The organism is Wenyingzhuangia gracilariae, from assembly GCF_056387575.1.
On record NZ_CM150748.1, the window covers coordinates 2,170,687 to 2,228,357 of the forward strand.

General features: G+C 31.9%; 49 protein-coding genes and 1 pseudogene (2 of these 50 only partly in view). 28 read left to right on the forward strand and 22 right to left on the reverse strand.

The genetic code is table 11. The features are described from left to right. Nucleotides 1–426 carry the 5' end (the start) of a Fe-S cluster assembly protein SufB gene (gene sufB, locus ACY2IJ_RS09490; protein ID WP_476724122.1) on the reverse strand. Its footprint begins 1,023 nt before the window's first position, so only the first 426 of its 1,449 coding nucleotides appear in the window; it begins with the start codon at nucleotides 424–426; its stop codon lies beyond the left edge, outside the window. 83 nt (nucleotides 427–509) lie between these two features. Then, entirely contained in the window at nucleotides 510–839 is a 330-nt protein-coding gene (locus ACY2IJ_RS09495; RefSeq protein WP_476724123.1) for a HesB/IscA family protein, read from the reverse strand. Between the two features lie 187 nt (nucleotides 840–1,026). Between ACY2IJ_RS09495 and thiL the strand changes: the two genes are divergently transcribed. Beyond that, nucleotides 1,027–2,088: a thiamine-phosphate kinase gene (thiL, locus tag ACY2IJ_RS09500; RefSeq protein ID WP_476724124.1), complete on the forward strand. Its 1,062-nt coding sequence runs from the start codon at nucleotides 1,027–1,029 to the stop codon at nucleotides 2,086–2,088. A 55-nt stretch (nucleotides 2,089–2,143) separates the two neighbouring features. Here thiL and ACY2IJ_RS09505 read toward each other — a convergent pair whose 3' ends face one another. The 9 genes and pseudogenes from ACY2IJ_RS09505 to ACY2IJ_RS09545 all read right to left on the reverse strand — a co-directional run bounded on the left by ACY2IJ_RS09505 (nucleotide 2,144) and on the right by ACY2IJ_RS09545 (nucleotide 10,601). Then, nucleotides 2,144–3,403, reverse strand: a complete 1,260-nt coding sequence (locus ACY2IJ_RS09505; protein WP_476724125.1) for an ATP-binding cassette domain-containing protein — start codon at nucleotides 3,401–3,403, stop codon at nucleotides 2,144–2,146. Between the two features lie 371 nt (nucleotides 3,404–3,774). Next, nucleotides 3,775–5,337, reverse strand: coding sequence for an alpha-L-fucosidase (locus tag ACY2IJ_RS09510; RefSeq protein ID WP_476724126.1), 1,563 nt, complete (start codon nucleotides 5,335–5,337; stop codon nucleotides 3,775–3,777). A 33-nt stretch (nucleotides 5,338–5,370) separates the two neighbouring features. Then, nucleotides 5,371–6,909 carry a sulfatase family protein gene (locus ACY2IJ_RS09515; RefSeq protein ID WP_476724127.1) on the reverse strand — a complete coding sequence of 513 codons (1,539 nt, stop codon included), beginning with the start codon at nucleotides 6,907–6,909 and terminating at the stop codon, nucleotides 5,371–5,373. A 296-nt stretch (nucleotides 6,910–7,205) separates the two neighbouring features. Continuing rightward, nucleotides 7,206–7,352 (reverse strand): annotated as a pseudogene (locus ACY2IJ_RS09520) (AraC family transcriptional regulator); the annotation flags it as partial. 228 nt (nucleotides 7,353–7,580) lie between these two features. After that, a complete protein-coding gene (locus ACY2IJ_RS09525; protein ID WP_476724128.1) occupies nucleotides 7,581–7,757 on the reverse strand; it encodes a two-component regulator propeller domain-containing protein in 177 nt (58 codons plus the stop codon). Between the two features lie 64 nt (nucleotides 7,758–7,821). Continuing rightward, nucleotides 7,822–8,604 (reverse strand): alpha/beta fold hydrolase, encoded by a 783-nt coding sequence (locus ACY2IJ_RS09530; RefSeq protein ID WP_476724129.1) that lies wholly within the window; start codon nucleotides 8,602–8,604, stop codon nucleotides 7,822–7,824. 63 nt (nucleotides 8,605–8,667) lie between these two features. Continuing rightward, nucleotides 8,668–9,042, reverse strand: a complete 375-nt coding sequence (locus tag ACY2IJ_RS09535) for a hypothetical protein (RefSeq protein WP_476724130.1) — start codon at nucleotides 9,040–9,042, stop codon at nucleotides 8,668–8,670. Nucleotides 9,043–9,270: 228 nt separating this feature from the next. Then, nucleotides 9,271–9,645, reverse strand: coding sequence for a hypothetical protein (locus ACY2IJ_RS09540; RefSeq protein ID WP_476724131.1), 375 nt, complete (start codon nucleotides 9,643–9,645; stop codon nucleotides 9,271–9,273). Nucleotides 9,646–9,770: 125 nt separating this feature from the next. After that, nucleotides 9,771–10,601: a helix-turn-helix transcriptional regulator gene (locus ACY2IJ_RS09545; RefSeq protein ID WP_476724132.1), complete on the reverse strand. Its 831-nt coding sequence runs from the start codon at nucleotides 10,599–10,601 to the stop codon at nucleotides 9,771–9,773. Between the two features lie 153 nt (nucleotides 10,602–10,754). Here ACY2IJ_RS09545 and mfd point away from each other — a divergent pair, with 153 nt between their 5' ends. From mfd to ACY2IJ_RS09570, 5 genes are all read left to right on the forward strand, one after another. After that, the gene (mfd, locus tag ACY2IJ_RS09550) at nucleotides 10,755–14,084 is read left to right on the forward strand and encodes a transcription-repair coupling factor (RefSeq protein ID WP_476724133.1); all 3,330 of its coding nucleotides are present in this window, start codon (nucleotides 10,755–10,757) and stop codon (nucleotides 14,082–14,084) included. Between the two features lie 256 nt (nucleotides 14,085–14,340). Continuing rightward, complete coding sequence (locus ACY2IJ_RS09555) at nucleotides 14,341–14,622, forward strand: Bor/Iss family lipoprotein (RefSeq protein WP_476724134.1); 282 nt, start codon at nucleotides 14,341–14,343, stop codon at nucleotides 14,620–14,622. Nucleotides 14,623–14,632: 10 nt separating this feature from the next. Further along, nucleotides 14,633–14,920 (forward strand): Bor/Iss family lipoprotein, encoded by a 288-nt coding sequence (locus tag ACY2IJ_RS09560; RefSeq protein WP_476724135.1) that lies wholly within the window; start codon nucleotides 14,633–14,635, stop codon nucleotides 14,918–14,920. 78 nt (nucleotides 14,921–14,998) lie between these two features. Beyond that, nucleotides 14,999–16,291 carry an aminopeptidase P family protein gene (locus ACY2IJ_RS09565; protein ID WP_476724136.1) on the forward strand — a complete coding sequence of 431 codons (1,293 nt, stop codon included), beginning with the start codon at nucleotides 14,999–15,001 and terminating at the stop codon, nucleotides 16,289–16,291. Nucleotides 16,292–16,410: 119 nt separating this feature from the next. Next, a complete protein-coding gene (locus ACY2IJ_RS09570) occupies nucleotides 16,411–17,535 on the forward strand; it encodes a glycosyltransferase (RefSeq protein ID WP_476724137.1) in 1,125 nt (374 codons plus the stop codon). Here the strand turns inward: ACY2IJ_RS09570 and ACY2IJ_RS09575 are convergent. Further along, the gene (locus ACY2IJ_RS09575; protein ID WP_476724138.1) at nucleotides 17,516–18,550 is read right to left on the reverse strand and encodes a sensor histidine kinase; all 1,035 of its coding nucleotides are present in this window, start codon (nucleotides 18,548–18,550) and stop codon (nucleotides 17,516–17,518) included. The genes ACY2IJ_RS09570 and ACY2IJ_RS09575 overlap by 20 nt on opposite strands. Continuing rightward, entirely contained in the window at nucleotides 18,540–19,232 is a 693-nt protein-coding gene (locus tag ACY2IJ_RS09580) for a response regulator transcription factor (protein ID WP_476724139.1), read from the reverse strand. The genes ACY2IJ_RS09575 and ACY2IJ_RS09580 overlap by 11 nt, the downstream gene beginning before the upstream one ends. Before the next feature lie 203 nt (nucleotides 19,233–19,435). On the opposite strand from ACY2IJ_RS09580, the gene ACY2IJ_RS09585 reads away from it, so the two are divergent. The 3 genes from ACY2IJ_RS09585 (at nucleotide 19,436) to ACY2IJ_RS09595 (ending at nucleotide 24,444) form a co-directional block, all read left to right on the forward strand. Next, nucleotides 19,436–22,165, forward strand: a complete 2,730-nt coding sequence (locus ACY2IJ_RS09585) for a TonB-dependent receptor (RefSeq protein WP_476724140.1) — start codon at nucleotides 19,436–19,438, stop codon at nucleotides 22,163–22,165. Nucleotides 22,166–22,398: 233 nt separating this feature from the next. Beyond that, the gene (locus ACY2IJ_RS09590; RefSeq protein WP_476724141.1) at nucleotides 22,399–23,622 is read left to right on the forward strand and encodes a hypothetical protein; all 1,224 of its coding nucleotides are present in this window, start codon (nucleotides 22,399–22,401) and stop codon (nucleotides 23,620–23,622) included. 117 nt (nucleotides 23,623–23,739) lie between these two features. Further along, nucleotides 23,740–24,444: a 3'-5' exonuclease gene (locus ACY2IJ_RS09595; RefSeq protein WP_476724142.1), complete on the forward strand. Its 705-nt coding sequence runs from the start codon at nucleotides 23,740–23,742 to the stop codon at nucleotides 24,442–24,444. 190 nt (nucleotides 24,445–24,634) lie between these two features. Here the strand turns inward: ACY2IJ_RS09595 and ACY2IJ_RS09600 are convergent, their stop codons facing one another. Next, on the reverse strand, nucleotides 24,635–25,138 hold the full coding sequence (locus ACY2IJ_RS09600) for a DUF456 domain-containing protein (protein WP_476724143.1): 504 nt from the start codon (nucleotides 25,136–25,138) through the stop codon (nucleotides 24,635–24,637). 78 nt (nucleotides 25,139–25,216) lie between these two features. Between ACY2IJ_RS09600 and ACY2IJ_RS09605 the strand changes: the two genes are divergently transcribed. The 4 genes from ACY2IJ_RS09605 to ACY2IJ_RS09620 all read left to right on the forward strand — a co-directional run bounded on the left by ACY2IJ_RS09605 (nucleotide 25,217) and on the right by ACY2IJ_RS09620 (nucleotide 28,219). Continuing rightward, a complete protein-coding gene (locus ACY2IJ_RS09605) occupies nucleotides 25,217–25,696 on the forward strand; it encodes a hypothetical protein (protein WP_476724144.1) in 480 nt (159 codons plus the stop codon). 233 nt (nucleotides 25,697–25,929) lie between these two features. Beyond that, nucleotides 25,930–26,364 (forward strand): hypothetical protein, encoded by a 435-nt coding sequence (locus ACY2IJ_RS09610; protein ID WP_476724145.1) that lies wholly within the window; start codon nucleotides 25,930–25,932, stop codon nucleotides 26,362–26,364. Between the two features lie 41 nt (nucleotides 26,365–26,405). After that, on the forward strand, nucleotides 26,406–26,945 hold the full coding sequence (locus tag ACY2IJ_RS09615; RefSeq protein WP_476724146.1) for an RNA polymerase sigma factor: 540 nt from the start codon (nucleotides 26,406–26,408) through the stop codon (nucleotides 26,943–26,945). Nucleotides 26,946–26,947: 2 nt separating this feature from the next. Next, on the forward strand, nucleotides 26,948–28,219 hold the full coding sequence (locus ACY2IJ_RS09620) for an outer membrane beta-barrel protein (protein WP_476724147.1): 1,272 nt from the start codon (nucleotides 26,948–26,950) through the stop codon (nucleotides 28,217–28,219). Here the strand turns inward: ACY2IJ_RS09620 and ACY2IJ_RS09625 are convergent. Both ACY2IJ_RS09625 and ACY2IJ_RS09630 read right to left on the reverse strand, forming a co-directional pair. Then, a complete protein-coding gene (locus tag ACY2IJ_RS09625; protein WP_476724148.1) occupies nucleotides 28,216–28,959 on the reverse strand; it encodes an SGNH/GDSL hydrolase family protein in 744 nt (247 codons plus the stop codon). The genes ACY2IJ_RS09620 and ACY2IJ_RS09625 overlap by 4 nt on opposite strands. A gap of 34 nt (nucleotides 28,960–28,993) precedes the next feature. Beyond that, on the reverse strand, nucleotides 28,994–29,524 hold the full coding sequence (locus ACY2IJ_RS09630) for an RNA methyltransferase (protein ID WP_476724149.1): 531 nt from the start codon (nucleotides 29,522–29,524) through the stop codon (nucleotides 28,994–28,996). A 186-nt stretch (nucleotides 29,525–29,710) separates the two neighbouring features. Here ACY2IJ_RS09630 and mutS point away from each other — a divergent pair, with 186 nt between their 5' ends. Genes mutS through ACY2IJ_RS09650 form a run of 4 tightly spaced genes read left to right on the forward strand, consistent with a single transcriptional unit; the run spans nucleotide 29,711 to nucleotide 34,523 of the window. Beyond that, entirely contained in the window at nucleotides 29,711–32,287 is a 2,577-nt protein-coding gene (gene mutS / locus ACY2IJ_RS09635; protein ID WP_476726552.1) for a DNA mismatch repair protein MutS, read from the forward strand. A gap of 9 nt (nucleotides 32,288–32,296) precedes the next feature. Continuing rightward, complete coding sequence (locus ACY2IJ_RS09640; protein ID WP_476724150.1) at nucleotides 32,297–32,917, forward strand: trimeric intracellular cation channel family protein; 621 nt, start codon at nucleotides 32,297–32,299, stop codon at nucleotides 32,915–32,917. Beyond that, nucleotides 32,914–33,378, forward strand: coding sequence for an RNA methyltransferase (locus ACY2IJ_RS09645; protein ID WP_476724151.1), 465 nt, complete (start codon nucleotides 32,914–32,916; stop codon nucleotides 33,376–33,378). Before ACY2IJ_RS09640 ends, ACY2IJ_RS09645 begins: the two co-directional genes overlap by 4 nt. Nucleotides 33,379–33,389: 11 nt before the next feature. Beyond that, nucleotides 33,390–34,523 (forward strand): sensor histidine kinase, encoded by a 1,134-nt coding sequence (locus ACY2IJ_RS09650; RefSeq protein WP_476724152.1) that lies wholly within the window; start codon nucleotides 33,390–33,392, stop codon nucleotides 34,521–34,523. A 48-nt stretch (nucleotides 34,524–34,571) separates the two neighbouring features. On the opposite strand, the gene ACY2IJ_RS09655 is transcribed toward ACY2IJ_RS09650, so the two are convergent. Both ACY2IJ_RS09655 and greA read right to left on the reverse strand, forming a co-directional pair. Continuing rightward, nucleotides 34,572–34,958, reverse strand: a complete 387-nt coding sequence (locus ACY2IJ_RS09655; protein ID WP_476724153.1) for an HIT family protein — start codon at nucleotides 34,956–34,958, stop codon at nucleotides 34,572–34,574. Nucleotides 34,959–35,080: 122 nt separating this feature from the next. Next, entirely contained in the window at nucleotides 35,081–35,554 is a 474-nt protein-coding gene (gene greA, locus ACY2IJ_RS09660; protein WP_476724154.1) for a transcription elongation factor GreA, read from the reverse strand. A 133-nt stretch (nucleotides 35,555–35,687) separates the two neighbouring features. On the opposite strand from greA, the gene ACY2IJ_RS09665 reads away from it, so the two are divergent. From ACY2IJ_RS09665 to ACY2IJ_RS09695, 7 genes are all read left to right on the forward strand, one after another. Beyond that, nucleotides 35,688–36,140 (forward strand): hypothetical protein, encoded by a 453-nt coding sequence (locus ACY2IJ_RS09665; protein WP_476724155.1) that lies wholly within the window; start codon nucleotides 35,688–35,690, stop codon nucleotides 36,138–36,140. A 49-nt stretch (nucleotides 36,141–36,189) separates the two neighbouring features. Continuing rightward, nucleotides 36,190–37,338 carry a 5-(carboxyamino)imidazole ribonucleotide synthase gene (locus tag ACY2IJ_RS09670; protein WP_476724156.1) on the forward strand — a complete coding sequence of 383 codons (1,149 nt, stop codon included), beginning with the start codon at nucleotides 36,190–36,192 and terminating at the stop codon, nucleotides 37,336–37,338. 179 nt (nucleotides 37,339–37,517) lie between these two features. Further along, nucleotides 37,518–38,009 carry a 5-(carboxyamino)imidazole ribonucleotide mutase gene (gene purE / locus ACY2IJ_RS09675; protein WP_476724157.1) on the forward strand — a complete coding sequence of 164 codons (492 nt, stop codon included), beginning with the start codon at nucleotides 37,518–37,520 and terminating at the stop codon, nucleotides 38,007–38,009. A 49-nt stretch (nucleotides 38,010–38,058) separates the two neighbouring features. Then, entirely contained in the window at nucleotides 38,059–39,036 is a 978-nt protein-coding gene (locus ACY2IJ_RS09680; RefSeq protein WP_476724158.1) for a polyprenyl synthetase family protein, read from the forward strand. A gap of 147 nt (nucleotides 39,037–39,183) precedes the next feature. Beyond that, a complete protein-coding gene (locus ACY2IJ_RS09685; protein ID WP_476724159.1) occupies nucleotides 39,184–42,498 on the forward strand; it encodes a hypothetical protein in 3,315 nt (1,104 codons plus the stop codon). 58 nt (nucleotides 42,499–42,556) lie between these two features. Further along, nucleotides 42,557–43,069 (forward strand): hypothetical protein, encoded by a 513-nt coding sequence (locus ACY2IJ_RS09690; RefSeq protein ID WP_476724160.1) that lies wholly within the window; start codon nucleotides 42,557–42,559, stop codon nucleotides 43,067–43,069. A 9-nt stretch (nucleotides 43,070–43,078) separates the two neighbouring features. Next, nucleotides 43,079–44,371, forward strand: a complete 1,293-nt coding sequence (locus ACY2IJ_RS09695) for a voltage-gated chloride channel family protein (protein ID WP_476724161.1) — start codon at nucleotides 43,079–43,081, stop codon at nucleotides 44,369–44,371. On the opposite strand, the gene ACY2IJ_RS09700 is transcribed toward ACY2IJ_RS09695, so the two are convergent. Next, complete coding sequence (locus ACY2IJ_RS09700) at nucleotides 44,368–45,360, reverse strand: glycoside hydrolase family 113 (RefSeq protein WP_476724162.1); 993 nt, start codon at nucleotides 45,358–45,360, stop codon at nucleotides 44,368–44,370. The genes ACY2IJ_RS09695 and ACY2IJ_RS09700 overlap by 4 nt on opposite strands. 75 nt (nucleotides 45,361–45,435) lie before the next feature. Here ACY2IJ_RS09700 and ACY2IJ_RS09705 point away from each other — a divergent pair, with 75 nt between their 5' ends. The 4 genes from ACY2IJ_RS09705 (at nucleotide 45,436) to ACY2IJ_RS09720 (ending at nucleotide 51,927) form a co-directional block, all read left to right on the forward strand. Beyond that, a complete protein-coding gene (locus ACY2IJ_RS09705; protein WP_476724163.1) occupies nucleotides 45,436–46,203 on the forward strand; it encodes a TatD family hydrolase in 768 nt (255 codons plus the stop codon). Between the two features lie 266 nt (nucleotides 46,204–46,469). Beyond that, nucleotides 46,470–47,891 carry a glycoside hydrolase family 28 protein gene (locus ACY2IJ_RS09710; RefSeq protein ID WP_476724164.1) on the forward strand — a complete coding sequence of 474 codons (1,422 nt, stop codon included), beginning with the start codon at nucleotides 46,470–46,472 and terminating at the stop codon, nucleotides 47,889–47,891. Nucleotides 47,892–47,899: 8 nt separating this feature from the next. Then, nucleotides 47,900–49,447, forward strand: a complete 1,548-nt coding sequence (locus ACY2IJ_RS09715) for a sulfatase family protein (protein ID WP_476724165.1) — start codon at nucleotides 47,900–47,902, stop codon at nucleotides 49,445–49,447. A 20-nt stretch (nucleotides 49,448–49,467) separates the two neighbouring features. Beyond that, complete coding sequence (locus ACY2IJ_RS09720; RefSeq protein WP_476724166.1) at nucleotides 49,468–51,927, forward strand: glycoside hydrolase family 2 TIM barrel-domain containing protein; 2,460 nt, start codon at nucleotides 49,468–49,470, stop codon at nucleotides 51,925–51,927. Between the two features lie 131 nt (nucleotides 51,928–52,058). Here the strand turns inward: ACY2IJ_RS09720 and ACY2IJ_RS09725 are convergent, their stop codons facing one another. From ACY2IJ_RS09725 to ACY2IJ_RS09735, 3 genes are all read right to left on the reverse strand, one after another. Beyond that, a complete protein-coding gene (locus tag ACY2IJ_RS09725) occupies nucleotides 52,059–53,534 on the reverse strand; it encodes a RagB/SusD family nutrient uptake outer membrane protein (protein ID WP_476724167.1) in 1,476 nt (491 codons plus the stop codon). Between the two features lie 12 nt (nucleotides 53,535–53,546). Further along, the gene (locus ACY2IJ_RS09730) at nucleotides 53,547–56,837 is read right to left on the reverse strand and encodes a SusC/RagA family TonB-linked outer membrane protein (protein ID WP_476724168.1); all 3,291 of its coding nucleotides are present in this window, start codon (nucleotides 56,835–56,837) and stop codon (nucleotides 53,547–53,549) included. Between the two features lie 193 nt (nucleotides 56,838–57,030). Then, nucleotides 57,031–57,671, reverse strand: the 3' portion of a protein-coding gene (locus ACY2IJ_RS09735; RefSeq protein WP_476724169.1) for a FecR family protein. The gene runs 541 nt beyond the window's last position; 641 of the gene's 1,182 nt are visible here — the last part of the coding sequence; its start codon lies off the right edge, out of view — the gene reads right to left on this strand; the stop codon is at nucleotides 57,031–57,033.

Consider the following 57,671-nt stretch of genomic DNA (forward strand, 5'->3'; position numbering starts at 1 on the left):
AAATGTAGTTGCTACAGAAACTGAATCTACAACAATATCAACTGCAATGTTTTGCAACTTTTTTTGTTCATCTACAGATATTCCTAGTTTTTTATACATTTCTAACAACTCAGGATCTACATCATCTAAGCTTTTGTTAGGATCTGCTTTTTTAGGTGCCGAATAGTAGCTAATGTCTTGAAAATTTGGTTTTTCATAACGTACATTTGCCCACTCTGGCTCTTCCATAGCTTCCCATTTACGAAAAGCATCTAGTCTCCACTCCGTCATCCATTCTGGCTCTTCCTTTTTTAAAGAAATTGCTCTAATTACATCTTCATTAATCCCTTTAGGAAACGTTTCTGCATCTAAATAGGTATAAAAACCATATTCATACTCTTTAGTTTTTAACTCTTCCCTTAAGTCGTCTTCTGTATATTTACTCATTACTTCGTAATTATAAATTTAAGCACTCCAGTTTATTTTATATAGACTGTATTACTTCTTCTTTACTTTTTTTCTTTCTGGTTTTACAAAGAAAAACTTTCTCCGCAACCACATGTTCTATTCGCATTTGGGTTGTTAAACACAAATCCAGTTCCATTTAGTCCACCAGAATACTCTAAGGTTGTACCCACCAAGTACAAGAAACTCTTTTTATCTACAATAATTTTTACACCATTGTCTTCAAAAACCTTGTCTCCTTCTTGTTCTACTTTATCAAATTTTAAATCGTACGATAACCCAGAACAACCACCACTTTTTACTCCTACTCTAACAAAGTCTGTAGTTGCATCATAACCATCATCGGTCATTAACTCTACTACTTTCTTTTTTGCTATGTCTGATACTTTTATCATAACTTTACTAGTTTAAATATAAACGTCCGCAAATTTACCAATTTTAAACTGATTTTTATCATATGACTAATGAATAATATTTATAACACCATAGACTACATCAATCTAAAATGTATCTTTGCAAAACCATTCCTAATTATTTCACTTAATTAGTAGTTTTAATATCAAAACCTTTCAAATAAACAATATGTTAGAAGACAAAACTCCTCAAAAAACAGACATTGCAAGTCTTGGTGAATTTGGACTAATTGAACACTTAACAGAACATTTTACAATAAACCATACTACAACTCTAAAAGGAGTGGGTGATGATTGTGCCGTTTTGGATGCAAAAGGCTTAAAAACCTTAGTAACTACAGATTTGTTAGTAGAAGGTGTACATTTTAATTTGTCTTACATGCCTTTAAAACATTTAGGATATAAGGCCGTAATGGTTAATTTATCGGATGTATATGCAATGAATGCCGATGCTTCTCAAATTACAGTATCTATTGCCTTGTCTAACAGGTTTCCTTTAGAGGCTGTAGAAGAATTGTACAGTGGAATATTACTAGCATGTGAAAAATACAATGTTGATTTAGTTGGAGGAGACACCACTTCATCTACCAAAGGTTTATTAATTAGTATAACTGCAATTGGTCATGCTGAGGAAGATAAAATTGTTTATAGAAATACAGCTAAAGAAAATGATTTGTTAGTGGTTACTGGAGACTTAGGAGCAGCTTATTTAGGTTTTCAGGTATTAGAACGTGAAAAACAAGTTTTTGAAGTAGATCCAAACAATCAGCCAGATTTAGATCAGTATACGTATTTAATAGAAAGACAGCTAAAACCAGAAGCTAGAAAAGATATTGTTAGAATTTTAAACGATTTAGATGTAGTTCCTACTTCTATGATTGATATTTCTGATGGTTTGTCTTCTGAAATTATACACATTTGTCAACAATCTAAAGTTGGTTGCAACTTGTACGAAGACAAAATTCCTTTAGACCCACAAGTAATTTCTGTGTGCGAAGAATTTGATTTAAACAGTACTACTGTTGCCTTAAGTGGAGGAGAAGATTATGAATTGTTATTTACCATTGCACAAAGTGATTTTGACAAAATTAAAGGAAACCCGCATTTAACTGTTATTGGTCACATGACAGATGCCAATAGTGGAATGAATTTGATTACACGTGGTTCTAACCAATCTGTGCCTTTAACTGCACAAGGATGGAATGCTTTATTAAATAAAGACCAAGAATAAAATTATTCTTTACAACTATAAAAAAACCGAATGCATTGCATTCGGTTTTTTAGTTTTATGATTGAACAACTCCAATAGAACCATGTTCGGTAGGAATTAATTCAAAAACTTTAGAGGGTTCTAGTCCTTTTAGCATTCTATGCGACACATAAATAATAGCTGTATTTGTTTCTTTATGAACTTTGTTAATAAAAGCTGTTAACATAGAGGTTGCATAATCATCTAACTCATTGGTGGGTTCATCTAAAATAAGCAAAGGAGGCTGCTTTACCAATGCGCGGATAATGAGTACAATTCTTTGTATTTCTGGAGACAAACGCACAAAATACATTTGTTTTTTATCTTTTAACCCTACCAAATCTAACCATTTATCGGCCTCTTTTATTTGTTGTCCTGTAGGTTTTTCGTACAAGCCAATAGAATCGTAAAAACCAGACAATACCATATGCTGAACCGTAAATAGTTTTCCAAAAAACTGAGTTAAGTTTGGAGAAAAGTACCCTATGTTTTTTTTGAGATCCCAAACCGTTTCTCCACTACCTTTTTTACGACCAAACAAAACAATATTTTCTCCAAAGGCTTTAGGATTGTCACCAGTAATCATGGTTAACAAACTTGTTTTTCCGGCTCCGTTAGGTCCTTTTAAATGCCAAAATTCTCCTTTTTTTATTTCCCAATTAATGTTATTTACTATTTGCCGAGTTTCTTCATAAAAAATATTTACATCCGTAAATTTCACCAATGGATTATCTACTTCTATTTTTCTTAAAGAAACAGGCAAACTACCCGTAAACTCATAAGGTTTTAGTTTTTGATAAAAAAAAGTATCATATTCTTCTGGGGTACCCAAAAACTGGACTTTGTTATTTTCTACAAAACAATATTGTTGAATAAAAGGCAACACCTCATCTCTAATTTTAAACAACTGAATTAAAACCACCTCATTTGAGAGCCTGGTTAAGTCTTCTGCTAAAGATTGTTGAGTTGCCAAATCTAAACAATCGTAAGGATTGTCTAAAATCAAAAAATCAAACTTTTGTTTTGCTAAGTATCTCAACAATAATTTTTTTTGCTGACCACTAGAATACGAACCCAAACTTCTTCTATTTCCATTACTATCTATACAATGTTCAGTCAGAGTAAAATCATCATGGTTTAACTCTTCTGACAAAAACTTCTGAAGAACAGCTGCGCTAAAAACGGCTCCTTTTTTACCTCTAAGATTTGGAAACAAACGTTGTTGATTATCTTTCAACAACTTATGTACAAAATCTGTTTGCACTGCAGTACTGTTAAAAATAGCAATATGATTCATGTAATAAAATCTCTAAATTATTTTTTAAAGATAAAAACTATCTACATTTTAGCCTTTAAAAAAATTTAGCTTTCCTTTTTGCTTTGATTTCGCATCTTATGAATAATATTTCCCTTCCAACTCTAAAATATCTGCTGTCGCTACAGAATACCAATCTGTACTTGGTTTTGGAGGTCTAGAAATAGCCATTCCTTGCCTTTCTCTGGTAAAGCAATCTTTAGAAGTTACATACCATATTTCTGATAAATTCCAATCTCCTACAGGAGTGGTATCATTGATATTTTGAAGTTTAACCTCTCTACATGAAAATATAATTACACTTAGTAACCCTCCTACTATTCTTTTTATTATTTCTTTTTTTTCATAATTTATTATCGCTTGCCCTGATATAATATACGTTGTAGTTTACCCTCTACAGTTAATTTATAAACTAATGCAACATTATTTGGTAATACTTTTGGTAATTTTATTTCTAAATATTCATTACTTCTTACAAAATCAACTTTGCCATAACCCAACAACTCAATTTTTATAATTTCATCTTCACTATCAACTTTGTTTTTGTTTGATAAAGATTTTATCAGTGCTTTACCGTTTTTAGGAATTCCTAGCTGAATAGCATACAACGTATTTCCATTGGTTGTAAATCTAAAATCAGAACTATTAAACTTCATAACATTAGGTGTAGCATAACGATTTTGCATTTGTTTACTCCATACATAGCGAAGCTCCAATTCATCCATATGACCTTCTCCTTGAATTATCCAAGGACGAGATCCGTAGATGGCTTCACCATTTTGTTTTAACCATTTTCCAATACCTTTTAGTTGTGCTACCATATTTGGATCAAAGGAACCATCAGGTCTTGGGTTTAGGGATAATAATAAGCCCCCATTATTAGCTACTAAATGGCACAATCGTAGAATTAAATCTTTAGCAGGTTTGTAATTGATACCATGCCACCATGCCCAACTACCACTAACAGAAGATGTTTCATCATCTTCCCAAGGGTGATATAAAAGAGAATGTGGACGTAGATAACCTCTTTCGTAAGAATACACACCAAAAGTATCACCAAATTGACGATCTTTATTATGTAGTGAAACCTCTTTATTTTCTCTTATCCCCATGTTTAAAAATGTAGAAACAATTTCTTCTGGAGAATCTGTAGCTCCTCCATCAAACCAAATTACATTAGGCTTGTATTTATTAATAAACTCTTTGGTTATTGCCAATCTTTTTTTTACAAAATCTTCTTTACTACCCATGAACCAGTACTTCTCTTTAGTTTTTTTTTGTAATAAATCTACACCAGCATAACTTGGATTTTTTGAAAAAGAGCTTGTATACTTATCGAAGAATCTTTTTGTTCTTGCATGATGAAAAGAGGCCATTGTTTTTATTCCTCGTTTTTCTAACTCCGAAAACAATTCTCCCATCAAATCTCTTTTGGAACCTGTTTTTCCAGCACAAAAATCAGTGATATCACTATCCCACATTAGATAGCCATCATGATGTACAGCACAAGTTCCTGCGTATTTTGCACCAGATTCTGCAACTAAATCTGCCCATAAAACGGGATCAAATTTTTTAGCTGTAAAATCTTTTGCAACTTTTATATAGCCATTTCCATCTTTAATTGATCCATATCTTTTTTCAAAAGCAATCCTACGTGGGTCGTTTTCATTTAATGAATATATTCCACTATAGCCAACTGTATAATAATTCCCATTTGTTGGATACGCTAAATTATCCTCCCAAGAGCCAATAATAGAATAGGGTCCCCAATGTGCATAAATTCCAAATTTTGCATCTAAAGCCCAATCAGGTACCTCATGTTTTTTAATTGATTTCCAAGTAGCTTCATATTGTTGAGAATATACTGTGCACATGGAAAAAAATATGATAATTAATGATAATATTTGTTTTTTCATAAGATTATTATTTTGTTTATGTTACCCTCTTTATTAATAATTAGTGATTGGTTGAATATGTTTCCATTCAAAATCGATAGTGTCATTCTGTTGTTTCTTACCAGGAGTACTTCTTCCTTTTTCTATATAATCTGCCAATAAATTGTGTAATTCCTTAACAATTTCTTTTTCTTTGTTTGCTACATTATTGGTTTCTCCAGGATCCGTTTTCAAATTGTACAACTCGTATTTTATAGGATCTATTACCTTTTGGTCTTTGACTTCCTTTGCAAAAACGACAGTATTTAACACTAATTTCCAATCTCCCTTTCTAATGGCAAAAGTTCCTTTAGATGAATGATGAACCGTAGCATTTCTTAAAAAATATTTTGATGTTTTTTGTTTCAAGATAGGTAAGATGCTAAAACTATCTTCCCCTTCGTTATCTTTTAATGTAGTCCCTACAATTTCAGCACAAGTTGCTAAAAAATCGGTAGTACAAATAGTTTCATTACTTACAGAACCTGCTTTTACAACTCCTGGCCATTTAACAATAAACGGAACTCTGTGTCCTCCTTCGTAAATAGTCGCTTTTTGACCTCTAAAAATATAACTAGGGTTGTGTCCTTTTGCTTTTAATACTTTAAAATTTGCTTTTACAGAACATCCATTATCCGAAACAAAAACAACTAACGTATTTTTTTCAAGACCTGTATCTTTTATTGCCTTCATTAATTTGCCTACATAGTCATCCACCATCATAACAAAGTCTCCGTAAGGATTCAATCCACTTTTATCTTGCCATTCTTTAGTGGGCAAAATAGGTGTGTGTGGTGATGGTAAAGGGAAATAAAGAAAGAAGGGATTTTCGTCATCTTTTCTATGTTTAATATAGTCTATAGCTTTTACAAAAAAACGAGGAGTTACTTCTTCCATTTTAAAATTGGGTGATTTAGGTCCACTTCGTTGAGTTTTATATCCTTTCTGAACTTTATTTTCTTGCGTAGGTAGTTCAACAACTTTTTTGTTTTCTACATATACATAAGGAGCCATATCTAAAGAGCCACTATGTCCATACGCATAATCAAAACCCAAATCATTTGGACCGTTTTTAATCGGCTTGGTAAAATCTATGTTATCAAAACCACCTCCCCAAGTATCAACCTCTTTTGTTTCATCTTTTAAAGCCCAGTCCCAACCTAAATGCCATTTACCAATATAGGCAGTTTCATATCCTTTCTTTTTTAATAAAGAAGCTACCGTAGTCCTAGTAGTTGGAATCAAAGCTTTGGATTTACCACTTAGCACTCCCCACTTTAATCTGGATCGCCAATTGTATCTACCTGTTAAAATTCCATATCTTGTAGGTGTACAAACAGAAGATGATGTATGTGCATCCGTAAATTTCATTCCCTCACTAGCCAACTTATCAATATTTGGGGTGTTTATTTTTCCGTTTTCATTAAAAGAAGAAACATCACCATAACCTAAATCATCTATTAGTATATAAATAATATTTGGATTTGATGATTTTTGCCCAAAGCAAGTAATAGAAAATAATACTATTATTAATTTAAAAAATGAATGTTTCATAAACTCTGGTTTCTATAGTTATACAAAGGTTGTTAGATTGTGTTTGTTCTTTTTTATGTTGAGAAAACCCCACAGAAGTTAACAATAGTAAAGTGGTATGCAATACTATTTTTAATGCTTTTATTATCATAAATTTTTTCTTAAAAAAAGTTAGATTACTTATTTACTACTTTTTGCATGTAATCATCAAATGCTTTTCCATAAAAAATAGATTATTATAGATAACCAAATTTACCAAACAAAGAATTTTGCAAGGGGGAAAATCCTATAAAAAAGGAGGGAGACGTGTTCACATCTTAAGAAGAAGCTTGTGTTTTACGGTACTCTAAAAGTGTCATTCCGTACTTTTTCTTAAATAGAGAACGGAAATGTTTTACATCATTATAACCTAACATAAAGGTAATTTTACCAAAAGAAAAATCGGCATTTACAATTAAATCTGTAACTTTTTTTAAGCTTACAACACCCTTGGGCTAATGTAATTAGGTATTTTTACACGAAAACGATATGTTCTTTTGGTGAAAACTTAAATCTTGTAAGTTTTTTATTTAAAAAATTGTAACAAAACAATGTGTTATTTTGACTAATCAACCATATTTTCTGATAATTGTCAATCTCATTTTTTTAATTCGCCTTAATGGAAATTTAAAATCTTTATCTAAAAAAGCATGTTATTGATAATAATAACCATCAAATCTAAAAAGTCCTTCTTCCGTAGCCAACCATATAAAACCTTGAGAGTCTTGTTTTATTTTATTGATTTCTGTTGTAGAAAGATTTGTAGAAGTAGAAACAAAGTTCCATTGTGCATAAATTTGTTGTGATGAGATCCCATAAATGAGTGTCACTATCCATAAAAAATTATTGAATGTTTTTTATACGCATCGATTAAAGTTAGTAATACTTTTAGGTCTATTTTTTAACAAATTCTAAAATAGCCTGTTCTGCTTGTTCTTTGTCCTCAATTAGACTCATATGACCATTTTCTAATGTGACTACCTCTGTTTTAGCTCCGGTGGTTTGTTCTATCAAATCATTATAATTCAACACTGGGTCTTTTTTTCCGATAATCATTAAAGAAGGATAAGGTCCAAAGTGTAACAATACTTCTCTATCTAAACGAATTTTCATCCCTTCTAATGCCGCTATAATTCCTTGTCTTGATGTTTTTAAAGCTTCTTTTTTAACTTGAGCTATTTGTTCAGAATAAATTTTTCTACACTTGGACCTAAACAACATAGGAATAGAGGTTCTTATAAAAGATTTGTGGTTTTCTTTAACCACTGTAATGGCTCTATCTCTACCTATTTTCTTTTCCTCTGTATCGGGTCTAGCGGTTGAGTTCAACAGCACCAAACCTTTTACATTGTCAGGATACAAATCTGCAAATGCTAAAGAAACATAGCCTCCCATAGAATGTCCTACAAAAAAAGATCTACGAATATTTAAATCATCTAACACTGCCTTTACAGCTTCTGCCATTTCTGTCATTGTATGCACATACCCCAAACTTTCTGTTTGTCCATGCCCTAACAAATCTACACAAACTACTCTAAATTTAGGACTTAATACTCTTTCTAAACTCTGCCACATTGTTGTATTTTCTAAAAAACCATGCAACAACACAATAGCAGTACCTTTGCCCGACTGTGTGTAATGAATTGGAGTATTTTTATAGGTAATAAATGTGCTCATGTGGCAAAAATATCAATAGTAAATGGATAAACAAAAATTACGAGACCTTAACATATTCTTGTTTTAATCCTCTAGCAACACATACTCCAAAGCTATTTGTTCATCTGTAAAAAAGCGTACTCTACTTTTTGTACGCGATATGTAAATACGAAACAACAAAGCCACGATACCCGTAACTCCTACAACTGCAGATTTTTTTATTTTAGGCTGTACAGCAACCCCAATTCTTATTAATTTTCTAAGTGCAGTAGGTGTTATTTTTGCTCCATTAACCAAGCCTAAAATAATAACACTATTATCTGGACAAAGCATGCATTTTTCATAAGCCTTATGTAATATTTGCACCCCCAAATCATCATTAGTAATGTTGGTAAAATCTATAACTAAATATTTTACCTTTTTATGCACAACCCAATAAGAATATTTCTTACAATCCATAACAATAACTCACAAAACCCTTTACAAAAGTTAGATTCCTTAACAGAAGTACATTTACCCTAATTTTTGGGGTATTTTTATAAGTTATAAATGTGCTTGTTCTACAAAAATATTGATAGTAAACGAATAAAAAAAGTCCAACCTATTTATATAGATTGGACTTACAATACCTGAATAAATAATAGGGGTAATTATTTTTTATTCTTTTTTTATATATGGTATCTGTAATTAATTATCTGATAAAATGTATTGTTTTGCTGGTTCTTCATCCGTAAAAAATCTTATTCTACTACCTGTAGCAGCAATATACAGTCGAAACAAAAGAGACAACATACCCACAGCTCCCACTACTGCCGATTTTTTTATTTTAGGCTGAATTTCTTTTCCCATTTTTAACATAAATCTCATTGTGCTAGGAGTAATTTTTCCTCCATTTACAACCAGTAAAACTCTTAACGTTTTATCTGGGCGAACAATACTCATATCATAAGCTTGTTTTGTAACATTTACAGCTACACCATCATCTACCACATTGCTATAATCAATCCTTAAAATTTCTTTATCACCCACAAACGACCAGTTAATATCTTTTTGTAATGACATTTTAATTCCTATTATACTATGTTAAATTTCCTGATGCTAAATTAAACAGTTTCCTAACAAAATAGAAAGTTTACAGAGGCTGTTTTACTAAATGTCTCCCAAATGTCTCCCTATGCTTAAAACAACTACAAACCAAAGACAAACTCTCGAATAGAATCTTTAGCAGACAAGTTTAATTTTGGCTTTAATCTTTGAATTGATTTTTTAACGGATGAGATTGAGATGTTCAATAAAAAAGAAATTTCTGTGTTATTAAAACCCATTTTTAAAAAAGCCAATAGCTTTAAATTATGATCGGTAAGTTTGTTGTTAACTTTGTGTAGTTTTTTATAAAAAAGAGGATGTACCTCTTCAAAATGAACTTTAAAAAGTTGGTAATGATATTCTGATTTTATTTTTAAATCTATTTTTTTAGAAAGATCTTTAACATCTTGAACCAACATATTCTGTTTGGCATTAGCAAAACCATCTAAAGTTCTTTTAACATCTTCTAACAGCGTGTTTTTTGCATCAATAACCAAATAACTTGTACTTAAAACCCTATTTAGTTCGTTTACTTTTAGCTGCTCCTCTTTTATTTTTTTTCCGTGTATTATTGCAGAAATACACAAAGGAACTAACAAAGAAAGTTGTTCATAAAACACATAACCACAAAGTCCTTTTTTTAACAAGTCTAACAATTCTTCTTCTTGTTTTTTTTGTACAGCAATTAACAAACAAGGAATATTTTTTAACAACTCTATTTCTTGCACCCTATTCCATTCTTTTTCCCAGTTTTCTATATAAGGTTCATCAAAAACAATAGCATCGGGAATCACTGTCCAATCGTCTAAATTATTTGATATGCTTGAAGTTCTTAAAATGGTAGCGTTGCAACGCTCCAAATGTTGTTCTACTATTATGTTTTTAGTAGTACCTACATAGGCAATTGTATTCTTTAATTCTAAACTTAACATAAAGTCAAGTTAAAATTCCTGACGGTTAAACACAAAAAATAAACACTATTTATATTTAGAAAAACAAGATACAACTCTCACCATACTAGAAACTCCTATTCTATTTTTATTAAATCATTCATAACCCTACATTTGTAACAAAATATTTTGGCCTTGAAAATTCAATCGCTTTTAGAAAAGTATCAAAACGCAAATGCTACTCAACAACTAGTAGCCCACGTTTCTCAAGAAAAGACACACACTGTTTTAAGTAAATTTAACGGATCTGCCCTTTCTATTATTATTGCAGAAACTTTTAAACAAACAGACAAAACTTTTTTACTTGTTTTTGATGATAAGGAACAAGCAGCCTATCATTTAAACGATTTAGAAAGAATTTTAAATGACAAAGATGTTTTGTTTTATCCGGGTTCTTACCGTAGACCTTACGAAATTGAAGATGTAGACAATGCCAATGTATTAATGCGTGCCGAGGTTTTAAACCGATTGAATTCCAGAAAAAAACCGTCTATTATTGTTACCTATCCAAACGCATTGTTTGAAAAAGTTGTTACCAAAAAAGACTTAAATAGCAATACGTTAAAAATTACTACAGGCGATGAATTTAGCATTGATTTTATAAACGAAGTGTTGTTTGAATACAAATTTAACAGAGTAGATTTTGTGACCGAACCTGGGGAATTTGCTGTACGTGGTGGAATTGTAGATGTTTTTTCTTTTGCCAATGACGAGCCTTACCGTTTAGAATTTTTTGGAGATGAAGTAGATAGCATCCGTACTTTTGATGTGGAAACACAACTATCTACAGGAAAGCCTAATAAAATTCAGGTAATGCCCAATGTGGAAAACAAACAGTTTTCCGAAAAAAGAGAATCTTTCTTAAAATTTATTCCCAACAATAGCGTAATTTTTACGCATAGCATAGACATTTTACAAAACGATTTAAACACCTTATTTGAAAAAGCAACAAATCGTTTTCAAAACTTATCAGAAACACTAAACCATACCCTGCCAAGTGAATTGTTTTTAGACGGAATTCAAATTAAAGAACAATTAAAAGGCTATCACCGAGTTTCTATTCAAAATAGCAGCAACACAACTTCTATTGAAGGACATACAGAACCACAACCCTCTTTTAACAAACATTTTGATTTGTTAATAGAAAACCTACAGCAAAACACCAAAAAAGGATACACCAACTACTTGTTTTGTACCAACGAAAAACAAGCCCAACGTTTTCACGATATTTTTGATGATGCAGAAGAAGAAATAGAATACGAAACCGTAGTTTTCCAAATTCATCAAGGATTTATAGACCATCATCATAAAATTGCCTGCTACACAGACCATCAAATATTTGAACGTTACAACAAATTTCAACTTAAAAACGGATTTGCTAAAAAACAGGCTGTTACCTTAAAAGAAATCAACAATCTTGAAATTGGCGATTATGTAACCCACATAGATCATGGAATAGGAAAATTTGGTGGACTGCAAAAAATTGATGTCAATGGCAAAAAACAAGAAGCCATTAAATTAATATATGGAGATGCCGATGTACTATATATAAGCATACACTCTTTACACAAAATTTCTAAATTCAACGGAAAAGACGGGAAAGCTCCTAAAGTACACAAACTAGGTTCTCCAGCATGGAAAAAAGCCAAACAAACTGCCAAAGCAAAAGTTAAAAAAATTGCTTTTGATTTAATTCAATTGTACGCAAAACGCAAAAATCAAAAAGGATTTAGGTACGACCCAGACAGTTATTTGCAACACGAACTAGAAGCTAGCTTTATGTACGAAGACACTCCAGACCAATACAAAGCTACGCAAGATGTAAAAAATGATATGGAAAGTGACAAACCTATGGACCGTTTGGTTTGTGGTGATGTTGGTTTTGGTAAAACAGAAGTAGCTATTCGTGCTGCCTTTAAAGCTGTAGACAACGGAAAACAAGTAGCCGTATTGGTTCCTACAACTATTTTGGCTTTTCAGCATTTTAAATCTTTTAAAAAAAGATTAGAAGATTTTCCTGTAAACATTAACTACTTAAACCGTTTTAAAACAGCAAAACAAAAACGCATTATAACAGAAGAATTAGCCGAAGGAAAAGTTGATATTATTATTGGTACACATCAATTAATTTCAGACAAAATAAAATACAAAGACCTTGGTTTACTAATTATTGATGAAGAACAAAAATTTGGAGTCGCAGCCAAAGACAAACTAAAAACCATTAAAGAAAATGTAGATACGTTAACATTAACAGCCACACCAATTCCACGTACCTTACAATTTAGTTTAATGGCCGCAAGAGACTTATCGGTAATTGCCACACCTCCCCCAAACCGTCATCCTATAGAAAGTAACGTAATTGGTTTTAGTGAAGAAACCATTAGAGATGCTGTGATGTATGAAATTTCTAGAGGAGGTCAAATCTTTTTTATACACAACCGTGTTGACAATATTAAAGAAGTAGCAGGTATGCTACAACGTTTGGTTCCCGATGCTAAAATTGGTATAGGACACGGCCAATTAGAAGGCAGAAAACTAGAAGAAATAATGGTGAATTTTATGGAAGGTGCTTTTGATATTTTAGTAGCCACTACCATTATAGAATCTGGATTAGATGTACCTAATGCCAATACTATTTTTATCAACCATGCCAACAATTTTGGATTGTCTGACTTGCACCAAATGCGTGGTCGTGTAGGTCGTTCTAACAAAAAAGCATTTTGTTACTTTATTTGCCCGCCTTACCATATGATGACAGAAGATGCACGCAAACGTATTCAAGCCTTAGAAATGTATAATGAATTGGGTAGCGGAATTAACATTGCCATGAAAGATTTAGAAATTCGTGGTGCTGGAGATTTATTAGGAGGTGAACAAAGTGGGTTTATTACCGATATTGGATTTGATACCTATCAGAAAATATTAGAAGAAGCTGTAAAAGAGCTAAAAGAAAAAGAGTTTAAAGATTTATATCAAGAAGAAGAGGAAAACCCAAACAAAGAATATGTATCCGACATACAAATAGATACCGACTTTGAAATTTTATTCCCTGATGATTATGTAAATTCTATTGCAGAACGATTAAATCTTTACAAACAATTAGGAGAACTTACAGAAGAAATTCAACTGCAAGAATTTGAAAAACACTTAACCGATCGTTTTGGAGAATTGCCAACACAGGTAGTAGATTTATTAGATTCGGTACGAATAAAATGGCTTGCCAAAAAACTAGGAATAGAAAAATTAATTCTAAAACAAAAACGCATGATTGGGTATTTTGTTTCTGACCAACAAAGTAATTTTTACCAAACTCAAGCGTTTACCAACATTTTAAAATTTGTACAAAACAACTCTAAAATGTGTGTAATGAAAGAAAAACAAACCAAAGCAGGTTTGCGTTTATTAATTACATTTATTAAAATAGACAGTATTAAAAAAGCCTTGGAAATATTAAGGAATATTTAATTCAAAAACAGTTCTCAACTCCGCTCGAACACCACACTGTTCATCGAGCGGAGTCGAGATGTCTAATTCATATAAAGCATAAAATGACTTTCCATTTATTCTTAACCATGATTAGAATGAATAATGTAAAGCGTTGGAAGTATTAAGGAAAATTTATTTTTTTTACTTAACATTATAATAACCTACGTGAATACGCAGGTAAACAGTTTTCTACAAAGTATTTTTCTATTTTTGCAAAAATCTTAAAACTAATTTTATGAAAAAAATTATAATGGCAGCTGTTCTTTGCCTTTCTTTAACGTCATGTTATGTACATGAGTACACAATTGGTAAGGGAGCTCAAAAAGGAATCAACAAAACTTCTTGGAACCATTTTGCAATTAGAGGACTAGCTCCTATTAAAACAGCTCAACCAGAAGAAATGGCTGGTGGAGCAAAAGACTATACAGTTAAAACAAGATTTAGATTTGTTGACTACATAATATCAAGTTTAACTTACGGAATTTATACACCAACTGCTACAACTGTAACAAAATAATCTAAAAGAAATGAAAAAAGCATTATACACAATATTATTAGGAAGTTCATTACTATTAACATCTTGTTACTCTACAATTCACACTTTTGGTGAAGGGCCTCAAACAGGAAAAACAATAAAAGGAAAAAACCAATACTTATTCTGGGGACTATCTCCTATAAAAACTACTGAGCCACAAAAAATGGCTGGAGGGGTAGATGACTTTGAAGCAACAACAAAATTTACTGTAGTTGACCAAATTTTATCAATAATAACTTTGGGTATTTACGGTCAAAGTACAACAACTGTTCAAAAATAGTTTATTTCTATAATACAAAACCAAAACCTCTTCCTTACCGAAGAGGTTTTTTTGTGCTTTTATTTTACCTTTACCTTTATGAAATACAACACAATCAACCCTCTTCTTTTTATAGAAAACAGAAAACGTTTTACAGAGAAAATGGAAGCCAATTCCATTGCTTTTTTTAATGCGAACGATATTTTTATAACAGGTGCCGATAGTGCCTTGCCTTTTGAACAACACCGTGACTTGTTTTATTTAAGTGGTGTAGATCAAGAAGAAAGTGTATTGATTTTATTTCCAGATGCCACAAACCCAAACCACAAAGAAATTTTATTTGTAACAGAAACCAATGAGCATATTGCCATTTGGGAAGGAGAAAAACTAAGCAAACAACAAGCTACACAAGTATCAGGAATTGCTACTGTATTTTGGTTATCAGAATTAGAAAGTGTAATTGCTTCTATTACAAAAGAAGCTACAAATATTTACATTAATGAAAACAATCATAAACGTGCTCCAAGATATATGGAAACACGTGAAGATCGATTTATTAAAAAATTAAAACAAGAATATCCAAAGCATACTTACAAATCTTCTTTTGACATTTTATTTCAGTTAAGAGGAATTAAATCTGCTATAGAAATAGATCTTATTCAACAAGCTTGTAACATTACTAAAAAAGGATTTGAGCGTGTTTTAAACTTTACCAAACCTAATGTATGGGAATATGAAATTGAAGCAGAATTGATTCACGAATTCATCAGAAACCGATCTAAAGGCTTTGCTTATACACCTATTGTAGCATCGGGTTACAGTGCCTGTGTATTGCATTATATAGAAAACAACAAACCTTGTAAAAATGGGGATTTAATCTTAATGGATGTAGCTGCAGAATATGCTAATTATTCTAGTGATTTAACAAGAACTATTCCTGCAAATGGTCGTTTTACCGATAGACAAAAAGCCGTTTATCAATCGGTATTAAATGTTAAAAACCAAGCTACAAAAATGATTCGTGAAGGTTTACAATGGAAAGAATACAACCTAGCGGTTGGCGAATTGATGACTGCCGAATTGTTATCCTTAAAATTATTAGACAAAGCAGACATCCAGAATCAGACCAAAGAAAAACCTGCGTATAAAAAATACTTTATGCACGGAACCTCACATCATTTAGGTTTAGACACTCATGATTATGGTGATTTTGAAAATGACATGAAAACCAATATGGTACTAACTGTAGAACCAGGAATTTACATTCCTAAAGAAAAGTTAGGAATCCGTTTAGAAGATGATATTGTAGTACAAAAAAACGCAGAACCTATCAATTTAATGGCTAACATTCCTATTGAAATAGAAGAGATAGAAAACTTGATGAATGTATAATTCTAAATGCATTTGTTACACTGTACAAAACACTTATGCTAACGGATATTGTTTAAAAAAAGAAGCCATAAAGATTTTCTTAAACAATGTTACTTCTACTGAATTTAGAAAATAAATGATTGAAGTTTGTATTGAGAGGTATTTTATACCAATTCCTAATCATTTTAGTACTTTTAAGCATGCCAAGTAGCCAAACTTCCAAAAGAATTATTATAGCTCCATTAAACTGGGGATGGGGTCATGCTACTCGCTGTATCCCTATTATCAAAGAAATTATTCAACTGGGCATAACTCCTGTTATAGCATCAGATGGAGAGGCCTTGGAATTTTTAAAAAAAGAATTTCCAAAAGCTGATTTTCTAGAATTACCTTCTTACAAAATTCGTTACGGAAAAAACTTTAACAAAGCCATGCTAAGGAACATTCCAAGCATTGTAAGTGCTATTTACAAAGAGCATCAGGTACTAACAAAATACATCAATCATCACAAAGAGAACATTGTTGGAATTATATCGGACAACAGATTGGGAATTTTTTCTAAACACATAGACTCTGTATATATTACACATCAAATAAATATAAAAGCAGGAATGGCTTCTTTTGTTGTGAATCTATTTCATCAATACTTTATAAAAAAACACAAACATTGCTGGATTCCTGATGAAGAAGGTAGCTTGTTTTCCGGAAGTTTATCAAAAACCAAAAAACTAAACATTGTGTATATAGGTGTTTTGTCTAGGTTTAAAAAACAGCAAACTCCTATTACACACCAACTTGTGGTACTGTTATCGGGCATTGAACACCAAAGAAACGAATTGGAACTTAAGGTACTAAGTCTTTTAAACTCTATAAAAACACCTGTTTTAGTGGTAAGAGGTACGTTTAACCCCAACAACCATGTATACCCTAAAAATGTAACTGTGGTCAATTATTTATTAAGTCACGAATTGGAAACAGCGTTAAACAGTGCTCAAAAAGTTTTGGTAAGATCTGGCTATAGTTCTGTTATGGATATGGTTTGTTTGCAAAAAGACGTGTGGTTTGTTCCCACCCCTGGACAAACAGAACAGGTTTATTTGGCACAACATTTAAAAAATTCTAAGTATGCCGATTATTGTGAACAAAAATTTTTAAGTAAAAAAAACTTATTAAAGTTAAAAACTGCTAATTGGCCTGTGTTAAAAACCAAAAAGCAGTCTATAGCTTATTATATTCAAAATGCTTTTAACCTTTCTCTAAAGTAAACGTAAAGGTAGAACCATTTCCTAAGGAACTTTCTACATGAATGGTTTGCTCGTGAGCTTCTATAATATGTTTTACAATGGAAAGCCCCAAACCAGAACCTCCTTGGTCTCTGGAACGACTTTTTTCTACTCTATAAAAACGCTCAAACAAACGTTCTACATCTTCTTGTTTTACTCCCTCACCATTATCGGTTACGTTAATGGCTATTTTCTCATCGTCTATATAATCTATAGAAACAACCGTGGTTCCACCTACTTTTCCGTATTTAATAGAGTTCATAACCAAGTTGATAAGAACTTGCTCTATTTTAGCTTCATCGGCCAATACAAACTCTGGAATGTCATAAAACTTATCTAATCGTAGTTTTATGTTTCTTTTTTTAGCTTGCATTTCTAACAAATCAAAAACTTTCTGAATGACTTTGATAACGTTAAACGTATCTATTTTTAGCTTTAAGTCATTGGTTTCTAATTTGGTTATCAAGTCCAAATCTCCTACAATTTCACTCAATCTAGTAATGGCTAAATTGGCTCTTTTTAAATATTTTTCTCTTATTTCTACATCTTCTGCAGCACCCTCTATTAGCGTTAATAAATAACCTTGTACGGTAAACAGTGGGGTTTTAAGTTCGTGTGCTACGTTTCCTAAAAAATCTCTTCTATAGTTTTCTCTAAAATTAAGTTTCTTAATTTCTTGTTTCTTTTTATAGGTATATTTTAGAATATCTCTAGCTAAAAAATCAAACTCGTCTGCATTTATATTGGCAATTCTTCTTTTTTTAAGAGAAGTTACTTGTTTGTAAATTTTATCTATTCTAAAATTAATGTACGTTTCTACTCCGTTGTTTATAATTACAATTAAGAGTACAAACAGCACTACAGACAATATTACAAAAGCTTTGGCTGGCAATACTGTGTCTGTAAAATGCATAAACAGTAGTAAAACAACGTCTATACAAAAAATAAGAGCTAGTACTATGGCAATAGAAAAAAAGAAAAAATTCTTAATCTTCATTTAATATAAACTTATATCCAACACCTTTTACCGTTTTAAAGTAATCGTCTCCTATTTTTTCTCTTAACTTTCTTATGTGTACATCAATGGTTCTATCGCCCACAACAACATCACTACCCCAAACCTTTTTCATTATGTTTTCTCTATTAAAAACTTTTCCGGGTTTAGAGGTTAGTAAAGAAAACAATTCAAATTCTTTACGTGGTAAAATAATTTTTTCGTCGTCTTTAATTACTAAATATTCGTCTCTATCAATTACAATCCCTCCTAAATCTGTAGTATTATTGCTGGTACCATCTTCTTTTAATCTTCTTAATAAAGATTTAATCTTGCTGGTTAAAACTTTTGGTTTAATAGGCTTGGTAATATAGTCATCTGCCCCTGCATCAAACCCTGCCACCTGGCTATAATCTTCTCCTCTTGCCGTAAAGAAAGAAATAATTACATTCCCTAATTCTGGAATTTCTCTAATCTTTTCACAAGCTTCTACACCGTCCATTTCCGGCATCATTACATCCAATAAAATTAAGTGTGGTTGTATTTTTTTTGCCTGACTTACAGCTTCTAAGCCATTACTTGCTGTGTAAATATCGTATCCTTCTTTTTTAAGGTTGTAACCTACAATTTCTAAAATATCTGGTTCATCGTCTACCAAAAGAATTTTAATCTGATTTTTCTCCATTTTGTGTTGAATTAGTGCGGTCAAATTTATGATTTTCTAATATACAAAAGAGTTTCTTAACAATCATTTAACGATTGTGGTTTGTTAACATAATCTACAAGAGTTGTTAACGCTATATTAACATAAAGGTAATGATAGCTTAGGCTCTCTAAGGTATTAATTATAGATTTTTGCACCGCTTTTAAACAAATATAGCATTGATAATGAGAAATTTATTAGTTACATTTTTTACGTTAATGACCGTGTTTACGTACGCACAGTCTAAAGGAACAATTTCAGGATTAGTACAAGACAAGGACATGGATTTAGAACCCCTACCTTTTGTAAGTATTTATGTGGAGGGTAATACCAGTTTGGGTACTACTACAGATTTTGACGGTATATACCGTTTACAATTAAAACCAGGAACTTATACTATTGTGTATGACTTTGTTGGATACAAATCTGTAAAAAAGCAAGTTACTGTAAAAGGTGGAGCTTCTCAAAAAATTACTGTGGTTATGGAATCTGTAGCCGATGCTTTGGATGCGGTTGTTTTAACAGCTGTTACAAATAAAGAAAGTGAAACTGCTTTAATGCAAGTTCAAAAAGAAGCTACAGTGGTAATAGAAAGTGTTGGGGCAGAACAATTGTCTTCTCAAGGAGTTTCTGATGCTGCTGCTGCAACTACTAAGGTAACAGGAGTGTCTAAACAACAAGGATCTAGTGACGTTTATGTTCGTGGTCTAGGAGATAGATATAATAGTACTACTTTAAATGGATTACCATTACCGTCTAACAATCCATCAAACAAAAATATTAGTTTGGATTTATTTTCTACGGATGTTTTACAAAACGTAGGGATTAGTAAAACTTTTTCATCTGGAGTAACAGGAGATTTAGGGGGAGCAAACATTAATGTAGAAACAAAACAACCATCTACTAAACCTAACTTTGCTATTGGAATTTCTACAGGAACCAATTCTCAAACCACTTTTAAAGATTTTAAAACCATTGATGGTGCTAATTATTTAGGAGTCCAAACAAATACAGAACAACCAATAACTAATTTAAGAAATTATAATTTTGGAAGTAAAATATCTCCAAACAACACAACTGCTTTACCTAAAATAGGTATTTCATTAAATGGAGGTAAAAAATATAGATTTAAAGATGATTCTTCTTTTTCTTATTTTTTAGTAGGGTCTTTTGGAAACAGTTATAGATATCAAGAAGGATTTAATGTAGGAAATAGAACAGCAACTTCTCAAGGTTCTAATTATTATGATGCTAAACAATATAGTTATTCAGCATCTAAATTGGCAATGGGAAATTTTGAGTACGCTTTTAATTCTGATCATAAAATTTTGTTTAACTCTGTTTTTGTTCACTCTAATAGTCAAAAAATACAAGATTATTACGGAGATACAAATGATAACAACGATGTGAATTTGGTGTTACAAACAGAAAGCCAAGATAAATTATTAGTGAATCAATTAATTTCTAAAAATATTTTTGGGGATTATTTAGATTTAGATTTAGGGCTGGCATATAACAATGTTAAAAATGACCAACCAGATAGAAAAAAGAATGTACTTATTTATGATGATCCTTCTGGTAAAGCAAGGTTTTCTACAGGTACAGCAAGAGAAAACAGTAGATATTTCCAAAAATTAAATGAAAATGATTTAGTAGGAAACATTGCTGCTAAAATTTATTTAGGAAAAAGAGGTGGCGAAGAAACAAAAGGATCAATAGGTTTAGGTGCTAGTTACAGAAACACAACTAGAGAGTTTAAAGCTTGGTATTTTGATCATAATGCATTGTCTAACTCTAAATTATTTGATGGAAATAATTTATCAGCTGTATTAAATCAACAAGCTTTAGACAATGGAGATTTTGATCTAAGAACAGGTTATGGATTTGGTAGAGGAGCTTTAGATCCTTTTACCTATGATGGTGATAAAACAGTAAACACAGCTCACATAAACTTAGATTATAATTTATCTGATAAGTTCTTTTTTAGTATTGGTGGACGTTTAGAAGACATTACAATGGACGTGAATTGGAAAACTAACTTATCAAATTCAGGAACCACTTTAAATAATACATATATACTACCTTCTTTAAATTTAAAATATAGTTTAAACGATGAAAATCAATTTAGATTTTCTGCAAGTAAAACCTATACATATCCTCAGTTTAAAGAAATTGCTGAATTTGTATACGAAGGAGCTAATTATACCGAACAAGGTAATGGAAACTTACAACCATCGGATAACTACAATTTAGATGTTAAATATGAGTTTTTTCCTGAAAACGGAGGTTTAATTACAGCTTCTGTGTTTGGAAAAATGATTCAGAACTCAATTAACCGTATAGAAATAAACTCTGCATCAGACAATGCCTATTCTTACGAAAATACTGGAGATGCTAAGGTGGTTGGTTTAGAAGTAGAATACAAAAATACACTAGCTACTTTTGGAGATGACACAAGTGAAGATTTTAGTAAAATTAAATTTGGAGCAAATGCTACTTATATGCATACAACTCAAGATTTAAAAACAAGAGGATTGTTTAGACCAACAAATTCAACATCACAATTACAAGGAGCATCCCCCGTTATTGTTAATGGAGATATTTCTTATGTACTTACACAAAATGATAAAGAAACTATGGCCACTTTGGTTGTAAATTATCAAGGAGATAAATTATATAGTATAGGTACCAACTCAGGAAGTCTTGGTTTAGAAGATGTGATTCAAAAAGCAATTACTACGTTAGATTTTGTTGCAAAACACAGTTTTAATGATAAATTGAGTTTAAAAGTATCGCTTAAAAATATATTGAACCCATCATTTAAAAGAGTTAGAAATATAAAGAATAATCCATTAACAAACGTTTCTTACAAAAGAGGAATAGATATGGGAATATCTTTAGGATATAAATTCTAAAAAATAATAATACAAACAAAAAGAGGTGTCTGATTTTCAGACACCTCTTTTTGTTTATAGGTAATACATAGAGATTTTATACTAAAAAAGTTCTTTGTAGTTAACAATAATTTTACAAAATAGAAATAGAGTTAACAGGAAGTTAATAGGTTCTTAACCTAGTTTAATGTACACCTCCCTTTACTTTGTATTTACAAAATTTGAAACAAAACAAATACAAAATTTTATTTAAAATGAAAAAATCAATTTTATCAATTTTAGCAATTGCTGCTTTAACTTTTACTTCTTGTAAAAAAGACGACAACAACGATGGAGCTTCTGATAAAGAAGTTATTCTTTCTTCTAATGCTGATGTAATAGCGAATGATTTACATGGAGTTGTTGAAGGTAACATTACTTTAACTAAAGGTACAGACTATTTATTAACAGGTGCTTTATTAGTAAAAGATGGATACACTTTAACTATTGAAGCAGGTACTACTGTAAAAGTTGATGCGGGTCGTACAGATACTTATGTAGCTGTTGAGCAAGGTGCAAAAATTATGGCTGTAGGAACAAAAGCTGAGCCTATTGTTTTTACTTCTAATTCTGCAACACCTGCTGCTGGAGACTGGGGAGGTATTGTAGTTGCTGGTAAAACTCAAACAAACAAAGGAGATTCAGTTCAATCTGAAGTTGCAGGTTTAAACTATGGAAAATCTGCTGCTGAAGCAGTTTCTGATGACAATTCTGGAAGATTATCTTACGTAATTGCTGAGTACACTGGAGCTAAAATTAACGGAGATGCAGAGTTTAATGGATTCTCTTTCTACACTGTTGGTTCTAAAACTAAGTTAGACCATTTAGTTGTAAAGTATGGTTTTGATGATGGTGTTGAATTCTTTGGTGGTACTGTTAATTTAGATGGTATCTTATGTGTAAACATTGCAGATGATATGTTTGACTTTACAGGAGGATATACAGGAACTATTACAAATGCATTTGGTGTAAGAGAAGCTGATTTTGATACTGCAAGTAAAGATCCAAGAGGTATTGAAGGTGATTCTAACGAGTCTGATAAAGATGCAACTCCAAGATCTACTCCAACTTTTAATGGAGTAACAATTATCAACTTAAATCCAAATACAAAATTAAAAGCAGGTGCTGAAATCCGTAGAGGAACTGAAGCAACTATTGATAACATTGCTTTTATTGCAGCTAATGGTGCTGAATTTGGTAACTTAATTGATACAGATGATTCTTCTGGAAATGGTTCTGTTACTTTAACTAACGCATACAAAAAAGGTACTGTAGGTGATAATAAAGTAGGAGGTACAATTACAGGTTCTGTAGAAGAGGATGCTAATTTATTTAACGAAGCTACTGGAACTGTTAAAGCAAACGTTGGTGCTGACTTTTCTGAGTTTTCAACTTGGTCAGGTTATACTGTACCTACTGTAGCTGTAGCTGCTAAATAATTTTAAAGAATAGAAGTAAAATTCTAATATATTTAAAAACCCACCTCTTAAGAGGTGGGTTTTTTGCGTTTATCATTTTTTGCCTTGCTATAGAATTCTTATTTTTAAAGAAAAACAATGAGTGCTAAAATTGAAAAAGAAAACATTTTGTTTCTAGATATAGAAACAGTTCCATTACACGCAACGTTTGATGAAGTTCCAGAAATAGAAAAAGAATTATACGCTCACAAAACAGCCTATAAAAGAGGAGATGCTATTTCTACAGAAGAGTTTTATAACAATGCAGGAATATGGGCAGAGTTTGGAAAAATTGTATGTATTTCTGTAGGCTACTTTGTTAAAGAACAACTAAGAATTACCTCTTTTGCTTCGGACGACGAGAAACAATTGTTATTAGATTTTAAAAACCTATTAGAAGGCTATTTTAACAAACCCAATCATATTTTATGTGGTCATAACGCCAAAGAGTTTGATTTTCCTTTTATAGCGCGTAGAATGATTATTTTAGACATTGCTTTGCCTAACTCATTAAACCTAGCAGGAAAAAAACCTTGGGAAATACCACATTTAGATACTTTAGAAATGTGGAAGTTTGGAGATTATAAACATTACACATCGTTAAAGTTGCTAACCTATGTTTTGGGGGTTCCTAGTCCCAAAGGAGACATAGATGGTAGCCAGGTAGGAAGTGTATATTACAAGGAAAAAGATTTGCCTAGAATTGTTCGTTACTGCGAACAAGATGTATTGGCACTAGCCAGGGTCTTTTTAAGATTTACAAACCATGGTACACTGGCAGATGACGAAGTTGTATTTGTGTAAATTTATTGGTTGAACTTATTACAAATAAAAGTTATTAACTTTTTATCTATTCATCAAAAAAAGTAATTTTTTATATTGTGTTTTTTTAAAGTACATTTGTACTGTTGTTGTAGAACTACATTTGTAGTTTCTAGGTTTAATTACCAATGGAAAGCTTCCCTTTTACGGGTTGCTTTTTTTATTTGTACCACTACCAACCAAAAAATTCAGTTTTGTATGTCCACACATACTTAAAAAAATAACCTAGAAAAACAATACACACCACAAACTTGATTCCTGTAGATAAGAAAAAACCAAACACTGCTCCTACCGATGCTTTTAAGGCTTTTTTTATTTCTTTGCTGTCATGCAACAATTCACCTATAAAAGCTCCTAAAAACAAACCTAAAATCATTCCAACAGGAGTAAACACCAATCCAACAATTAACCCCACAGTGGCTCCTCTAACACCATAAGTACTTCCTCCAAACTTTTTAGCGCTTAAGGCAGGAATCATATAATCCAACACAAAAACAAACAATGCAACAGCTAGCGTTATTCCTAAAAATGTCCAATTGGTCTCTACCCTTTGCGTAACCTGCAGCAACATCAAACCCAACCAACTTGTAGGTGGACCAGGTATTACCGGTAAAAAAGAACCTACAATTCCTCCTAACACACATATAAACCCTAAAAACAACAATATATAATCCATATAAAAGCCTTTCTTTTAAAGCAATATACAGCAATCTTCTTAAAAAAATGTATTTTTGACCTAACCTAGGTATCAATTATGAACAAACTGATTGTCATTCTTTTAGTACTGTCTTTCTCTTCTTGTGAAAAGATTTGTTCTGTGACCTCTATACTTTGTAAAAACAGAAGTTCTAAAGAAAACACAACAATTGATTTTACACAAGTAGATCAATATCCTCAATTTCAAAATTGCGACTCCCTGCTTAACTTTTCCCAAACCAAAGCCTGTTTTGAAAACACAATGCACTTAAAAATTAAACAGCAAATAGAGGCTCTTACTTTTAAAACAAATCAAAACCTTACAGATACTGTTTCTATTTATTTTACCATCAATCAAAAAGGAAAATTTATTTACAACCGCTTACAAGCAAACGATTCTTTAAAAAAAGCACTTCCAAATTTAACTGCCGAATTGGAAAAAATCTTTAGCCTTTTACCCACCATTACCCCTGCACAAAAAAGAGGAATTCCCATTAGCAGTTCCTACACTCTTCCTTTGGTCATTCAAACAAATTGATTTTTTAAATTATTAAAGTTTTACGCAACCTTCTTTTATCACTTCCATCTACTTAACAATTACTAAGAAAGATAAAGATGGTATTATTAAAAAAATTGATAATGGTATTAAAAACAATCGTACAGCTTATTTTTACGCTTTGTTTTATTTATATTTTATATTTTTTAGATCTTTTTAACGCAACCTTTCACAAAATGCTACATCTAGGAAACAGAAACTTAAAATAAAAAATTATGAAATACGCACTTTTATTGTTTACGCTTACACTCGGACTTATTTCTTGTTCTAACGACGACAATAAGTTCCCAAACTTTCATTATGAATATGTTACTGTAGAAGAATTTGTAATTCCAGACAGTCTGGACTACAACGAGCAATATGATGTTAACATAAAATACAAATTACCTAATAGTTGTTATTATTACTACAACACCCTTTATGCAACAGACAAGAGTATTGATTCTATAAAAACACTAGCCATTATTACTTATGTAGATGATGATTCTGCTTGTGATGATTCTGCCACTACAGAAGAAAAGAACTTTAAATTTACAGTAGATCAAAAAGAAGATTACATTTTTAAAATTTACAAAGGAGTAAACGACGAAAACGAACCTATATACGAAGAAAAAATTGTACGAGTTATAGAAGAGGGTGAAGTAGAGTAATTTTACATTAAAACAATACTTAGTTTGTACATTTTACACACATGCACCTAACTAAAATCATAAAGCTCTGTCAGCAAAACAAACCCAAAGCACAAGCCACTTTATATAAGTTGTTTGCAGCAAAGCTTTATGCAGTTTCATATAAATATTCAAAAAATCAACAAGAGGCAGAAGACAATTTACACGATGGATTTATTACCATTCTACAAAAAATAAATCAATACAAACACCAAGGATCTTTTGAAGGATGGATGAAAAGAATTGTAATTAATACCGCTCTTGAAAAATATAGAAAAGAAAAGATTTTTCCTTTAATAAACGAGGAAATTAAAGACGAAATTGTTCTAGAAATTGAAGATGATGACATAGATTTAAATGTGCTTTTACACAGTATTCAACAATTACCAAACCGATATAGATTGGTCTTTAATCTTTACGTATTAGATGGATATTCACATAAAGAAATTGCAGAAATGTTAGAAATATCTGTAGGAACCTCTAAGTCTAATTTGTCTAGAGCCAAGGCTATTTTAAAAAACATATTGGAGGAAAGCCCCATAAAAAACCAATCTAATTTTTAACTATGGAACCAAAAAACATAGAAAGGTTGTATCAGGAAAAATTAAGGGATTTAGAAATAAACCCAAACCCTGCTGTGTGGAAAAAAATTGAAAGTTCCTTAGCACAAGCACAAAATCCTAATAAGGGGATTGTTTGGTATTGGCTTTCTGGAACCATAGCTGCTCTATTAATTTTTGGTTTTTTTCTGTTAAAACAAAACAGTACACAAGCTATTTACAATTATGCGTATGTAACAGAATTAAAGACCAACAAACCTCTTAAAAAAAACAATTCTATATTTTTAAACACATCAATCTCTAAACAACAAGTTGCTTTAAACACCTTAAAACAACAAGCCTCTAAAACAAAAGAACTTGGCAACAATTTACCTACAAACAAACCTAAAAAAGAAATTAATACAGCTGTAGCTACGAACAGTAAAATTAAAACCCCGTTAATTGTACAAGAAAAATCATCTAACAAAGACTTTTTAACTTTAAAAAATACGCAAAATTTACTTGTAAAAAAAGAACCTTTGTCAAACACTTTTAACAACAAACCTAAACATAACAAACCTGTTTCATCTAACAAAGGATGGAGTTTAGCCCCTGTAGTTTCTCAATATTATTCTGGAGATTTTTCTAAGAATTCTCCTATTGATGATCGATTAAATCACACTAAAAAAACCGGAGAACTTACCACTGCTTACGGATTAAACATTGCTTACCAAGCATCTAATAGACTAAAAATAAAAACAGGAATTCACAGAATTAATCAATTACAAACGACTTCTAGCTACGTTGTAGCAGGTATTCAAAGAAAATCATCTTTTGCAAATTCTACCCAAAAAATTACCTCAGATGAAACAGTTTTTGTTTTAGAAAACAGATCTTCAACCACCGAAACATTAAATCAACCAAACATACAAAAAACTCCAAACAGCCAACTAAAACAAACTATTGGATATATTGAAATTCCTGTAGAATTAGATTTTAAATTGCTAGAAATAAACAAGTTTTCTTTATATGCTGTGGGAGGATTAAGTACCTTGTTTTTAACAGAAAATGTAATAGAAATACAAGAAGATCAATTTACACTGTCTCAGGGAGAAGCCAAAAACTTAAACTCACTTAATTTTAGTTTTAACATTGGAACCGATTTAGAATATCACTTTTCTAAAAAATGGTTTTTAAACGTAGCTCCTTCACTAAAAGTTCAAACACAAACTTTTAACAACACCAACAACCATCCTTTTTTAATAGGAGTTTCAACAGGAATTAATTACAAGTTTTAATTTGTAACTTTTTGTAAAAACAACGGATACAATCTTTCTATTACTTTTTGATAAGCCAATTCTGAAGGATGTAAACCATCATTAGCTACCAAATTAGGATTGTTAAAACCTTGTTGTGTAATATCTGTAATGTTTAAAAACTCAATATTATTGTCTAAACAATACGTTTTTGCAAATTGATTGTAGTTTTCTATTTCTTGAGTGATGGTAGGATCTCCTGCCCCAAATAATGTAAAAGCATAATCTGGAATAGACAAAACCACTAAGTTATTTTTATTCCCTTTTACTGTTTTAATTGCGGTATGGACCAACTCAGGAAACTCCTTTTTATACACCTCAAAATCGACTCCCTGAAACTGATTATTTACCCCAATTAACAAGGTAACAAAGTTATAATCTGTTGCAAGATTAGCGGCTATATTGTTTTTTAAATCTGTGGTAGTCCAACCGGTTCTGGCAATTATTTTTAAATCTACCGTTGCATTGCTATTTTCTTCTATTTTAGACTTTAACTGCTCCGGAAAACGACACGTTGCACACACACTTTCTCCAATGGTATAACTATCGCCCAACGAAAGTATTTTATAGGTAGCCTCTGTATTTTCTTCAGGTTCGTTTGGTAAAGGATTGTTGTTAGCAACCTCTGTAGTGTCTAAAAGCTCCGTTTCGTTAGATTCCTTACTGCATCCATACAAACAAAAGGAACAGCTTATGATTAAAAGATAAATTGTTTTTCTCATACTATATTTACGAGAAAAAACTCTAAAAGGTTCACTAAAATCTAAACTGTTTAAACAAATCCCATAATACAACTCCAGTAGTTACAGAAATGTTTAAAGAATGCTTGGTTCCAAACTGAGGAATTTCAATACAATAATCGCAAGCATTTATAACCTCTTGCTGTACTCCTTTTACCTCATTCCCCATTACAATTGCATATTTCTCTGATGACTGAACATTAAAATCTTGCAATTTCACACTGTTTTCTGCTTGTTCTATAGCTGCTGTAACAACGCCTTCTGATTTTAATTTTTGCACCAAGGTTAAGGTATCTTCTACATATTCCCAATCTACAGACTCTGTAGCTCCCAAAGCTGTTTTATGAATTTCTTTATTGGGAGGCACAGCGGTAATTCCGCACAAATAAATTTTTTCAATAGCAAACGCATCACTTGTTCTAAACACAGAACCTATATTATTTAAACTTCTAATATTATCTAAAACAACAATTAAAGGAGTTTTTTTGGTGGCTTTAAAAGCTGCTACATCTAATCTGTTTAATTCGCTGTTTTTTAGTTTACGCATTCCCTTTGTATTTTATGAGGTGTCAAAATTAGGGTAATTTCTGATAAAATAATACAAATTGTCAATAGAACCTTAATAACTTTTACAAGGATTCTTTATCAGTTTCTTTAAAAAAATTAATTTCGCTAAGAATCCCAAAAACTCATCATTGTGGCTAAAACCAAAGCAAAAAAAGAAACTCCTTTAATGAAGCAATACAACGGTATTAAGGCTAAATATCCGGATGCTATGTTATTGTTTAGAGTGGGCGATTTTTACGAGACTTTTGGATCCGATGCTATTAAAGCTGCTCAGGTACTAAACATTACGTTAACCAAACGTGGAGCAGGTAGCGATTCTGAAACGGCTTTGGCAGGATTTCCACACCATTCTTTAAACACGTATTTGCCTAAACTGGTAAAATCTGGTTTGCGTGTGGCCATTTGCGATCAGCTAGAAGATCCTAAAATGACCAAAACCATTGTAAAACGTGGGGTTACAGAATTGGTGACTCCTGGTGTGGCCTTAAATGATGAAGTGTTACAATCTAAAAACAACAATTTTTTAGCAGCCGTACACTTTGGCAAAAAAAACTTAGGTGTTTCTTTTTTAGATATTTCTACAGGTGAATTTTTAGCGGCTCAAGGAGATAAAAATTACATTGATAAGTTGTTGCAAAACTTTGCTCCTAGCGAAATTTTAGTCGAGAAAAAAAACAAAGTTCTATTCAACGAAACTTTTGGAGAACAATTCCACACTTTTTATTTAGACGATTGGGTGTTTCAGATAGAATTTGCCACAGAAAGTTTGCTAAACCACTTTAAAGTAAATTCTTTAAAAGGATATGGAGTAGAAAATTTACCCGAAGGGATTATTTCTTCTGGAGCTATTTTGTATTACTTATCCGAAACACAACACAATCAACTCAACCATATTACTGCCATACAACGCGTTCACGAAAATGAATATGTATGGATGGATAGATTTACGGTTCGCAACTTAGAATTGTATCATTCTAACAACGACAATGCAGTAACTCTACTAAGCATTATAGACCAAACAAGTTCTCCAATGGGGAGTCGTTTGTTAAAACGTTGGTTGGCTTTGCCTTTAAAAGAAGCCAATCAGATTGTTAAAAGACACGAGGTAGTAAATTATTTTATGAATCACGATGATTTTTACAAAACCACACTTTATCAAATTAAACAAATAAGCGACATAGAACGTTTGATTTCTAAAGTAGCTACCGGAAAAATAAACCCTAGAGAAGTTACTTATCTTAAACAATCTTTAGATGCTATTATTCCTATCAAAAAAGCTGCCGAAGAAAGTAACAACATCACCCTAAAAACAATGGGAGAGCAATTGCAAGATTGTACTTTGTTACGAGAAAAAATTGCCACTACCCTAGTAGCCGATGCTCCGGTAAACATTAACAAAGGAAATGCAATTACAAGCGGAGTTTCTGCTGAATTAGATGAATTGCGAAACATTTCTAACTCAGGAAAAGAATATTTAGACAATCTGTTAAAAAGAGAAACCGAACGTACAGGTATTACCTCTTTAAAAATAGCTTTTAACAACGTTTTTGGATACTATATTGAGGTTAGAAATACTCATAAAGACAAAGTTCCAGAAAACTGGATTCGCAAACAAACTTTGGTAAACGCAGAGCGTTATATTACCGAAGAATTAAAAGAATACGAAACCAAAATTTTAGGTGCCGAAGAAAAAATTGGCTTGTTAGAACAACAACTGTTTTCAGAATTGATCCATTTTTTAATAGATTACATTCAACCTATACAATTAAACGCAAACTTAATTGCACAGTTAGATTGTTTGTGCGGTTTTGCCACTTTAGCCATAAACAACAGTTATGTTAGACCTACTATTGATGAGACTACAGAAATAGAAATTAAAAATGGTCGTCATCCTGTAATTGAAAAACAATTGGCTTTTGGAGAAGAATATATTGCCAATGATATTGTTTTAAACAGAAATCAACAACAAATTATTATGATTACCGGACCTAACATGTCGGGTAAATCGGCCATATTAAGACAAACCGCCTTGATTGTTTTATTGGCTCAAATGGGTAGCTACGTACCTGCACAACAAGCCAGAATTGGTGTGGTAGATAAAATATTTACACGTGTTGGTGCTAGTGATAATATTTCTATGGGAGAATCTACTTTTATGGTAGAAATGAACGAAACGGCTAGCATTCTAAACAACGTATCGGAACGTAGTTTGATTTTATTAGATGAAATTGGACGTGGAACTAGTACCTATGATGGTATTTCTATTGCTTGGGCCATTGCAGAATATTTACACGAACATCCTAGTCAAGCAAAAACATTGTTTGCCACGCATTATCATGAATTGAATGATATGTCTAGTACGTTTCCTAGAATTAAAAACTTTAACGTTTCTGTAAAAGAGCTAAAAGACAAGGTAATTTTCTTACGTAAACTAACTGCCGGAGGTAGCGAACACAGTTTTGGTATACATGTAGCAAAACTAGCCGGAATGCCACAAGCGGTTATTCACCGAGCCAATAAAATGTTAACGCAACTAGAAAATAGTCATGGTTTAGAAAACAATAAATCTAACATTGAAAAGGCAACTCAAGAAGAAGATTTTCAATTGAGCTTTTTCCAGTTAGACGATCCTTTGTTAGAAGACATTAAAGAAGAAATTTTGGCCACCAATATAGACAATTTAACACCTGTAGAGGCTTTAATGAAACTAAACGAAATTAAACGAATGCTAACCGGTAAATAATTCTACACCATGAGTATTAATATTATAGAATACATTAACATTTCTGGTTCTTTTGTATTTGCTGTTTCTGGAGCTTTAATTGCCATGAAAAGAAAATTAGATCCTTTTGGTGTTTTAATTGTTTCTTTTATTACCGCTGTTGGTGGTGGTACATTGCGAGATATTTTAATTGATAGAGAAATATTTTGGTTGTACAACACTTCCATTTTATACGCTGTAGTAGCCGGTAGTTTTATTGCCATGATTTTTAAAACCAAACTTAATTTTTTTGACAAACCCATGTTTTTATACGATGCTTTGGGCTTGGGACTTTTTACCATTACAGGAGTACAAATTGGTTTAGAAAGCAATTTAGATTATTTAATATGTGTACTATTAGGTACCGTTACAGGTGTTTTTGGAGGAGTTTTAAGAGACATTGTTGTAAATAAAATTCCCGTAGTATTTAAACAAGAAATATACGCTACCGCTAGTATCTTAGGAGGAATTTTCTATTTGCTACTAATGAACTTTGATACAGAAAAACCATACTTACAAGTCCTGCCTATTTTATTAATTATTTTAATTAGATTGTTTGCCGTGTATTTTAACATTTCACTACCTAGTATTTACAAAAAAAACAAAACATGAAAGTAGACAACTTAGAGCAAGGTTATTTTGGTATTGGTATTATGAATGGTAAAACTCCTGAAAACCTAGGTGTCTTATGGCGATCTGCACAAAATATGGGGGCTAGTTTTATTTACACTATTGGAAACAGATACTCAAAACAAGCCTGCGACACCCACAAAGCTGTAGGAGCCATGCCCTACTTTCATTATGATACCTTTGAAGAGTTTTATAAGTTTTTACCCAAAAGCGCAGTTTTAGTAGGGGTAGAATTAGATAAAAAATCGGTTCCGTTAGAAACATTTCAACACCCTAAAAAATGTGTTTATTTATTAGGAGCAGAAGATCATGGTTTGACGAAAGAAGCTATTGATAAATCACATTTTTTAGTTAAATTTAAAACAACCCTAAGTGTTAATGTTGCAGTTGCCGGAAGTATTGTAATGTATGACAGGGGAAGCAAAACTCCTATTAATTTATAATGAACTATCTAATGAATTTTCTAAAATCAAAACAAATGCTTTTGGTTTTAGCTACAGGTATTATTAGTGTTATTCTATGGTATACTTATATCTTTTTTAATAGCTTTCAAAAACAAGAAGAAATTAAAATGGACATATTAGCAGAAGCCTATGTTCAATTTAACAAAGCAACAAACAATGAAGATATTAGTTTATTGGTAAAAATTATAGAAAACAACAACTCTATACCAATGATTGTTACCGATGTTGAGGGAACAATTTTATTAGACCAAAACATTCCTTACAAAAAAGCAAACAAACAAAAAGTGTTGGCCAAACGCTTGGAGGATATGAAAAGAACGCACCCTCCTATTGAGATTAATATTTCTAAAAACAAAAACCAATATATTTATTATTCCAACTCCGAAATATTAAACAGATTGCGTTTTTATCCTTTGGCACTAGCTGTAATATTTGTTATTTTCCTATGGATTTTATACAACGTATTTAACGCTTCATCTGTGTCCGATAAAAATAAATTATGGAGCGGAATGGCCAAAGAAACCGCACATCAAATAGGAACTCCACTATCTTCTTTATTAGGATGGATTGAAATTTTAAGATCCGAAAACATTGACCAAACTTATGTAGATGAAATTCAAAAAGATGTTGAACATTTAAACATTATAGCCAATCGGTTTTCTAAAATTGGTTCAGAACCAATACTAAACAACCACAACCCTTCTGAAATTATAGAAGAAACCATTGCCTATTTTAAAATTAGAAGCTCTAAAAACATCAGTTTTCATTACAACAAGCCAGAAACTCCCATTTTAGTAAAACTAAACAAAGACTTATTTGGTTGGGTATTAGAAAACATTATCAAAAATGCCATTGATGCCATGTTAGGTAAAGGTAATATTGACATTCAGTTGCTAAACACCCCCAAAGAAATTCAAATTTTAATTACCGATACCGGTAAAGGGATTCCTAAAACCCTACACAAAAAAATATTTGAACCTGGCTTTACCACCAAAGAACGTGGTTGGGGATTAGGGCTTTCTTTAACCCGAAGAATTATTACACAATACCACAAAGGAAAAGTATTTGTAAAACAATCTCAAAAACACACAGGAAGTACGTTTCAAATTAATATTCCCAAATAAAAAAGAGAGCTTTAAAAGCTCCCTTTTTTATTGTTTATGGTTCTCTACTTACAAATAACTCGCAATTTTTTCTGCCAAGGCTTTAAATTCAGCTTCGGTTAACTTTACTTTTTTTCCAAAAGTAGCATCTGCCATTTCGTTTAAAGGAATTAAATGTACATGCACATGTGGTACTTCTAAACCAACAACAGACAACCCAACTCTTTTACAAGGCACTGCTTTTTCTATAGCAGCTGCAATGGTTTTAGAATACTGAAATAATTTTGTGTACAATTCATCATCCAAATCAAATAATTTGTCTACCTCTTTTTTAGGCACTACCAAAGTATGTCCTGCTGCATTAGGATTGATGTCTAAAAACACAAAAAAATCTTCGTTTTCTGCTATTTTGTACGATGGAATTTCTCCATTAATTATTTTTGTAAAAATGCTCATGTCTTTAATCTTATTTTATTGGGTCATCGAGCAGAATTGAGATGTAATATCATTTAGAAAGTAAAAAGTTCTCGACTCCGCTCTAACACCTAGTCAAAAACTACTTAACTACTACTAAAAAACTACCTAGAAATCTCAATTATTTCAAACTTCATAACACCATTAGGTGTTTGCACTTCTGCAACTTCACCTTGCTTATGCCCTAACAATCCTTTACCAATAGGAGAATTTACAGATAATTTTCCGTTTCGGATATCCGTTTCAGAATCAGCAACTAACTGATAACTAAACTCCATTCCGTTTGCTACGTTTTTAATTTTTACTTTAGAATGAATTAATATTTTAGAGGTATCTATCTGAGATTCATCTAAAATACGCGCATTTGCTACTACATTTTTTAACTGAGCAATTTTTAACTCTAATAAAGATTGTTCTTCTTTAGCAGCATGGTACTCCGCATTTTCACTTAAATCTCCTTTATCTCTTGCTTCTGCAATTTCATTAGAAACCCTTGGACGTTCTACTTGCTCTAAAAATTCTAACTCTTCTTTTAGTTTCTTAAATCCTTCTTCTGAATAATATGATACTTCACTCATCTTCTCTAAATTTTTATAACACAAAAAATCTCATTACCACTTTTGGAAATGAGACCTATACAAATATAAAGAAATTATTGATAGCTAAAAAATTCTGTATCTTTACCTCCTAAAATTTCACAGAAAATATCCCATGATTAAAAACATCATTTTCTTTTTTACCCTCATAACGCTAACTGCTTGTAAAAACCAAGGTTTCAATCAACAAAACACCATGGTTCCTAGTATAAATGTCAATTTTAAAATTACCAATCCTTCATTCATATCTCCTTCAGGAATAGGAAATTATGAAACCGAATACGGTCAAGGATTTAGAGGGGTTATTGTTTTTAACATTGATGGCAATACATTTAGAGCTTTTGATTTGGGTTGCCCTTATATAAACCCCAATGAATGCAATACTCCTATGATTGTTGAAAACGGAACTGGTAAAATGTCTTGTGCCAATTGTAGTAACGATGATATTACTTTTACACAATACATTACTGGAGTAACTATTGGTGAAGGAAATAACGAAAAAACATATTATTTAAGAGAATACAATGCTTTTTTAGAAAACGGTGCTGTTAGAATCACCAACTTTTAAAACACAAATTTCCCCATTTATTTGTATTTTTGGGGTCAAATAGATTTACATGGAAAATTATTTTTCTTCTAACTTTAAATTAGGAGTTTTAGGTGGAGGTCAATTAGGTCGTATGTTGTTAGCAGAAACCCAAAAATTTGATGTTCACACTTGCATATTAGACAATTCTAAAGATGCCCCTTGTGCACCTTACTGTAACGAATTCTTTTTAGGAAACTTATTGGATTACAACGATGTTTATAATTTTGGAAAAAAAGTTGATGTTCTTACCATAGAAATAGAGCACGTAAACATTAAGGCACTTTACCAATTAGAAAAAGAAGGTGTAAAAGTGTATCCGCAACCTAGTGTAATAGAAACCATTCAGCACAAAGGAAAACAAAAAGATTTTTACCTAAAAAACAACATTCCTACTTCTCCACACCAACGTTTTAATTCACTAAAAGAACTTAAAGCAGCCAACTTAACAGACTTTCCTTTTGTTTGGAAATCTGCTCAATTTGGATACGATGGTATGGGGGTTAAAATTGTACGTTCTCAAGAAGACATTAACAATTTACCAGACACAGAATGTATTACAGAAGATTTAATTCCGTTTAAAAACGAATTGGCTGTAATTGTTGCCAGAAATGCTAATGGTAAAGTAAAAACATACCCGGTTGTAGAAATGGAATTTCATCCAGAAGCTAATCAAGTAGAGTATGTAATTTGTCCGGCTCGTATTAGCGATGAAGTTGCTGCCAAAGCAAGAAGAATTGCTATGGATGTAGCCGATGCTTTTAAACATGTTGGTTTGTTAGCTGTAGAAATGTTTCAAACCGAAAATGATGATATCATTATTAACGAAGTAGCTCCAAGAACACACAACAGTGGTCATTACAGCATTGAAGCATCGCACACTAGCCAATTTGAACAACATTTAAGAACCATTTTAAACCTACCTTTAGGAAATACCGACAGCAAATTAGCAGGTATTATGGTAAATTTAGTAGGTGCCGAAGGTCATGAAGGAGAAGTAGTTTATGAAAACATTATTGATGTTTTAAAAATAGATGGCGTAACCCCACACTTATACGGAAAAAAAATAACCAAACCTTTCCGAAAAATGGGACACGTAACCATTGTTAACAAAGACATTAATATTGCTCGTAAAACAGCAGAATTAGTTAAAAATACGGTTAAAGTAATTAGTAAATAAGTATTAAATCAAAAAGGTTTTTAGTAAAAAGTTCAAAGATTTTAACTTTTACTTTTTACCATTTTGTAATCATAAATAATTAAATCAAAAGATTTAAAGACAAAAGTCAAAGATTTTTTCACAACACACAAAACACTTTTACTTTTACCTTTCATCTTTTACTCTTAAAACACAATACAATGAAAGTAGCTATCGTTATGGGTTCCGATTCTGACTTACCAGTAATGCAACAAGCCATTGATATTTTAAAAGAATTTGAAATTGAAACGGAAGTAGATATTGTATCTGCACACCGTACTCCAGAAAAATTGGTAGATTTTTCTAACAACGCACACAAAAGAGGTATTTCTGTAATTATTGCTGGTGCAGGCGGAGCTGCTCATTTGCCAGGAATGGTGGCTAGTATGAGCCCGTTACCTGTAATTGGAGTTCCTGTAAAATCTAGCAATTCTATTGATGGTTGGGATTCTGTACTTTCTATTTTACAAATGCCAGGAGGAGTACCTGTAGCTACCGTAGCTCTAAATGGAGCTAAAAATGCAGGAATTTTAGCGGCTCAAATAATTGGAGCTACAAACAGTACAGTATTAGACACCATTGTAGCTTATAAAGAAGGATTAAAAACTAAAGTAATGGAAGCTGCAGAACGTGTAAAATCTGCTCAAGAATAAACTTTTTTAAGTAAGTTTATAGCTCTAAAAAACCTATCATCCACTAGGAATGAAAATAACAGAACGAATTCAACAACCTATTCACCAAGAAATGGCTGCCTTTGAAAACAAATTCAAAGAAGCCATGCAAACCAAAGTGCCGTTGTTAAATCGTATTACCCATTACATTGTTCGTAGAAAAGGAAAACAAATGCGACCAATGTTTGTTTTTCTAGTAGCTAAAATGGTTTCTAATGGAGATTTTAACGAACGTACCTACAGAGGAGCATCTATTATAGAACTTATTCATACCGCCACATTGGTACACGATGATGTGGTTGATGACAGTAACAAACGAAGAGGTTTCTTTTCTATAAACGCACTTTGGAAAAACAAAATTGCAGTTTTAGTTGGCGATTTTTTACTTTCTAAAGGATTGTTGTTAAGTATAGACAATGATGATTTTGACATTTTAAAACTCATTTCCATTGCTGTAAGAGAAATGAGCGAAGGAGAGTTACTACAAATAGAAAAAGCCAGACGTTTAGACATTACCGAAGATGTTTACTTTGAAATTATCCGTCAAAAAACAGCCACACTAATTGCGGCTTGTTGTGGAATTGGAGCAGCTTCTGTAGGAGCAGAAAAGGAAGAGGTAGAAAAAATGAGAAAATTTGGAGAATACATTGGTATTGCTTTCCAAATAAAAGATGATTTGTTTGATTATTCTGACGAACAAATAGGAAAACCTACTGGAATTGACATTAAAGAACAAAAAATGACTCTTCCTTTAATTTATACTTTAAACAATTGTAGTGATAAGGATAGAAAATGGATCATCAATTCTGTTAAAAATCATAACACCGATAAAAAAAGAGTTAAACAAGTAATTCAGTTTGTAAAAAACAACAACGGATTAGAGTATACCATTGCTAAAATGCACGAATACCAAAACTTAGCTTTAGAAATTTTAAATACCTATCCAGAATCTGAATACAAAAACTCTTTACTAACTATGATTGATTACGTAGTAGAACGTAAAAAATAAGCATTCCACTTAATTCCCTCGCTTTTTTAAAAGATCATTCACTAAATTAGTTCTACACACGTTTGTTAGCGAATGAAAGTAGTACACTTACTTCTAATTTTTACTTGTTTCTATAGCTCCTATGGGCAAATAGTAAATAAAAACCGTGTGTCTAAAATACTCACTACTAGTAAAGATACCATCAACCTAGAAAACGTAGCCATTAGTCCTGTGAATTTTAACATTCAAACCCTACAAGGACAAGTAATTTCACCCACCAGATACTTTGTCAATTACAAAAAAGGACAACTGTATTTTTACACTCCAAAACCTCAGCAAGTAAAAGTAAACTACTTTAACTATCCTGATTTTTTTACACAAAGCTATAGCCCTTTTGATAAAAAAATCATCATTTCACAAGCAACACCAACTGCTCAAACATATTCTTTAAAAAAGGAATATAGCAAAATCGATTTTTTCGGAGGAATTAATACCTATGGAAATATTACTAGAGGAATTACCGTAGGAAACAATCAAGGATCTGTGTTAAACTCTGGATTAGATTTACAGATTACAGGAAACTTATCGGAGAACTTAAAAATTAGAGCAAGTATTAAAGATTCCAATGTACCTATTCAAGAAAACGGAGTTTCACAAAACATTAACGAATTTGACAGGGTATTTATTGAATTGTTTACAGACAAATGGAACCTAAAAGCTGGAGATGTAGACCTAACAAACAAAGACAGTTATTTTTTAAATTTTACCAAAAAAATTAATGGAGCCAAGTTAGATGTTATTCTAGATAATGGAGATCAAAAAACAACAATTACCGCCTCTGGAGCGCTGGCAAAAGGAAGATTTAACACACAAAACATAACTGCACAAGAAGGAAACCAAGGCCCCTATAGATTGCTAGGTGCTAACGGAGAACAGAACATTGTTATTATTTCGGGAAGTGAAGTGGTGTACGTAAATGGTGTAGAGTTAAAAAGAGGAGAACAACATGATTATACTGTAGATTACAATCTTTCAGAAATTACATTCAACCCTACCTTCCCTATCAATTCTTCTCATAGAATTATTGTAGACTATCAGTACAGTGACCAAAACTACAACCGATTTGTAACTCATGATGGTGTAAAATATGAAACCGAAAAGTTTAGTATTGGAACGTACTTTTACAACGAAAATGACGTAAAAAATCAACCTATTCAGCAGAATTTAAGTAATGAACAAAAACTTATTTTACAACAAGCAGGAAACAATTCCAGTAAAATGATTGCTCCTAGTGCCCAAATAGCAGAATACAATGAAAACAGAATTCAATACCTTTTAAATAACGATGGAAATTTTGTGCAAAGTAACGATGAGAACCAAACGCTTTACAATGTAACTTTTCGTTTTGTTGGACAAAATAATGGTGATTATGATGAAGATCAAACAACCGCTACAGGAAAAATATTTATATACAAAGGTGCAAACAAAGGAAGTTACGAAGCTACAACGCAGTTATTTGCCCCAACACAAACACAAATGGCAGTAGTAAACACTGCTTATAAAATTAGTGAACAATCTTTTGTAAATGCAGAATTAGCCTACAGTAATAATGACCAAAACTTGTTTTCTACCCTTGATGATCATCAAAACAAAGGACTAGCCACTACCCTAACTTGGCAACAGCAAATTAAAACAGGTACATGGAATAGCTCTAACCTTTTTGAAGGTGATTTTGTACAAAAAAACTTTAACAATATAGAGGGTTTGTACAATGCAGAATTTAATAGAGATTGGAATATAGATCTAAATTTAACTCCTAATTTTCTTGGAAATCAATCTTACATAAGAAACCGTTTTTTAATAGAAAAAAACAAACAATTTCTATTTGAACTAACTAGTGAATACTTAAAATTTGGAAATGCTTTTAATGGAATAAAAAATGGGTTCAATTCCTTTAGCACATTTCGAAGCGTAAATATAGAAACTAAAACAAGTTATTTGCAAAGTAAAAACACAACGCAAAAAGGAATCTTTTTAAGACATAACTCTAACCTAAGTTATTCGCTAAACAAAGCTTGGTTAAAAGGTTTATTGGCATATGAAAACAATCAAAACAAAAACAATACAACTCAAGAATTAGATGCGTTATACTCTCAAAAACTCATCACAACAGGAGCCGAAATAGGTATTGGAGACTCAACCAAAGTATATACTAAAATAAGATACTCTCTTACAAAATTAGACAGTGTAAAATCACAGCAATTAACAAGAGTACAAAACTCTTTTAATTACAATATAGAAAGTCAGCTTATTAAAAACAAACAAAGTTCTTTACGTACTTTTATCAACTACAGAAAGGTAAATCACTTATATGCTAACAATGTAAATGTGTTAAATGCTAGGACCCTTTACAACCAGCAATTATTTCACGATATTATCCGTTTGTCAACGGTTTATGAAACCAGCTCTGGAAGTACTGCCCAACAAAATTTTACCTATATAGAAACAGAACCAGGACAAGGATATTATTATTACTTGGGAGATTTAAACAACAATGGTAAAAAAGATTTTGATGAATTTGAAGTGGCACAGTTTACAGATCAGGCAAATTATTTAAGAGTTATCTTACCAACCATTAATAGAGTGGCTACTCAAAAAGCAAAACTAAGTCAATCTATCTTTGTTAATTTTCTTCAATACAGCAATCACAGTTCTAAATGGTTACAAACCTTGTCTCATTTCTCAAACCAGTCTAGTATTTTAATCAATAAAGATGAATTAAAACAGGGGAAAACATTTAACATCAATCCTTTTAAAACCAATGGCGATGATATTGTAGGTTTGCAACAAAATATTTTTACAAGCTTTTATTTTAATAGAGGACTGCAAAATTACAGCACTACATATACCTATCAAAACAACCAAAACACTCAAAATATTTCATCAGATATTCAAACAGCTTCTCAGCAATCGCATGAGTTAAACTTTCAGCACAACATACAAAGTACTTGGGTTTTAGGAACTACTCTTAACACTAAAAACAATAAAAGCACTAGTCTTTCTTTTAGCAGTAGAAACTTTCATTTATCATCTTACACAGTTCATCCATCAATAGATTTTTTAAAAGATGAGTTTACCACCTTAAAAACTACATATACTTATAAAAATGAAAAAAATAAAATTGGAGAAGAAGCGTTAATAAGTCATAATTTTGGTATTAATTACAACTATAACAACTTGGGTAAAGGTTCTATTTTGGCAAGTGTAAATTTAATAGAGAACAACTATACGGGTCCAATTAACACACCAGCTTCTTATAGAATTTTAGAAGGTTTGCAACCTAACAGAAACTATACCTGGTCTTTAATAATACAAAGAAAACTAACCCAATTGTTAGACTTAAGTATTAATTACAACGGAAGAAAAAATACAGCAACCAATACCATTCATATAGGTAGCATACAATTAAGAGCTAACTTTTAAAAGCAATTAGGCAAGCTCATAGAAATGCCCTATTTTTGAGGTGTAAAAACACAAAAGCATGAAAAAAATACAATTCCTTTTTATCTTATTCATTACGTTGGGAGTAAATGCTCAAAACAATCAGTTAAAAGTAGATTTATTGGATATTTTAGTTTTAAGAACTTTAGATGTATCTTATGAAAATCAGCTAAATGATGAAGCTTCTATTGGATTGTCTGTATTCATCAACTTTGAAGATAAAGATGCTAAGTTTAGATATAATGAAGACTTTCAAATTACCCCATACTTTCGTCAATACATTACCAACAGCAACGGTTTTGACATATTTGGAGAATTGTTTGGATCCTTAAACTTTGCCGAAACAGAAGAAAAAATAGAAAATGATGTTGTAGTAGAAGAATCTCAAAACTATTCAGACTTTGCCTTAGGTCTTGGTGCCGGTGCAAAACATGTTTCTAAAAATGGATATATAATTGAATTTAATGCGGGAGTGGGTAGAAATTTATTCAACTCAAAAATATCTCGTCAGTTTGTTCCTAGATTTGGAATTAGTGTAGGAAAACAATTCTAAAACCTAAAAATGAACGCTATCCGTAAGCAATATTCACTATCAGAATACCCCACTATTGTAAAAGAGTTTTTAAAATGGCTGGTATTATCTGTTATTATTGGTACGTTGGTCGGTATAGCTTCGGCTGCTTTGTTAGCCTCTTTAAACTGGTCTACAAACTACAGAGAAGCTAATAAAATTATTATTTGGTTACTACCTATTGGAGGCTTATTAGTAGGGCTTTTATATCACTACTACGGACAGTCCGTTGCTAAAGGGAACAACCAGTTGTTAGAGGAACTAAATACTCCTAAAGATATTATTCCTTTTAAAATGGCTCCTTTTATTTTTTTAGGAACCGTTGTTTCTCATTTATTTGGAGCTTCTGTAGGACGTGAAGGAACCGCAGTACAAATTGGTGGTGCTATTGCCGATCAGTTTTCGGGTTGGTTAAAAATGAACAAATCAGACCGTAGAATTATTATCTTAATGGGAATTAGTAGTGGTTTTGCAGGTTTGTTTGGAACTCCATTGGCAGGTGCTGTTTTTGCTTTAGAAGTTTTGTTAATTGGTAAAATAAAATACAACGCAATTTTACCTTGTTTGTTAGTGGCTGTGGTTGCTAACTTTGTGTCTAGAGAAATTGCTCATTACATACATGTTCCCCACACAAATTATGTAGTTAACTTAGTACCTAAGTTAAGCATCAGTACTTTTTTTTGGTGTGTATTGGCCGGAATTATTTTTGGCATTGTGAGTACTTTTTTTTCTAAAGGAGTTTACTTTTTTAGTCAATTTTCTAAACTTATTAAATATCCGCCTTTAAGACCCGTTGTGGGTGGAATTGCCATTGCTGTACTTGTTTATTTTATTGGAACCAAATACATAGGATTAGGAATTCCTACCATTGTAGATTCCTTTAACACCAATATGCACAGTTACGATTTTGCTATAAAATTAATTTTAACCACTTTTTGTATCGCCTTTGGTTTTAAAGGAGGAGAAGTAACTCCCTTATTTTTTATTGGTGCTACTTTAGGCAGTGCTTTGGCTCTCTTTTTTCCTTTACCAATTGGTTTATTGGCTGGAATGGGGTTTGTAGCCGTATTTTCTGGTGCCACCAATACTCCTATTGCTTGTACGCTCATGGGGATTGAATTGTTTGGTATGGATAGCGGAGTCTATATTGCCATTGCTTGTGTAACTGCTTATGTGTTTTCTGGCCATACAGGAATTTATACTTCTCAAATTGTGGGTACTTCTAAAACTGACAAATACACTACCGAAGAAGGAAATACTTTAGGAAAAATTAATAGAAATTAGTCTTTTTTAAATTGATTTTTAATCACATTCATTACTCTTTTTCCTTGTGGTGTAAACATTTTTGCTTTGTTTCTAAACGTGGTTTCTGTTAAATGCCATTTCCATAAAAAACCTCCTACAAACCAATTTTGATGGTAAAATGTTTTGTACAAAGCTTTATAAGCATTGGCTTGAGCTTGTTCGTTTACAGCATGTATTCCATTACTACCCCAAGTCTCTTTGGTATTAAAGTCACAACTTTCAAAACCATATTCTGTAAACAAAATAGGCTTATTATTGGCAACACTTAATTTGTATAAATTTTGTTTTATAGGTTGCCAAGCTTTAATTAATTCATCAACACTAGGTTCTTTTTTATCGGATAAGGAATAATATGCATCTACTCCAATATAATCTACCTTGTCCCAAAAATTAACCTCAGCCACATTGTCCCAATTGGCTGCATACGTTAATTTTCCTTTGTAAACTTGTTTTACTTTTTTAATCAACCTCTCAAAAAACAAAGGTCTTTTTAACACCACTTGTTTTAGTTCTGTACCTATACAAAACAATTCTACCTGTTGTTCTTGTGCTATTTTGGCATAGTTTAAAATATAATTTGTGTATTCATTTTCCCACACACTCCAATCTTGTTCGGTTTCTAAAATAAAGTCTCCAATCCACCCACTTCTATGCCACACATGGGGTTTTAAAAACACTTTTAATTGTTGTTTTTTTGCAAAATGAATCATGGTCGTAACCCCTTCCGTTTTTTCTCCCCACCACTGTCGGTTTTGATTAAAGTAAACTTTTGAATCAGTATCTTTTAAAAAAGCAAACGGAATAATAGCCACCCAATTGGCATGGATTTGTTCCAAACTAAAAAAAGAAGCTTGATTTATAGCTTTAGGAGGAGACACCAAACTAACTCCGTTTATTTTTTGTTGAGAACAAGACACCATTGTTAACAAGCTAAAAGCAATAAACAGACATTTTTTACAAAACTTCATTTCTATGATTTTTAAATCGATTTAAAATTACTCAAAAACATATCGATACTTATCTTTGTTCTAAATTTTATATCAATGATTTTTACAGACACCCACACCCACTTAAATAGCGAACAATTTGATGAAGACAGAAATGAAATGATTCAACGTGCTATAAACGCAGGTGTAAAAAGATTGTTTATTCCTTCTGTAGATTCTGAATACACTCAAAGCATGTTTGAGGTGGCTGAAGCCTTTCCTAACAACGTACATTTAATGATGGGAGTTCACCCCACACATATTAAAGAAAATTATAAAGAAGAGCTTGCCATTACTCGCGAATGGTTAGAAACAGGAAAGTTTGTGGCTGTAGGAGAAATTGGAATGGATTTGTATTGGGATGAAACTTACATTAACCACCAAAAAGAAGCTTTTAGAACACAAATACAATGGGCTAAAGAATTGGGCTTGCCAATTAACATACATTGTAGAAATGCTTTTAAAGAAGTTTTTGAAGTCTTAGAAATGGAAAAGTCTCCTAAGCTTTTCGGAATTTTTCATTGTTTTACGGGAACTCTAGAAGATGCTAAAAAAGCCATTGGATACAACTTAAAATTAGGAATTGGAGGTGTTGCTACTTTTAAAAACGGAAAAATAGACAAATTCTTAGCAGAAATTCCTTTAGAGCATATTGTTTTAGAAACCGATGCTCCTTATTTAGCTCCTACTCCGTTTAGAGGAAAACGTAACGAATCTATGTACACTGTAAATGTGGCGGAGAAACTAGCAACTATTTATCAAAAATCGTTAACCGAAATAGCAGCAATTACCACCCAGAACAGCAAAGATATTTTTGGAGTGTAATATGTATCTACTCCAAAAACATCACACCGAGACTATTGGAATGCAATTAATAAAAACTTAATTGCTACATATAATTTTTTTATTAAAAAATTTAATTATTCGATCAATAATGTTCAAAACTCAATACATTATGGGATTCATATAAATAAATAAACCATTAGTAGTATATTTAAAAACATACGTATGACGTATAATTCTTCTTTTTAAAGTATTTTTGTGTGCGTACACGTAATAAGCAATCATCTCTTAAACTTAAAAAGATTAATATGTATAAAACTATTCACACAGTTATTATTTTAATAGCCTTAAATTTAGTTGCTTGTAGCAACAAGCAAACCACTTGGAATGTAAAAGATTATGGAGCCGTAGATGATAATACAACAATAAACACAATAGCAATTCAAAAAACCATTGATGAATGTGCCAAAGCAGGTGGAGGAACTGTAATTATTGACGGTGATGTATTCGTGTCGGGAACTTTATTGTTAAAAGACAATGTAGATTTAAAAGTCACAGAAAACACCACTTTGTTAGGAAGTATCAATCCTAACGATTATCCAATTGTAGAGCCTTTTATAGACGCTACAGGGCAATTTAGAGGACAGTGTTTTATAGGAGCTATTGATGTAAAAAATGTAGCTATTACCGGAAAAGGAACCATAGATGGACAAGGGGGAATGTTCACTCCCAAAAAAGTAAAAGAAACTTTAAAAAGACTAGGGTTAGAAGAAGTAAAACCAGATTTAACAGGGCTGGTATCAAGAACAAACAATTATGTAAACAATAACATTCGCTTGTCTAACAGACCCTTTTTAGTAAGAATGGTGCGTTCAGAAAATGTAAAACTACAAGACATTCATTTACGTCAACCGGCAGCTTGGACTTTGCATTTTTTAGAATGTCATAATTTTCTTGTAGACGGAATTTCGATATACAGCCATGCCAACAGAAATAACGATGCCATTGATATAGATTCAAGCACAAACGGGGTTATTAAAAACTGTGATATTGACTCTGGAGACGATGCTATTTGCTTTAAATCAACCAGTCCAAAACCAACCACAGATGTGGAGGTATATGATTGTAGGTTAAAAAGTAATTGGGGAGCTGTTAAATTTGGAACAGAGTCTATGGGAGACTTTAAAAACATTACTGTTAAAGATTGTTTTGTACACGATACCAGAGGAGGGGGAATTAAAATTTTAAGTGCCGATGGAGCCAATGTAGAAAATATTTTAATAGAAAATATTAAAATGGAAAATGTAGAGATGCCTATTTTTATTCGCTTGTGCGAACGCAGATTGGTGTACAGAAATGCCGATAGAAAACCTACAGGAAGTATTACCAATGTAGTGATTAGAAATATTGATGCTATGGTTAGAGACCTTAAAGATTGTAGATTAGCAGCAACAACGGGGTTGTTTTTTTCAGGAACACCAAATCATAAATTAGGGAAGATTAGTTTAGAAAATATTAAAATTAATTTACCTGGAGGTGGAACAACAGAACAAGCCAAAATAGTAGTTCCAGAAAATGAAACTCAATATCCAGAGTTTACAAAACTAGGAATTACACCTTCTTATGGTTTGTATGCTAGACATATTAAAAATTTAGAAACTAAAAACATCTCTTTTACCGTTCGTGTAAAAGACCTAAGAGATGAAGTTGTTAAAATTAATGTAAACTAAGAATTGTTATGAAAATAAATCATCCAATATTTAAGCTATTTTTACTGTTTATAACTTTGTCTAACATTACCATTACAAGAGCTCAAAAACAAGCAAAACCTAATGTTTTATTAATTTATACAGATGATCATAGGTATTCTGGAGTTCATGCATTGGGAGGACAAAATGTAAAGACTCCCAATATTGACAAATTAGCCAAAGAAGGTTATATTTTTGACAATACTTATTTAATGGGTTCATATAATGGAGGAACTTGTATGCCAAGTAGAGCTCAACTATTAACAGGTAGAAATTTGTTTGATTTGAAAGATATAGGACGTGTAATTCCTAAAGAACAAGTTGCTATTGGAGAGGCTTTTTTAAACTCAGGTTATAATTCTCATGTAATTGGAAAATGGCATCAAGACAATCAATCTTTAGGTAGAATGTTTAATAGTGGTGCTACTATTATGAGTAGGGGTGTTTACTTAGCTGATCATTTTAGAATGCCGCTATGGGATTGGAGAGCAGATGGGAAATACACTAAAAAAAATGCAATTATTTACACTTATGATAAAAAGGGAAATATTGTAAAAAGGGGGCTCAAAAGTAGTGATAAAAAAGGAGCTTTTTCAACAGAAAAAGATGGCCCACATACTTCAGAGATTTATGCAAATGAAGCCATCAATTTTATAGAGCATAAAAACGAAAACAAACCTTTTTTTATGTACTTAGCCTTTCATGCACCACATGATCCAAGACAAGCTCCCCAAAAGTATAAAAAAATGTATCCAGAAAATAAGATACAATTAACACCTTCTTACATGCCTCAGCATCCTTTTGATAATGGACATATGACTACAAGAGATGAATCTTTAGCTATATGGCCAAGAACTCCAGAAATTGCTCGTAAAGAATTATCAGACTACTATGCAATTATTACACATTTAGATGCACAAATAGGTAAAGTAATTAAATCTTTAAAAAAAACAGGACAATATGAAAACACCATTATCGTATTGTCTGGGGATAGCGGTTTGGCCGTAGGAAATCATGGGTTAATGGGAAAACAAAACCTATATGATGAAGATGGAATTCACGTTCCTTTAATTATTTCTGGAAAAATAAAAGGAAATGGAAAACGGTTTGATGCATTGAGCTATATACACGATATCTATCCAACAATTTGCGATTTGGCAAATATCAAAAAACCTATCTCTGTTACAGGAAAAAGTTTAAAACCAGTTATTGATGGAGAAAAACAACAAATTAGAGATTATACCTATCATGCTTACAGACAACATCAAAGAGCCTATAGAAAAGGAGATTATAAGCTGATAGAATTTGTTAGGGCTCCTGATACTGATAAAAAAACGCATGATTTTATATCTGGTAGTAAAACAACATTATTATTTAATTTTAAAAAGGATCCTTGGGAAACTACCAATTTAGCTTTTTTACCAGAATATAAGGAACTGCTAACTAAAATGCGTAAAGAGATGAAAGAAAAGGCTATAGAACTTAACGATTATAGAGAACATAACAATTACCCTGTAGATTTTTGGGATTATTATTAAGCAAAAAACAGTGTAAATACATGAAAACCAAAAACTTAATTATTAGTAGTATTTATTTATTACTAAATATAATATCTCTAAATGCCCAAAATTTAAACTTTAATGAAGGTTGGCAATTTTTAAAGGGAGAGGCTAAAGGAGCCGAAAACCCAACATACGATGATTCTAAATGGAGAACTCTAAACTTACCTCATGATTGGGCTATTGAAGGTCCCTTTAGTAACGAATATAATGCACGTTGTGGCGGACTTCCTTTTCATGGAACGGGTTGGTATAGAAAAAAATTTAAACTTGATAATTCAGATAAAGATAAAATAATTCATATTGAATTTGAAGCTGCAATGAAATCTTCAGATGTTTGGATTAATGGATATCACTTAGGTTTTCGTTGGTCTGGATATATTTCCTTTGAATATGAACTCACAAAACACTTAAAATTTGATGGAACAGATAATGTAATTGCTGTTCGCTTAAAGCCAGAAGATTTATCATCTAGATGGTACCCTGGAGCTGGTTTATATAGAAATGTATGGTTAAAAAAGAACAATCCTATTTATGTAGGGCTATGGGGAACATATATTACAACACCAACAGTTACAAAAAAGAAAGCTGTAGTACAAAACGAAACAACAATTTATAATAGAAGTGAAAAAGATGCTCTTGTAAAGATTGTTCAAGAATATTTTTCTCCAGATGGAGAAAAAGTAGCCGTTTCTAAAGAAGAAACTATTATAAAAGCAAACACTAGTTATGTATCTGGCACATGGTCAAACATTAAAGAACCTAAGTTGTGGGATATAGGAATTCCTAATTTATACAACGCAATAACTAGTGTATTTGTAAACGAAAAAAAAGTTGATGAGTACACATCACGTTTTGGTATTCGAAAAATTAAATTCACAACAGAAGGCTTTTTTTTAAACAATAAAAAAGTAAAACTAAACGGTGTATGTTTACATCATGATAACGGTGCCTTAGGAGGTGCAGTATATAAAAGAGCAGACGAACGCAAATTACAGATTATGCGTAATATGGGGGTAAATGCAGTTCGTACAAGTCATAATCCGCCTTCTATAGAATTTCTAGAAGCTTGTGATGAAATGGGAATGTTAGTAGTAGATGAAGCCATGGATGGATGGGCTACTTTCAAAACTGCTAACGGATATCACAATGTATTTGAAGAAAACATAGAAAAAGATATTACAGATTATATGTTAAGAGACAGAAATCATCCATCTATTATTATGTGGAGTATTGGTAATGAAATTGGAGAACAAAAAGATGCCAAATTCGGTTGGAAAACCGCTAAAAGATTATATAATCTAGCTAAAACTATAGATAAAACCAGACCTACTACAGTAGGGTTAAATAATTATCCAAGACCATTTGACAGTAATTTTGCACAGCAATTAGATGTTATTGGTTTAAATTATAAGCCAGCTTACTATGAAGAGGTTAAAAAAAACTATCCAGATTTAATAGTTTATGGCTCAGAAACAGAAAGTACTTGTAGTAGTCGTGGAGTATATCATTTCCCTGTTAAAAAATATAAAAAACACGAAAGTCATGAATTAACAGGTTATGATATTATTGGACCATCTTGGGCATATCCGCCAGATATTGAATTTCATTTTCAAGAAAAAAATCCTAATGTATTAGGAGAATTTGTTTGGACTGGTTTTGATTATTTAGGAGAACCTACACCTTTTGGTGGAAAAGATAATTCTACCAATGGTTATTGGAATGGTGATTGGCCAGTACGTAGCTCCTTTTTTGGTATTGTAGATTTATGTGGTTTCCCTAAAGACAGATATTACTTATATCAAAGTCAATGGACAACAAAACCTATGATACATATTTACCCCCATTGGAACTGGAAAGGTATGGAAGGAAAAAAGATACCTGTAACTTGTTATACCAATTGTGACGAAGCTGAATTGTTTTTAAATGGTAAATCTTTAGGTAAAAAAGTAAAAGGTATTGACACAACACAAATTCCCGTAGACTTTAGTACTTACAAACCCAAAGTTTTTGATTCTAAATACCGTCTAACTTGGAATGTACCCTATAAAAAAGGAACACTTAAGATTGTAGGGTATAAAAATGGCCAAGAAGTTTCTTCTAAAGAAATTTCAACAGCTAGTAGAGCCTATAAAATAGAGCTTTCTGCAGACCGCACCGAAATTAATGCAAATAGCAAAGATTTATCTTATATCACAATACGAGTTTTAGATAAAAATGGGAACCTCTGTCCCTTAGCTAGCAATTTAATTTACTTTACCACTAAAGGAGAAGGAGAAGTTATTGGTGTAGACAATGGAAATCAAAAAAGTTTAGAACCTTTCCAAGCAAACCAACGTAAAGCATATAATGGTATGTGTTTAGCTATTGTAAAATCTACTAAAAACAAAGGAAGTATTACTTTTAAAGCTACGGGAAAAGGGTTAAAAAGCGATATTATTACTCTAAAGGTTAACTAAAATACGATTAGGTAATACTAGTATTTTTATCAATTACTGATAATTAGAATCAGCATAAAAAAACTTAAGCCCAACCAAATACTAAAATTTGATTGAGCTTAAGAAACTAACTAAATTAAAAAAACTATATACTAATAATTATTTTGGGTTAATACTCCTTGTGACAACTGTACTTGATTAAAGGGTATTGGCATTACTTCGTTCTTATTCGATTGATAACCTAAAGGACCTAAAATAGCTTCTGCTCTACCCGTTCTAATCAAATCGTGATATCTAAATCCTTCTCCTGCCAATTCCACACGTCTTTCATGATAAATTGCATCTAACAAAGGTTGACCGCTAAGTGTTAAAGGCAAATCCGGTACTACACTAGGCAATTCTGTACCTCTTGCACGAGTTCTAACTTTATTTACATATTCTACAGCTGTTTGTGGATCTGTATCATATATAGCCTCTGCATACATTAAATACACATCTGCCAAACGGATTACACGTATATTCATATCGCTATTTCCTGCACCTCCAACACTTGGTTTTTGATAATTACTGTAAGGAGCCCAAGAATATTTTCTATTAAACCACTCGGTACCATAGCCTCCTGTTTCGTTGTAAAAAGAAGCATCAAATCTAGGATCATTGGCTTCAAACTCATTCCTTAAATCTTCTTTAATTTGACCAAAACCTATTCCACCTTTGCTTCTTGGTGTTAGCATTCTTCCTATTAAGGTTCCTAATTTACTTGTATTTGATGAGAAGTTAATTTCAAAAACAGAACCTGTTCCCCATTCACCCTCAGGATTAAATACAGATCTAAAATCTGATTCTAATTCGTAACCTGGAATTAACATAAATTGATCACCATAAGTTTTTACTTGATCCATTTTGTTTTGATACAAGGACACACGCATCATTAACCCTAAGGCAGCTCCTTTATCTGCATGTCCCAAAAACTCTGCTCCTTTATCAAATCTAGAAGGTAAATTTTGAATGGCAAGCTTTAAATCCTCTTCTATAAACGTATATACGTCTTGTTTTGATGCTCTTGGCACAGCATATTTACCAGGTTCTAATGGTTTGTCTATCAAAGGAACTCCTCCAAAAGAATTTACCAAATCAAAGTAATAATAGGCTCTTAAAAAACGAGCTTCTGCTAAAATTTGTTCCTGCTGTGCTGTGTCTTCAAACTCAATATTGGGTACTTTTTGCAATACTAAATTGGTATATAGTATTCCTTTGTAATTTACATCCCAAATAGCAGTTATAGAATTATTAGACGTTTGTAATGTATAAGTTTCTTTTTCAAACAACTGAACACCATCATTTACTCTAGCCCCACCTTTTAGAATGTCATCTGTTCCTACATCTCCAAAAATTAAATCGTTAGAATTTGCTGCTAAAAAGTTTTCTACTCCATACATTTCTCTTAATGGAGAATAAGCTGCATTTAAGCCTTGTTCTGCATCTGTAGGAGTTTTGTAAAAGTTATCTAAAAGTGGTGATCCATAAGCATCTACTTCTAAATAATCATCACTACAAGATGTAATAGCTACTACTAAAGCTATTGAACTATATTTTACTGTCTTTATTAATTTACTGTATAATTTCATCTTCAACATTTTTTAAAAGTTAATATCTAATCCTAATGATACTGTTCTTACAGATGGGTATCTACCTCTATCTATACCAATATCTAAGGGATTGTTTTGGGATGAATCAATACCTACTTCTGGATCTAAACCATCATATTTTGTGAAAGTTAACAAGTTTTGTGCGGCTACATATACTCTTAATTTGTTAATTAATGCCTGCTCTAACAAACTTTTAGGAAGACTGTATCCTAACTGAACGTTTTTTAATCGTAAATAAGATCCGTCTTGTACAAACCTGCTAGACAGTGCTGTATTTACTCCGTTTCCTGTAAATGTTACTCTAGGAATGGTATTAGAGGTTCCTTCACCAGTCCATCTACCTAACATATTTGTTTTTAAGTTGGTTCCTAAATCTCCTTCTAAATAATAATTACTTGCATTAAAGATTTTATTTCCTTGACTTCCTTGAAAAAAGGCTGTAAAATCAAATTGCTTGTAATTCATATCAATGTTAATTCCGTACGTAAATTTTGGAAATGGAGAACCTATGTATGTTTTATCGTTATCATCTATTACTCCATCATTGTTTAAATCTTTGTATCTAACATCTCCTGGTTTAGAATTTAAAAACGTAGGTCCGTTATCTACTTCTGCTTGATTTTGATAAATTCCATCCATTACATAACCATAGAAAGAAGCCAACGGTTGTCCTGCCTCGGTTCTGGCAATGTTTTTAAATCCAGAACCATTTCCTGTTTGAATCACACTTCCTTCATCTGCAAGTTTTATGACTTTGTTTTTGATAAAAGAAATGTTTCCACCAACATTAAAACTAAAATCATTAATTGTTTTTTTATAGCTTGCTGTAAACTCCACTCCTTTATTTTCTATATCTCCTGCATTGGTATATGGATTTTGGTCGTAACCTGCATTGGTTAATACCGGAGTAGCCATCAACATATCTGTTGTGTTTTTAATAAAATATTCTGCAGAAAAAGTAAGTTCGTTTTTAAGCAAAGCCATATCAATTCCAACGTTGGTTGTTTTGGTTGTTTCCCATTTTAAATCTGGGTTTCCTGGTCTTAATGGGGCAACTCCTAATGCCGTTCCTTGATCTGGTCCGTACAAATAATTAGTACCTATATTTAAAGTATTGAATGTTGCTGTGTTTGGAATGTTTTGATTTCCCGTTTCTCCCCAACCTGCACGTAATTTAAGCTGATTGATGACATCTAGTTTGTAAAAACTTTCTTTGTGTAAGTTCCATGCCAATGCTAAAGATGGAAATTGTGCCCATCTGTTGTTAGAACCAAAACGGGTAGATCCATCAAAACGATAAGTACCTGTAAGTAAATACTTATCATCATAACTATAGTTTATTCTTCCAAAAAAAGATAACAATTTAGATTCTGAAATATTTCCATCTGCAAAAGCAGTAGACACATCTCCAGACCCTAAAGTTGGATTGGATACACTTTCTGGAATACCATTACGTTGTGTGTTTACATTGTTAGAGTTTAACTCCTGTACCTCTTGTCCTAACAAAGCGTTGATGCTATGTTTTTTATCTATTTTGGTATTGTAATTTAATGTATTCGACAATATCATAACTCTGTCCTCTCCTCTATTCAACTTATATGTACTTACATTTGATAAATAAGTTGGAGCTACAAAATATTCTGGTTGAAAGTTATCTACTTGAGTGTTGTTTACTTGTAAACCATAATTAGATCTAAATGTCAGTCCTTTTATAATCTCAGCTTCTAGAAATAAATTTCCAAAAAAACTTTCTTTTATTTGCGGAGTTTGTCCGTACTTAACTAAACCTAAAGGGTTAATAGCAGATGAGTAATTGGTAACTCCAAAACCTCCATCGTTACTATATATAGGTGTTACAGGATCTACTACATACCCAGCAAAAGCTGCTCTTGGCCATGCATTTCCACTATATTCTGGTACACTTTTTTTATCTGCTTTTGCATATTGTAAATTGTGTCCTATTTTAATTTTTGGTTTAATTTGATAAGTATTGTTAACCCTAAAATTAGTTCTTCTATAAGAGGAATTTTTCACCACCCCTTCTTGATCTATAATTCCTGCAGATATAAAATATGTGGTTTTATCTGTACCTCCTGAAACTGACAATTGATGGCTTTGTTGAATTGCTGTTCTGTAAACAGCATCTTTCCAATTGTATGATTTTAATGATGCAGGGTTTGCCAAATCTGGATCAGCAGGTTTTCCATCGTTAGATAAAGCTTCGTTGTACAATGTAGCCCATTGCTCTGCATTAAGAACATCTACATCATTAACTTTATCTTGCATTCCTACATAAGTTCTATACGTAATGTTTGGTTTTCCTTTTTTTCCTTTTTTTGTGGTAATTAATACAACTCCATTTGCTCCTCTAGATCCGTAAATAGCGGTTGCCGATGCATCTTTTAATACTTCTATAGATTGTGCATCTTCCATATTAATGGTTGTAATATCATTAATAGGAACACCATCTACCACATATAAAGGATCTGAATTGTTAATGGTTCCTGTTCCTCTAATTCTAACCGTAGGTGTTGCTCCTGGAGATCCAGTACTTTTAGAAACGGTAACCCCTGCTGCTCTACCTTGAATGGCTTGCGCTATGGAAACATTTTGTGTTTTGCTTATTTGCTCTGTATCAACAGAAGATAACGCTCCAGTTACATCCGATTTTTTTACTGTACCATAACCCACCATTACTATAGCATCTAACTCGCTAACATCTTGTTCTAAAACAACGTTTACAACTGTTTGATTATTTACAACTACTTCTTTTTCTTTATAACCTACATACGTAAATACCAATACAGGGTTGTTTGTTTTTACAGTAATTTGATAATTTCCATCAAAATCGGTAATAGCTCCTTGTGTAGTTCCTTTCACCACTACATTGGCTCCTGGTACAGGCATTCCAAATTCATCTTTTACAACTCCTTTAACAATAATTTGTTGTTGTAGCATTAAATTGTTTGTTCTGGAAATTGTTTTCCCTTTTACCAACACAATTTGTTTCCCTACGGTTGTGTAATTAATATCTGTATTTGTAAATAAATTGTTCAACACCCTTGTTACCAATTCGTTTGTAACATTTACAGATACTAATTCATTGTTGTTAAACTCGTTATTATTGTAAAGAACTTTGAACTCTGTTTGAGCTTCAATTTCTCGGAACACCTTTTCTACACGAACATTTTTTAAGTCTAATGTTACTTTTGCTTCTTGTGAATAAGTACTAGCGTGAATATTAAAGAGTGAAAACAAGAACATATAGATAGTCAACTTCATCTTTAGATCTAGTTTTAGAGAATAGAAATCCCATTCCCTTAATTTGTTTGGATTTTTCATACTTTTGTATAAGGTTTCGTGGTTTAATAATTTTGGTTAAATCACCTTATTTTTAATCGGGAAATGTGCCAGCATTTTCCGATTTCTGTTAATAAGGTTTTTCTAATTGCTTTACTTGGTCAAATCATATTATTTAAAATTTAGTTAATATTTTAATTGTATTTCCTTCTTTTACATAATCAAAAGGGTAATTTGCTTTAAAAGAATTTAAAACTTGCTCTATAGTTTCTATTGTAAAAGTGGCTGTAAACACTTGGTTGTTTAATGCTTTGTTTTGATTTTGAATTTTTATGTTGTAGTGTCTTTCTAACTTTTTAACAATATTTTTAAAAGCAACTGCTTCAAAAACTATTTCTCCATTTATCCATCTTGTGTATAGAGATGTATCTACCTTTTTAAACTTAATTTGTTTGCTTTTTGTATTCCAAACTGCTTTGTGTCCTGGGCTTAACATAGCTGCTTTTTGTTTGTTATACGCTTTGTTTTTTTCGTACAGAGCTACAGAACCCTCTACCAATACAGTTTTTACAAATTTATCTTCGGGATAAGAAGAAACGTTAAATTGCGTTCCCAACACTCTAACATTTAAATTGTTTGCATTTACCACAAACGGATGTGTTTTGTCTTTGGCTACATCAAAATAAGCTTCTCCTGTTAAGAATACTTGTCTTTTTTTTCCTTTGATGAATTTGACAGGATATTTTAAATTGGTTCCAGAATTTAAATGAACTTTAGTACCGTCTGATAAAATTAACTCAAACGTTTTTCCGTAAG

Bases quoted from the DNA above. Each gene is read 5' to 3' on its own strand.
- ACY2IJ_RS09710 (WP_476724164.1), top strand. From the start codon at position 46,470: ATGTATAAAACTATTCACACAGTTATTATTTTAATAGCCTTAAATTTA.
- ACY2IJ_RS09680 (WP_476724158.1), top strand. From the start codon at position 38,059: ATGAAAATAACAGAACGAATTCAACAACCTATTCACCAAGAAATGGCT.
- ACY2IJ_RS09530 (WP_476724129.1), bottom strand. From the start codon at position 8,604: ATGAGCACATTTATTACCTATAAAAATACTCCAATTCATTACACACAG.
- ACY2IJ_RS09560 (WP_476724135.1), top strand. From the start codon at position 14,633: ATGAAAAAAGCATTATACACAATATTATTAGGAAGTTCATTACTATTA.
- ACY2IJ_RS09665 (WP_476724155.1), top strand. From the start codon at position 35,688: ATGATTAAAAACATCATTTTCTTTTTTACCCTCATAACGCTAACTGCT.
- ACY2IJ_RS09650 (WP_476724152.1), top strand. From the start codon at position 33,390: ATGAATTTTCTAAAATCAAAACAAATGCTTTTGGTTTTAGCTACAGGT.
- mutS (WP_476726552.1), top strand. From the start codon at position 29,711: ATGAAGCAATACAACGGTATTAAGGCTAAATATCCGGATGCTATGTTA.
- ACY2IJ_RS09590 (WP_476724141.1), top strand. From the start codon at position 22,399: ATGAAAAAATCAATTTTATCAATTTTAGCAATTGCTGCTTTAACTTTT.
- ACY2IJ_RS09655 (WP_476724153.1), bottom strand. From the start codon at position 34,958: ATGAGCATTTTTACAAAAATAATTAATGGAGAAATTCCATCGTACAAA.
- ACY2IJ_RS09705 (WP_476724163.1), top strand. From the start codon at position 45,436: ATGATTTTTACAGACACCCACACCCACTTAAATAGCGAACAATTTGAT.
- greA (WP_476724154.1), bottom strand. From the start codon at position 35,554: ATGAGTGAAGTATCATATTATTCAGAAGAAGGATTTAAGAAACTAAAA.
- ACY2IJ_RS09630 (WP_476724149.1), bottom strand. From the start codon at position 29,524: ATGCGTAAACTAAAAAACAGCGAATTAAACAGATTAGATGTAGCAGCT.
- ACY2IJ_RS09620 (WP_476724147.1), top strand. From the start codon at position 26,948: ATGGAACCAAAAAACATAGAAAGGTTGTATCAGGAAAAATTAAGGGAT.
- ACY2IJ_RS09605 (WP_476724144.1), top strand. From the start codon at position 25,217: ATGAACAAACTGATTGTCATTCTTTTAGTACTGTCTTTCTCTTCTTGT.
- ACY2IJ_RS09600 (WP_476724143.1), bottom strand. From the start codon at position 25,138: ATGGATTATATATTGTTGTTTTTAGGGTTTATATGTGTGTTAGGAGGA.
- ACY2IJ_RS09555 (WP_476724134.1), top strand. From the start codon at position 14,341: ATGAAAAAAATTATAATGGCAGCTGTTCTTTGCCTTTCTTTAACGTCA.
- ACY2IJ_RS09575 (WP_476724138.1), bottom strand. From the start codon at position 18,550: ATGAAGATTAAGAATTTTTTCTTTTTTTCTATTGCCATAGTACTAGCT.
- ACY2IJ_RS09640 (WP_476724150.1), top strand. From the start codon at position 32,297: ATGAGTATTAATATTATAGAATACATTAACATTTCTGGTTCTTTTGTA.
- ACY2IJ_RS09515 (WP_476724127.1), bottom strand. From the start codon at position 6,909: ATGAAACATTCATTTTTTAAATTAATAATAGTATTATTTTCTATTACT.
- thiL (WP_476724124.1), top strand. From the start codon at position 1,027: ATGTTAGAAGACAAAACTCCTCAAAAAACAGACATTGCAAGTCTTGGT.
- ACY2IJ_RS09690 (WP_476724160.1), top strand. From the start codon at position 42,557: ATGAAAAAAATACAATTCCTTTTTATCTTATTCATTACGTTGGGAGTA.
- ACY2IJ_RS09585 (WP_476724140.1), top strand. From the start codon at position 19,436: ATGAGAAATTTATTAGTTACATTTTTTACGTTAATGACCGTGTTTACG.
- ACY2IJ_RS09715 (WP_476724165.1), top strand. From the start codon at position 47,900: ATGAAAATAAATCATCCAATATTTAAGCTATTTTTACTGTTTATAACT.
- ACY2IJ_RS09510 (WP_476724126.1), bottom strand. From the start codon at position 5,337: ATGAAAAAACAAATATTATCATTAATTATCATATTTTTTTCCATGTGC.
- ACY2IJ_RS09720 (WP_476724166.1), top strand. From the start codon at position 49,468: ATGAAAACCAAAAACTTAATTATTAGTAGTATTTATTTATTACTAAAT.
- ACY2IJ_RS09595 (WP_476724142.1), top strand. From the start codon at position 23,740: ATGAGTGCTAAAATTGAAAAAGAAAACATTTTGTTTCTAGATATAGAA.
- ACY2IJ_RS09565 (WP_476724136.1), top strand. From the start codon at position 14,999: ATGAAATACAACACAATCAACCCTCTTCTTTTTATAGAAAACAGAAAA.
- ACY2IJ_RS09535 (WP_476724130.1), bottom strand. From the start codon at position 9,042: ATGGATTGTAAGAAATATTCTTATTGGGTTGTGCATAAAAAGGTAAAA.
- ACY2IJ_RS09580 (WP_476724139.1), bottom strand. From the start codon at position 19,232: ATGGAGAAAAATCAGATTAAAATTCTTTTGGTAGACGATGAACCAGAT.
- ACY2IJ_RS09730 (WP_476724168.1), bottom strand. From the start codon at position 56,837: ATGAAGTTGACTATCTATATGTTCTTGTTTTCACTCTTTAATATTCAC.
- ACY2IJ_RS09495 (WP_476724123.1), bottom strand. From the start codon at position 839: ATGATAAAAGTATCAGACATAGCAAAAAAGAAAGTAGTAGAGTTAATG.
- ACY2IJ_RS09540 (WP_476724131.1), bottom strand. From the start codon at position 9,645: ATGTCATTACAAAAAGATATTAACTGGTCGTTTGTGGGTGATAAAGAA.
- ACY2IJ_RS09670 (WP_476724156.1), top strand. From the start codon at position 36,190: ATGGAAAATTATTTTTCTTCTAACTTTAAATTAGGAGTTTTAGGTGGA.
- ACY2IJ_RS09625 (WP_476724148.1), bottom strand. From the start codon at position 28,959: ATGAGAAAAACAATTTATCTTTTAATCATAAGCTGTTCCTTTTGTTTG.
- ACY2IJ_RS09610 (WP_476724145.1), top strand. From the start codon at position 25,930: ATGAAATACGCACTTTTATTGTTTACGCTTACACTCGGACTTATTTCT.
- ACY2IJ_RS09615 (WP_476724146.1), top strand. From the start codon at position 26,406: ATGCACCTAACTAAAATCATAAAGCTCTGTCAGCAAAACAAACCCAAA.
- ACY2IJ_RS09695 (WP_476724161.1), top strand. From the start codon at position 43,079: ATGAACGCTATCCGTAAGCAATATTCACTATCAGAATACCCCACTATT.
- ACY2IJ_RS09700 (WP_476724162.1), bottom strand. From the start codon at position 45,360: ATGAAGTTTTGTAAAAAATGTCTGTTTATTGCTTTTAGCTTGTTAACA.
- ACY2IJ_RS09545 (WP_476724132.1), bottom strand. From the start codon at position 10,601: ATGTTAAGTTTAGAATTAAAGAATACAATTGCCTATGTAGGTACTACT.
- ACY2IJ_RS09645 (WP_476724151.1), top strand. From the start codon at position 32,914: ATGAAAGTAGACAACTTAGAGCAAGGTTATTTTGGTATTGGTATTATG.
- ACY2IJ_RS09505 (WP_476724125.1), bottom strand. From the start codon at position 3,403: ATGAATCATATTGCTATTTTTAACAGTACTGCAGTGCAAACAGATTTT.
- purE (WP_476724157.1), top strand. From the start codon at position 37,518: ATGAAAGTAGCTATCGTTATGGGTTCCGATTCTGACTTACCAGTAATG.
- ACY2IJ_RS09725 (WP_476724167.1), bottom strand. From the start codon at position 53,534: ATGAAATTATACAGTAAATTAATAAAGACAGTAAAATATAGTTCAATA.